The 57,119-nt window shown below is 59.8% G+C and carries 55 protein-coding genes (1 of these 55 running past the window's edge); 30 read left to right on the top strand and 25 right to left on the bottom strand.

The genetic code is table 11. The annotated features are described in order from the left end of the window. The 7 genes from ACR0DS_RS17545 to ACR0DS_RS17515 form a co-directional block, all read right to left on the bottom strand. A protein-coding gene (locus ACR0DS_RS17545; RefSeq protein ID WP_267363024.1) for a TadA family conjugal transfer-associated ATPase crosses the window boundary here: on the bottom strand, positions 1–515 show its 5' end (the start). 931 nt of this gene lie to the left of the window's left edge; 515 of the gene's 1,446 nt are visible here — the first part of the coding sequence; the start codon lies at positions 513–515; its stop codon lies off the left edge, out of view. Between the two features lie 23 nt (positions 516–538). Then, positions 539–1,774, bottom strand: coding sequence for a CpaE/TadZ family protein (locus tag ACR0DS_RS17540; protein WP_480560398.1), 1,236 nt, complete (start codon positions 1,772–1,774; stop codon positions 539–541). A gap of 221 nt (positions 1,775–1,995) precedes the next feature. Then, a complete protein-coding gene (locus tag ACR0DS_RS17535) occupies positions 1,996–2,619 on the bottom strand; it encodes an OmpA family protein (protein WP_480560397.1) in 624 nt (207 codons plus the stop codon). 17 nt (positions 2,620–2,636) lie between these two features. Beyond that, positions 2,637–4,010 (bottom strand): type II and III secretion system protein family protein, encoded by a 1,374-nt coding sequence (locus ACR0DS_RS17530; protein WP_480484369.1) that lies wholly within the window; start codon positions 4,008–4,010, stop codon positions 2,637–2,639. A 193-nt stretch (positions 4,011–4,203) separates the two neighbouring features. Beyond that, positions 4,204–5,082, bottom strand: coding sequence for a Flp pilus assembly protein CpaB (gene cpaB / locus ACR0DS_RS17525; protein ID WP_480484370.1), 879 nt, complete (start codon positions 5,080–5,082; stop codon positions 4,204–4,206). A 292-nt stretch (positions 5,083–5,374) separates the two neighbouring features. Further along, complete coding sequence (locus tag ACR0DS_RS17520) at positions 5,375–5,602, bottom strand: hypothetical protein (protein WP_480484371.1); 228 nt, start codon at positions 5,600–5,602, stop codon at positions 5,375–5,377. Between the two features lie 301 nt (positions 5,603–5,903). Continuing rightward, positions 5,904–6,140: a Flp family type IVb pilin gene (locus ACR0DS_RS17515; protein WP_480484372.1), complete on the bottom strand. Its 237-nt coding sequence runs from the start codon at positions 6,138–6,140 to the stop codon at positions 5,904–5,906. A gap of 353 nt (positions 6,141–6,493) precedes the next feature. Between ACR0DS_RS17515 and ACR0DS_RS17510 the strand changes: the two genes are divergently transcribed. After that, positions 6,494–7,360, top strand: coding sequence for a lytic transglycosylase domain-containing protein (locus ACR0DS_RS17510; RefSeq protein ID WP_480560395.1), 867 nt, complete (start codon positions 6,494–6,496; stop codon positions 7,358–7,360). Positions 7,361–7,398: 38 nt separating this feature from the next. On the opposite strand, the gene ACR0DS_RS17505 is transcribed toward ACR0DS_RS17510, so the two are convergent. The 6 genes from ACR0DS_RS17505 to tldD form a co-directional block, all read right to left on the bottom strand. Beyond that, complete coding sequence (locus ACR0DS_RS17505) at positions 7,399–8,025, bottom strand: CoA transferase subunit B (RefSeq protein WP_267363038.1); 627 nt, start codon at positions 8,023–8,025, stop codon at positions 7,399–7,401. Then, a complete protein-coding gene (locus ACR0DS_RS17500; RefSeq protein WP_209505579.1) occupies positions 8,025–8,729 on the bottom strand; it encodes a CoA transferase subunit A in 705 nt (234 codons plus the stop codon). Before ACR0DS_RS17500 ends, ACR0DS_RS17505 begins: the two co-directional genes overlap by 1 nt. 112 nt (positions 8,730–8,841) lie before the next feature. Then, the gene (locus ACR0DS_RS17495; protein ID WP_480539575.1) at positions 8,842–9,369 is read right to left on the bottom strand and encodes a superoxide dismutase family protein; all 528 of its coding nucleotides are present in this window, start codon (positions 9,367–9,369) and stop codon (positions 8,842–8,844) included. A 123-nt stretch (positions 9,370–9,492) separates the two neighbouring features. After that, positions 9,493–12,120, bottom strand: a complete 2,628-nt coding sequence (topA, locus tag ACR0DS_RS17490) for a type I DNA topoisomerase (RefSeq protein WP_480560393.1) — start codon at positions 12,118–12,120, stop codon at positions 9,493–9,495. A 180-nt stretch (positions 12,121–12,300) separates the two neighbouring features. Then, positions 12,301–13,428 (bottom strand): DNA-processing protein DprA, encoded by a 1,128-nt coding sequence (dprA, locus tag ACR0DS_RS17485; protein WP_480560391.1) that lies wholly within the window; start codon positions 13,426–13,428, stop codon positions 12,301–12,303. Positions 13,429–13,666: 238 nt separating this feature from the next. Next, positions 13,667–15,088 (bottom strand): metalloprotease TldD, encoded by a 1,422-nt coding sequence (tldD, locus tag ACR0DS_RS17480; protein ID WP_267363048.1) that lies wholly within the window; start codon positions 15,086–15,088, stop codon positions 13,667–13,669. 176 nt (positions 15,089–15,264) lie between these two features. On the opposite strand from tldD, the gene coxB reads away from it, so the two are divergent. From coxB to ACR0DS_RS17425, 11 genes are all read left to right on the top strand, one after another. After that, positions 15,265–16,176: a cytochrome c oxidase subunit II gene (coxB, locus tag ACR0DS_RS17475; protein ID WP_480560389.1), complete on the top strand. Its 912-nt coding sequence runs from the start codon at positions 15,265–15,267 to the stop codon at positions 16,174–16,176. A gap of 88 nt (positions 16,177–16,264) precedes the next feature. Then, positions 16,265–17,215: a heme o synthase gene (cyoE, locus tag ACR0DS_RS17470; protein ID WP_480560387.1), complete on the top strand. Its 951-nt coding sequence runs from the start codon at positions 16,265–16,267 to the stop codon at positions 17,213–17,215. Continuing rightward, positions 17,212–17,373, top strand: a complete 162-nt coding sequence (locus tag ACR0DS_RS17465) for a hypothetical protein (protein ID WP_267363054.1) — start codon at positions 17,212–17,214, stop codon at positions 17,371–17,373. Before cyoE ends, ACR0DS_RS17465 begins: the two co-directional genes overlap by 4 nt. Then, positions 17,373–17,948 carry a cytochrome c oxidase assembly protein gene (locus tag ACR0DS_RS17460; protein ID WP_267363056.1) on the top strand — a complete coding sequence of 192 codons (576 nt, stop codon included), beginning with the start codon at positions 17,373–17,375 and terminating at the stop codon, positions 17,946–17,948. Before ACR0DS_RS17465 ends, ACR0DS_RS17460 begins: the two co-directional genes overlap by 1 nt. Before the next feature lie 22 nt (positions 17,949–17,970). Then, on the top strand, positions 17,971–18,786 hold the full coding sequence (locus ACR0DS_RS17455) for a cytochrome c oxidase subunit 3 (protein ID WP_209505605.1): 816 nt from the start codon (positions 17,971–17,973) through the stop codon (positions 18,784–18,786). A 156-nt stretch (positions 18,787–18,942) separates the two neighbouring features. Next, positions 18,943–19,620, top strand: a complete 678-nt coding sequence (locus ACR0DS_RS17450; protein WP_480560385.1) for an SURF1 family protein — start codon at positions 18,943–18,945, stop codon at positions 19,618–19,620. Further along, a complete protein-coding gene (gene thrC, locus ACR0DS_RS17445) occupies positions 19,617–21,005 on the top strand; it encodes a threonine synthase (protein ID WP_480560383.1) in 1,389 nt (462 codons plus the stop codon). The genes ACR0DS_RS17450 and thrC overlap by 4 nt, the downstream gene beginning before the upstream one ends. Beyond that, positions 21,002–22,264 (top strand): M16 family metallopeptidase, encoded by a 1,263-nt coding sequence (locus tag ACR0DS_RS17440; protein WP_209598175.1) that lies wholly within the window; start codon positions 21,002–21,004, stop codon positions 22,262–22,264. The genes thrC and ACR0DS_RS17440 overlap by 4 nt, the downstream gene beginning before the upstream one ends. Continuing rightward, entirely contained in the window at positions 22,264–22,848 is a 585-nt protein-coding gene (locus tag ACR0DS_RS17435) for a GNAT family N-acetyltransferase (protein ID WP_209505614.1), read from the top strand. The genes ACR0DS_RS17440 and ACR0DS_RS17435 overlap by 1 nt, the downstream gene beginning before the upstream one ends. Positions 22,849–22,951: 103 nt before the next feature. Then, entirely contained in the window at positions 22,952–23,770 is an 819-nt protein-coding gene (locus ACR0DS_RS17430) for an MBL fold metallo-hydrolase (protein ID WP_480560381.1), read from the top strand. Between the two features lie 38 nt (positions 23,771–23,808). Continuing rightward, on the top strand, positions 23,809–25,224 hold the full coding sequence (locus ACR0DS_RS17425; RefSeq protein ID WP_480560379.1) for an FAD-binding oxidoreductase: 1,416 nt from the start codon (positions 23,809–23,811) through the stop codon (positions 25,222–25,224). A gap of 42 nt (positions 25,225–25,266) precedes the next feature. On the opposite strand, the gene ACR0DS_RS17420 is transcribed toward ACR0DS_RS17425, so the two are convergent. After that, positions 25,267–25,806: an adenine phosphoribosyltransferase gene (locus ACR0DS_RS17420; RefSeq protein ID WP_209505620.1), complete on the bottom strand. Its 540-nt coding sequence runs from the start codon at positions 25,804–25,806 to the stop codon at positions 25,267–25,269. Between the two features lie 325 nt (positions 25,807–26,131). Between ACR0DS_RS17420 and ACR0DS_RS17415 the strand changes: the two genes are divergently transcribed. Continuing rightward, complete coding sequence (locus ACR0DS_RS17415; protein WP_209505622.1) at positions 26,132–26,305, top strand: hypothetical protein; 174 nt, start codon at positions 26,132–26,134, stop codon at positions 26,303–26,305. 8 nt (positions 26,306–26,313) lie between these two features. Here ACR0DS_RS17415 and ACR0DS_RS17410 read toward each other — a convergent pair whose 3' ends face one another. After that, positions 26,314–26,943 (bottom strand): LysE family translocator, encoded by a 630-nt coding sequence (locus ACR0DS_RS17410; RefSeq protein ID WP_480560377.1) that lies wholly within the window; start codon positions 26,941–26,943, stop codon positions 26,314–26,316. 136 nt (positions 26,944–27,079) lie between these two features. On the opposite strand from ACR0DS_RS17410, the gene ACR0DS_RS17405 reads away from it, so the two are divergent. Further along, a complete protein-coding gene (locus ACR0DS_RS17405) occupies positions 27,080–27,259 on the top strand; it encodes a hypothetical protein (RefSeq protein WP_480484386.1) in 180 nt (59 codons plus the stop codon). Here ACR0DS_RS17405 and ACR0DS_RS17400 read toward each other — a convergent pair. After that, a complete protein-coding gene (locus tag ACR0DS_RS17400; RefSeq protein ID WP_480560375.1) occupies positions 27,256–28,128 on the bottom strand; it encodes an S-methyl-5'-thioadenosine phosphorylase in 873 nt (290 codons plus the stop codon). The genes ACR0DS_RS17405 and ACR0DS_RS17400 overlap by 4 nt on opposite strands. 66 nt (positions 28,129–28,194) lie before the next feature. Beyond that, entirely contained in the window at positions 28,195–28,755 is a 561-nt protein-coding gene (locus ACR0DS_RS17395) for an invasion associated locus B family protein (protein ID WP_480560373.1), read from the bottom strand. 165 nt (positions 28,756–28,920) lie between these two features. On the opposite strand from ACR0DS_RS17395, the gene ACR0DS_RS17390 reads away from it, so the two are divergent. After that, on the top strand, positions 28,921–30,555 hold the full coding sequence (locus ACR0DS_RS17390) for a SulP family inorganic anion transporter (protein WP_480560371.1): 1,635 nt from the start codon (positions 28,921–28,923) through the stop codon (positions 30,553–30,555). A gap of 135 nt (positions 30,556–30,690) precedes the next feature. Here ACR0DS_RS17390 and ACR0DS_RS17385 read toward each other — a convergent pair whose 3' ends face one another. After that, on the bottom strand, positions 30,691–31,296 hold the full coding sequence (locus tag ACR0DS_RS17385) for a flavin reductase family protein (protein ID WP_480484413.1): 606 nt from the start codon (positions 31,294–31,296) through the stop codon (positions 30,691–30,693). A 72-nt stretch (positions 31,297–31,368) separates the two neighbouring features. Between ACR0DS_RS17385 and ACR0DS_RS17380 the strand changes: the two genes are divergently transcribed. From ACR0DS_RS17380 to ACR0DS_RS17360, 5 genes are all read left to right on the top strand, one after another. Continuing rightward, positions 31,369–31,863, top strand: a complete 495-nt coding sequence (locus ACR0DS_RS17380) for a GNAT family N-acetyltransferase (protein ID WP_267363076.1) — start codon at positions 31,369–31,371, stop codon at positions 31,861–31,863. A 52-nt stretch (positions 31,864–31,915) separates the two neighbouring features. Further along, entirely contained in the window at positions 31,916–32,659 is a 744-nt protein-coding gene (locus ACR0DS_RS17375; protein ID WP_480484390.1) for an EcsC family protein, read from the top strand. A gap of 140 nt (positions 32,660–32,799) precedes the next feature. Then, positions 32,800–33,261 (top strand): NUDIX hydrolase, encoded by a 462-nt coding sequence (locus ACR0DS_RS17370; RefSeq protein ID WP_480560369.1) that lies wholly within the window; start codon positions 32,800–32,802, stop codon positions 33,259–33,261. 72 nt (positions 33,262–33,333) lie between these two features. Beyond that, complete coding sequence (locus tag ACR0DS_RS17365; RefSeq protein ID WP_480546425.1) at positions 33,334–33,789, top strand: DUF1178 family protein; 456 nt, start codon at positions 33,334–33,336, stop codon at positions 33,787–33,789. Between the two features lie 3 nt (positions 33,790–33,792). Next, positions 33,793–34,431, top strand: coding sequence for an SDR family NAD(P)-dependent oxidoreductase (locus ACR0DS_RS17360; protein ID WP_480560367.1), 639 nt, complete (start codon positions 33,793–33,795; stop codon positions 34,429–34,431). Here ACR0DS_RS17360 and ACR0DS_RS17355 read toward each other — a convergent pair. After that, positions 34,425–34,781, bottom strand: coding sequence for a hypothetical protein (locus ACR0DS_RS17355; protein WP_480488468.1), 357 nt, complete (start codon positions 34,779–34,781; stop codon positions 34,425–34,427). The genes ACR0DS_RS17360 and ACR0DS_RS17355 overlap by 7 nt on opposite strands. 165 nt (positions 34,782–34,946) lie before the next feature. Here ACR0DS_RS17355 and ACR0DS_RS17350 point away from each other — a divergent pair, with 165 nt between their 5' ends. The 6 genes from ACR0DS_RS17350 (at position 34,947) to ACR0DS_RS17325 (ending at position 43,757) form a co-directional block, all read left to right on the top strand. Next, a complete protein-coding gene (locus tag ACR0DS_RS17350) occupies positions 34,947–36,185 on the top strand; it encodes an aspartate kinase (protein WP_480488466.1) in 1,239 nt (412 codons plus the stop codon). 46 nt (positions 36,186–36,231) lie between these two features. Beyond that, a complete protein-coding gene (ptsP, locus tag ACR0DS_RS17345; RefSeq protein WP_480560365.1) occupies positions 36,232–38,475 on the top strand; it encodes a phosphoenolpyruvate--protein phosphotransferase in 2,244 nt (747 codons plus the stop codon). Between the two features lie 149 nt (positions 38,476–38,624). After that, the gene (gene zwf / locus ACR0DS_RS17340; protein WP_480560363.1) at positions 38,625–40,070 is read left to right on the top strand and encodes a glucose-6-phosphate dehydrogenase; all 1,446 of its coding nucleotides are present in this window, start codon (positions 38,625–38,627) and stop codon (positions 40,068–40,070) included. Positions 40,071–40,072: 2 nt separating this feature from the next. After that, positions 40,073–41,878 carry a phosphogluconate dehydratase gene (gene edd / locus ACR0DS_RS17335; protein WP_480560361.1) on the top strand — a complete coding sequence of 602 codons (1,806 nt, stop codon included), beginning with the start codon at positions 40,073–40,075 and terminating at the stop codon, positions 41,876–41,878. Between the two features lie 4 nt (positions 41,879–41,882). Further along, positions 41,883–42,515 (top strand): bifunctional 4-hydroxy-2-oxoglutarate aldolase/2-dehydro-3-deoxy-phosphogluconate aldolase, encoded by a 633-nt coding sequence (locus ACR0DS_RS17330; RefSeq protein ID WP_480560359.1) that lies wholly within the window; start codon positions 41,883–41,885, stop codon positions 42,513–42,515. A 51-nt stretch (positions 42,516–42,566) separates the two neighbouring features. After that, a complete protein-coding gene (locus ACR0DS_RS17325; RefSeq protein WP_480518895.1) occupies positions 42,567–43,757 on the top strand; it encodes a pyridoxal-phosphate-dependent aminotransferase family protein in 1,191 nt (396 codons plus the stop codon). Between the two features lie 126 nt (positions 43,758–43,883). Here ACR0DS_RS17325 and ACR0DS_RS17320 read toward each other — a convergent pair whose 3' ends face one another. Continuing rightward, positions 43,884–44,999 (bottom strand): pyridoxal phosphate-dependent aminotransferase, encoded by a 1,116-nt coding sequence (locus ACR0DS_RS17320; RefSeq protein WP_480560357.1) that lies wholly within the window; start codon positions 44,997–44,999, stop codon positions 43,884–43,886. Between the two features lie 90 nt (positions 45,000–45,089). Here ACR0DS_RS17320 and ACR0DS_RS17315 point away from each other — a divergent pair, with 90 nt between their 5' ends. Both ACR0DS_RS17315 and ACR0DS_RS17310 read left to right on the top strand, forming a co-directional pair. Continuing rightward, entirely contained in the window at positions 45,090–46,160 is a 1,071-nt protein-coding gene (locus ACR0DS_RS17315) for an SMP-30/gluconolactonase/LRE family protein (protein ID WP_480518900.1), read from the top strand. A 66-nt stretch (positions 46,161–46,226) separates the two neighbouring features. Continuing rightward, positions 46,227–47,009 carry a crotonase/enoyl-CoA hydratase family protein gene (locus ACR0DS_RS17310; RefSeq protein WP_209505660.1) on the top strand — a complete coding sequence of 261 codons (783 nt, stop codon included), beginning with the start codon at positions 46,227–46,229 and terminating at the stop codon, positions 47,007–47,009. On the opposite strand, the gene ACR0DS_RS17305 is transcribed toward ACR0DS_RS17310, so the two are convergent. The 4 genes from ACR0DS_RS17305 to ACR0DS_RS17290 form a co-directional block, all read right to left on the bottom strand. Continuing rightward, on the bottom strand, positions 47,010–47,342 hold the full coding sequence (locus ACR0DS_RS17305; RefSeq protein ID WP_267363466.1) for a DnaJ family domain-containing protein: 333 nt from the start codon (positions 47,340–47,342) through the stop codon (positions 47,010–47,012). A 39-nt stretch (positions 47,343–47,381) separates the two neighbouring features. Further along, positions 47,382–48,545, bottom strand: coding sequence for a benzoate/H(+) symporter BenE family transporter (locus ACR0DS_RS17300; protein ID WP_480560355.1), 1,164 nt, complete (start codon positions 48,543–48,545; stop codon positions 47,382–47,384). A 135-nt stretch (positions 48,546–48,680) separates the two neighbouring features. Beyond that, complete coding sequence (locus ACR0DS_RS17295; RefSeq protein WP_480560353.1) at positions 48,681–51,773, bottom strand: valine--tRNA ligase; 3,093 nt, start codon at positions 51,771–51,773, stop codon at positions 48,681–48,683. Positions 51,774–51,867: 94 nt separating this feature from the next. Then, positions 51,868–52,767 (bottom strand): phytanoyl-CoA dioxygenase family protein, encoded by a 900-nt coding sequence (locus ACR0DS_RS17290; protein WP_480560351.1) that lies wholly within the window; start codon positions 52,765–52,767, stop codon positions 51,868–51,870. A 164-nt stretch (positions 52,768–52,931) separates the two neighbouring features. Here ACR0DS_RS17290 and ACR0DS_RS17285 point away from each other — a divergent pair, with 164 nt between their 5' ends. Together ACR0DS_RS17285 and ACR0DS_RS17280 are read left to right on the top strand one after the other, a co-directional pair. Next, the gene (locus ACR0DS_RS17285) at positions 52,932–55,223 is read left to right on the top strand and encodes a xanthine dehydrogenase family protein molybdopterin-binding subunit (RefSeq protein WP_480560349.1); all 2,292 of its coding nucleotides are present in this window, start codon (positions 52,932–52,934) and stop codon (positions 55,221–55,223) included. Then, complete coding sequence (locus tag ACR0DS_RS17280) at positions 55,201–56,277, top strand: DUF2235 domain-containing protein (protein WP_480495125.1); 1,077 nt, start codon at positions 55,201–55,203, stop codon at positions 56,275–56,277. The genes ACR0DS_RS17285 and ACR0DS_RS17280 overlap by 23 nt, the downstream gene beginning before the upstream one ends. 79 nt (positions 56,278–56,356) lie before the next feature. Here ACR0DS_RS17280 and ACR0DS_RS17275 read toward each other — a convergent pair whose 3' ends face one another. Beyond that, entirely contained in the window at positions 56,357–56,872 is a 516-nt protein-coding gene (locus ACR0DS_RS17275; RefSeq protein WP_480473656.1) for a GNAT family N-acetyltransferase, read from the bottom strand. Positions 56,873–57,119 lie beyond the last annotated feature (247 nt).

The following is a 57,119-nucleotide window of genomic DNA, read 5'->3' as shown; positions in this document are numbered from 1 at the left end:
TGCTTTTCATCCTTGAAGGTGATGTCGCTGATTTCCAGCTTACCGGCACGTTCCACGAAAATCTGATGCGGTCCGTTGACCAGAATATCGTTGACCGTATCGTCCTGCAGAAGCGTCTCAAGCGGGCCAAGGCCTGTTACTTCGTCATAAAGTTCTTTGTTCAGCTGCGATCGGTCGTCGCGATTCAGAACGATGTTCCTGGTTTCCAGAACTTCGCTGGCGATTGCGCTGATTTCGGCTCGTAGCTCCGCTTCGGCAGCGGTTTCCAAAGCTGCCAGGTTCAGGTTCTCCAGCAACTCGCGGTGCAGTTCGATCTTGATCTCACTCAGCCGCTCTTTGCGTTTTCGATCACGATCGGCCCCGGCAACCTCAGCCGTTTTTTTCTGAGGTTTGCGTACGACGGCCGTTGCTGCGGGGCTGGGGGCAGCTTGTGCGGCAGGTGCCGCCGTTTCGACCGGCTGCGCTGCCGCTTTGACGGGCTGCGCTGCTGGCTGTTTTTTATATCTTGAAAACACGGCGATCCCCCCTTGGGATGATGTTACGCAGCTTCAGCGCTGCTGCTGCCAAGGCTGTGAAGTGATTTGGCCAGCTTCGCGATTTCCCGGCGAAGCGGATTCTTGGCGGCTGAATTGGCCAGCGGCAAACCATGGTCGCCACTTTGCATGACTGGCTTGCCCCCATCAGGCAGCAGCAGGTCAATTGAGATGCCAAGGCTTTCCCCCATGCGTTTCACGCGGCTTTTTCCATTCAAATCGGTGAATTTTGGGGCCCGGTTCAGCGCAAAGCGCAGCTTGTTGAAGGGCAGTTCTTCGGCCTGCAACGCGCGCTTGAGGCGCAGGGCGTTCTGAGCCGAGCGCATATCAAGCTCGATCATTGCGAAATATACATGCGCCGCCTGCAAGACCGTTTCCGACCACAAGACCAGCGTTTTAGGCATATCCACAACCACATAGTCGAAATGCGTGCGCGCCACGTCAATCACGCGCTGGATGTCCTCGGGGGTAATCAGGTCCAATGGCACCATGTCGGATGGAGCGGTCAGGACCTGCAGTTTTTCTTCATATGTTTGAAGGGCTTGTGAGAAAACCTCGCTGTCCATCGAATCCGTATCGGACAGCATTTCGAACACCGTTTCGCGGCGTGCGAGGTCCAGATAGGTTGAAACCGTGCCGTATTGCAGATCCAGATCGATCAGACAGACAGACGGGGCATCCTTGTCCGACGCACAGGCCAGTTCCCAGGCCAGGTTTACCGCCAAAGTCGTGGATCCCACGCCACCAGCAAGTCCCTGAACGACGAACAACGCGCCTTCCTTTGATTCGCCATTTGCCAATGGAACAGCTGCGGCTTGCGCTATGACAACCGGATCGGGCTGCTTCATGCGTTCTACCGCTTCCTGCAGTTCACCTTCCGGAAGCGGGTAGGGGACAAACTCGTCCGCACCCTTGCGCAGCAATTGGTGGAGCGAAGCAGGTGTGACGTCCTCGGCGATCAAGACGACCTTGATCTTCTTTTCCTTGGCCCGCGAGATGATTTCACCCATCAATGACAGGTTGTCTTCGTCTTCCCCGTCGATTGCTAATGCAACGAATTCAAGTGCTTCGGCTTCTGGCTGGCTGAAAAAGGCCAGCGCTTCGGCAAAGCCCAGGTCGCCCCAGCGCTCGCCCAGAATGGTTTCCATGTCTTCAATCAGAAGGTCGAAATTCTGGACATCCCGGCTTATGGTGCAGGCCAGGATTGCAGAATTTTCGTCTTGCGGCGTTGCGCTGGTCATAAACACTATCCTCGTCGTGAGGGCTCAGCATGTCATATGAACGAATTCCGCCAGATTGATGTGCTGTCGCCCCAATACGGTCAAATTTGGCCGCAGGTCACCCTATTTTTCACAATGTTGCTTTGAAGTTGGGCAAGAATTGGGCGCAAAAGAACCAATTGTAGGGAAATGGGCGACGATGTCGCCCATTCTGCTTGTATTATCCACCAATGCCAGCGGCACTAGTTGGCCGTATCTGTTGTTGATACATCTTCGATCACGCTCTTCCACGTCGCACTTTCAACGTATTCGCGATAGATGATGTTGGAGTATTTGCCGTCCAGCAGCTGCGGGTGACGGTCAACAAAGCCAGAAACTTCCGTTACCGTCCGGCGGTTGCGGCGATCTCGATTCGGGGTCGCGATCAACGGCTGCGTTTTTCCAAAGGATACAACGGCTTCAAGACGTGAACGCGAGATTCCTTGCCGTTCAAGGAATGCGACTACTGCCTGCGCGCGGCGTAGACCAAGGCTCTTGTTGTAACTGGTTGATCCTACAGCATCTGTGTGTCCGTAAACCCGGAACCTGGCTTCGGGGAACTGTTTGATCCAGTCAGCCTGCTGCAACAGTATGCTTTGCGCTGATGCGTCCAGTTGCGAACTGTTGAAGGCAAAGTTCACTTGGCTGGGCACATCCGCGGCAAATCTGCGCCCGAGAATCTGAGCATAGGTCAACTCGCCGTTTTGAACCTGGATATTGTTCAATGTCGCGTTTCCAAAGGTTCCGGCATCGATCTCATATCCGACCTCGCGCGTACATGCGGCAACGGCAACCGTAAGACCCAGTGTGATGATCCACTTCTGCATTGGTCCTATCCTCCTGATCAATCTAGGACGTAGCCGTACGAGCTGCCAAAATTCTGTTTGGCAACTTCGGATGCTCCGCCGGCTCCGGGACGCTGTGTACGAGCAACCCGACCATTCGCGAACAGGTCAAATTCGCTGGGTGGTTTGACACGATCGGTGGGAAGGGCTAGCGCCTCGCCACGCGTCGGCGTCACCAGATGCGCCGTTATGATGACGACAAGTTCACTTTGTTCGCGCTGATAGTCAGCGCTGCGGAACAAGGCCCCCAGAACCGGCACATCTCCCAGCCACGGCACTTGGTTGACCTGGTCAACAAAGTTGTCCTGAAGCAGCCCTGCGATGGCAAAGCTTTCCCCGTCGCGCAACTCTACAGTGGTCTTGGCTTCCCGCACGATAAAGCTGGGAACGGTGTCTCCATTGATCGTGAAGTTCGTGCTGGTGTCGATGCTCGAAACCGAGGTGCCCATTTCCAGATTGATCAGGTCGCCGTCCACAACCCGCGGGATGAAGTTCATATTCACACCGAAGGCTTTGTACTCGATTGCCACGACACCGTCGTCTTGCGGCACTGGAATCGGAACCTCACCGCCAGCCAGGAACGTTGCTTCCTGTCCGGACAGGGCCGAAAGGTTTGGTTCGGCAAGGTTGCGAACAAGGCCCTTCGACTCGAGGGCTTGCAGCAGCAAGTTGACCTGAGCTGATCCGACCCCGAAGCCAAACAACAACGTACCATTTTCCACGGTGATAGGGGGAACAAGGTTCTGCGGATTGAAGCCACCGAGAAAATCAGTGCCCGCAACTGAAAGTGTTGAAGAAAGCTCTTTTGCGACTGAGCGATTCATCTCGGCAAAGCGTACTTTCAGCATCACTTGCTGCACGCCACCTACAGACATCAGGTTCGATACACGTTCGGGCGCGTAGCGTTCAGCCAATTCAAGTGCGCGGGCCAGTTTGGCGGCGCTTGAAACCGTGCCGGAGAGTACGATGCCATCATTGGCGGTGCGCACTTCAATCTGCTCACTTGGCAGGATCTGACGCAGACGCTCTTTAAATTCGGTTACATCGGGCGAGACCCGGACACGTACGTTGGCAAGCAGATTTCCTGCGCCATCAAACAGTGTTAGCGTGGTCAGGCCAGGGGCCTTGCCCAAAACATAGATTGTGCGATCCGAAAGCGAAGAGATATCTGCAATGCCTGCGTTGGCAATGCTGAGCTCTGCAAACGGTTGTTCGCTTTCCACAACAATCGCGCGATTCATCGGAACTTCCAGCGTTTCCACTGTGCCCTTTTTCACCACGCGAAGGGTTTCAGCCCAGGCGGCATCGCCGACCGGGCTCATAACAAGCGACAACCCCAGCAGGGTTGCGCTGATCCAGGAACGTATTGTCATGTGACCTGCCTCTCCGATCACGCCTCGTTTTTTGGGTCTTATGCCCTATGTGCAAAGAGACTGCGCGAAATCCGAATTTATTGCAATAATCAATGGTTTCTGGAATTTTCCTTATGTGGAGAATTGGCAACAACAACAAGAAAAGAGCCGCATCTGAGATGCGGCTCCGATCTTGTAACACTCTGAATTGGCGTCAATTTGTACAGGGGATAGGCACGTTGACAATCTCTCCACCGCGTCTGATGCGCGTCGTGCAGACCTGTTCAACCTCTTCCTTCGGTTCCGGAGCGGCTGCCGTTATTCCAAGCAGTTTGCGCTGATCCACCTCGATTGCCGACGCAACAGAGTCATCCTGTACCCCAACAAGGGCCAGTGACAGCCGCCCGGTGTTCTGGGCCTGCGCGAGTGCTGCGACCTGTTCCGGCGTGGCTGCGACCGTGACTGTGCGTGCAATCGTTGCGCTTGCGACGTCCGAACCAGCGGTCTGGTCGACGGCGATCAGCTGAACGTTGGTTTCGATCAGTTTGGTGATGCCGCCAGAATTCCCTTCTACCGTCCCGCTTGATCCGGTCCAGTAGATGTCGACATTGTCGCCGGGGCGCAGGAAGCCTGAAACACCAGATGCCACGTCAACGCTGATCGCAAAGGCGCGCATACCTTTTTCAAGACGAGAGGTCAGCCCGGCCGATTCGCCTGGCCGTGTGATCTTGACCTCCATAATCGCCTCGTCTTTTTCCATGGTCCTCAGAATATAACGCTCATTGGCGCCACTTTCGGGAAACAAGGCAGTGAGATCAGAGAACGTACCTTCGGGAATCGCGTTTTCCGGCCAGTCTACAGCGCGCACGTCTTCCTGCGTCAGGCGTTCACCGTATTTCAGAGGACGATTTGAAACGTAAACAGTTACCGTCGGGATGACATCGACTTTGGCATTGGCCAGCGCTTCTTCTGCCGCTTGTTTCTGCCGTGCCAGTTCGCTTTGATAAGCCGCAATATAGTTGCGCGCCATGTAAACGGCGCCCCCAGCCAGAGCAACGCCGACAATCAGGACAAGTCCGAATACCGCTCGCATACATGCACCTCTTTCTTATTTAGTCGGATACTAAGCGGCCAAAGGGCCACTTTGAAACAGCCCAAGTGTTAAATGTAAATTGTGTCGAAATGTGGGACAAAAATGTCTGCTTGTTAGATTCTGCGTCAGCTTTCGCACAATTCCGCAAAACAACTGCTGTCATCTCCCTGCGGCAGGCCAGACGAAGAACAACGAAACAAACGCCGCGCCCAAAAAGGTCGCCGCGATTATTTGCCCGACACGTTCACCAACAAGCTCAGGAAAGCTGGTGAATGTGAAAACTCGCTGTGGGTCAGTTGGTTCCCGCTGTTACAAGGCCACCGGGAGCGGTGTTCGAGCCGGTACTGACAACAGAGGAACTCATGGCTTGGTTGATGTTACCGCCGATACCATCAACACTTGATCTGATGACAAGGTAGGTCGCGCTTGACAGACCGATGAGCACTGCGGTCAAAACCACCCAGTCAACGGTCACCGCTCCTGCTTCGTCCGATTTGAACCGATTAAGGAACTTTAGCATCTACTTATCTCCAATACGACAATTCAGTGTTTCCTGTAACGTCGCCTAACAGTGGTTCGTTCGGATGGCGGAAATCAGGCCAAAAGTTGATTTCGGTGGAAATATCCAAGATTCCAAACTTTTTCACGGGCTCTTTTGTGCGCAAAGACCTGCAAATTGGGCGTGATCAATTCGGTGGCGCTCGCGGCGTGGCGTGCGAGGTAGGACCGTCAAACTCTATTCTTAGAGATATTGAAAGACCTCTGAACGAAAAAAGCCGCGCCTGAATGGCGCGGCTTCAAAATCTTGCTCAAGCAGAAGCTTAGCTGCCGCTGTTGCTGCCTGCAGTTGTGATACCGCCGGTTGCGGTGTTGCTGCCGGTGCTCAGCGATGCGCCGTTCAGGGCCTGGTTCACGTCTGTTGCCAGGCCGGTCGCGCCAGCCGAGATCTGCTGGTATGCAACGGCTGCCAGGCCGATGACTGCTGCGGTCAGAACAACCCAGTCAACTGTTACTGCGCCGTCTTCGTCTTTGCGGAAGTTCTTGATGAACTTGATCATGTTACGTCCCTCCTAAAGGATCAAAAAGAGTTTAACAAACCTCGGCGTTCTTCAGAGCTTTCTCTCTCAGTCCGCTCATGTCCGTCTCGGTATGGATTAATGTTTGCCTGTTGTGCGTGGCAGGAATTGGGCCAAACACAGATTTTTTTTCGCGCGGCTTAACTTTTTAGTCACTAAATGTGTAAACCTTTGCAAATAAAAGGAAAAAAATTTCTTCGATTGGTGCGAAGTGCTCCGCAGCGGTGCAAATATACGCCAAATGAGGCGAAATTGCCCCAATTCGCTTTGTTTTTCTGGCCTTGGGCGAAGATTCGCGGTTCAAATCGCGTAAAAAGAATACATGAGGCAGGCACATGACTCTCCGGAACGCACTTCAATGCGCCGGTGTACTGGCGTTTCTACTATCTGGTGTCGCACCCGGGTCAGCGACCGAGGTTGAGCCGCGCGGAGTTTACAAGCGGATCAAGGCCCCCAAGCCGGGTGAGCGTCCTCGCGTGACCATTCAGATCACACCCGAGGAACACGCGGCCAAGCCCTCAGCCCCCAGCACAGGGGTGGAGCTGGCGGTTCCAGAAATCATAGCAAGAACCAAAGTGGTTCAGCCCACAGTGCCGGGAATCGGTGCCGTGCCTGACCCGAAAGGGTCGTACAAGGCATTCTGGGACCGCATTTCACCGCATATCGATGAAGGTGGGGCCGGGCGGCTTGATGCTGCGATAAACGCGCTGGCGGCGACGAATGTAAGATCACCCCGGCTGCAATCGCTGCAAAACATAGCAAAAGAACGCGGGATCGAGATTTTGCGGTCAACCGTGGGAACCAATGTGTCGCCAGCGCTGGTGCTGGCCGTCATTTCGGTTGAATCGGCCGGTCGCGCAGATGCCGTCAGTTCGGCCGGCGCGCAGGGGCTTATGCAGTTGATGCCCGCCACAGCTGCCCGCTTCGGTGTTAAGGACAGTCTGCAACCCTCGCAGAACATCGCCGGGGGCGTGAAATACCTCAACTGGCTGATGGAAGAGTTCGGGAATGATCCGATTCTGGTTTTGGCCGGTTACAACGCGGGTGAGGGGGCTGTACGTAAACACAGCGGCGTGCCGCCTTATGCCGAAACCCGGGATTATGTCCCCAAGGTTCTGGCCGCTTTCCAGATCGCGCGGGCTTTGTGCGCGACACCGCCGGATCTGATTTCAGATGGGTGCGTGTTCCAGACCTCAAATTGAAAAAGGCCCGCCTCGATCCGGCGGGCCTTTTCTTTTGTTCAGCCGACGATTGTCGCTTCGGTCGCAGCGCGCATTTCGTCTTCACTGACACCATCTGCCAGTTCGACGATCCTCAATCCGCCCTCGACCACGTCCAGAACGCCCAGATTGGTGATGATGCGATCCACGACACCCTTGCCTGTCAGTGGCAGAGTGCATTCCTTCAGGACCTTGCTTTCACCGTGCTTGTTGGTGTGGTCCATAACCACGATCACGCGCCCAACGCCTGCAACCAGGTCCATGGCGCCACCCATGCCTTTCACCAGCTTGCCGGGAATCATCCAGTTTGCCAGGTCGCCTTTCTCATCCACTTCCATGGCACCTAAAATCGCAGCAGCGATTTTGCCGCCCCGGATCATCGCAAAGGATGTGGCGCTGTCGAAATAGGCAGTGCGGGACAGTTCGGTGATCGTTTGTTTGCCCGCGTTGATCAGGTCCGGGTCTTCTTCGCCCTCATACGGGAAAGGGCCCATACCCAGCATTCCGTTTTCCGATTGCAGAGTGATGTCCTTGTCGCCCACATAGTTCGCCACCAGCGTCGGAATCCCGATGCCGAGGTTCACATACATGCCGTCTTCCAGTTCCTCTGCCGCGCGTGCGGCCATCTGATTGCGGTCCCAGGGCATTATGCATCCTCCTTCTTGCGGGTGGTGCGCTGTTCGATGCGCTTTTCGTGATCGCCTTGGATGATGCGATGCACATAGATGCCGGGCAGGTGGATCTTGTCCGGGTCCAGTGAGCCGCGCGGAACAATCTCTTCCACTTCGGCCACGCAGATCTTGCCGCAGGTGGCAGCGGGCACGTTAAAGTTGCGGGCGGTCTTGCGGAACACCAGATTGCCGGTGTCGTCAGCTTTCCAGGCCTTGACGATAGCCAGATCGGCAAAAATGCCTTCCTCAAGGATATAGGTCTCGCCGTTGAAATCCTTGTGCTCCTTGCCTTCCGCAATCACGGTGCCGACGCCCGTCTTGGTGTAGAACCCGGGAATACCGGCACCACCGGCGCGCATCCGTTCGGCCAGTGTTCCTTGCGGGTTGAATTCCAGTTCCAACTCGCCGCTCAGATACTGACGCATGAATTCGGCGTTTTCGCCGACATACGAGCTGATCATCTTTTTGACCTGCTTGGTCTGCAACAGGATGCCGATACCGAAATCGTCCACACCGGCGTTATTCGACGCAAAACTCAGGTCCTTGACGCCCGAATCCCGGATGGCAGCAAGCAACAGTTCGGGAATGCCGCACAGGCCAAACCCGCCCGCGGCAATCAGCATGCCATCCGTCAGCACCCCATCGAGTGCCTCGGCGGCATTGGCATAGACTTTCTTCATGGAAAACTCCCCCAATGACATGGTGATGGGCAGGTTTTGCCGCCACGTCATGGGGAAGTCAATGAAACCAGAAGGTTCAGGTATTTCTACGGTAGTTCAGCTGACAATAGTGTCAGTCGGCGATCAGGATCCCGCAGGCGATGCGCCCACCTGCACCGCCAATGGGCTGGCTCATGTGATCGTCGCCAGCTTCGTGGATGATGAAAGTTGATCCGTCCCCATCCAGCAATACATCTCCATCACCTTCAAGCGAAACAAGGTTTGTAAAGGCCTCCATCTCGCCCACGCCATCCTGTCCCACATATAGATTGGGCAGATCGCCGGGCTCGGGGCCTTCAGGGTTCAGCAGCCCATGTGCGCCTTCAACTTTGCCAACATGGCCTTGGGCCGTCTTGAACCCTTCGCCGGCCTCGCAGACACCATGGCTGTGCAGGTGCAACCCATGTTTTCCCGGCGGCAGGTCTGTGACGCGCACGTGCAGCAGAACACCATTGGGCCCTTGCGTCGCCTTCGCCTGACCAATGACGTCGCCTTGCGCGTTGATGATTTCGGCTGTGGCGGACTTGACGTGATGCGCGGCATGGCCCTGCGTGGCAGCCGCAACGCTTATCGCCGCAACAAGAATGGCGGTTCTGAACATGTCTCAACTCCTTTACTGAACAACGCAATCCTGTATCGCGTCAGTCCATAAACACGCGGGCCGGTTCCTTTATTCAGAAACCGGCCCGCGTGTTTGGTGACATGTCCCGGTCAAAAGTCCGGTTTATTCAGCCGCTTTCTTTGCTGTCTTCTTGGCGGCAGCCTTCTTTTTGGGTGCAGCCTTTTTCTTGGTGCCCTTCTTGGATGCGCGCTCATTGACCAGTTCGATGGCCATTTCCTGCGTCACGTCTTCGGGCTTGATGTCTTTCGGGATGGTCGCGTTGACCTTTTCCCACTTCACATATGGCCCGTACCGTCCGTCCAGAACCTGCATCGCGCCGCCATCGGGATGCTCGCCCAGGTCTTTCAAAGCTTTTGCCGCTGCGCGCCCGCGCCCACCGGGATTGGCTCGTTTTTCCGCCAAAAGCTCTACGGCGCGGTTCATACCGATCTCGAACACATCGTTTGGGTCTTTGAGGTTGGCATAGACCGGCTTGGCTTCATCGGCCAACTGATGCATCAGATAGGGGCCAAAACGCCCGAAGTTCGAGGTGATCATGCCGCCTTCGGGGTGCTCACCGATCTGGCGCGGCAGGGACAGAAGCGTCAGCGCCTTGTCCAGATCCATGTCATCCTTGCTCCAGCCGCGTGGAAGCGAGGCGCGCGGAGGCTTCTTGTTCTCGGGCGTGGGTTCGCCTCGCTGGACATACGGCCCAAATCGGCCGGACTTCAGCCAGATCTCATCCCCGGCGTCTTCGCCCAGCAATTGTTCGTCGCCTTCCGCGCCTTCACCGGCGATAGGCCGCGTATAAGTGCACTCCGGATAGTTTCCGCAGCCCACGAACCCGCCGGTGCGTGAGGTTTTCAGGTGCAATTGTCCCAACCCGCATTTCGGGCAGATACGCGGGTCGGACCCGTCTTCACGCGGGGGGTAAAGCTGTGGCGCCAATGCCTCGTCCAGCTTGTCCAGCACTTCCGATATGCGCAGTTCGGATGTTTCGCCAATCGCTGCCGAAAAATCACGCCAGAACTTGCCCAGCAGATCCTTGTAGTCACGATCACCGGCGCTGACGTCATCCAGTTGCTCTTCCAGATTCGCGGTGAACTCGTATCCAACGTATTGACGGAAAAAGTTCAGCAGAAAGATGGTGACGATCCGGCCCTTTTCCTCGGGGATCAGCCGGTTCTTGTCTTTGCGCACATATTCGCGGTCCTGAATCGTGGTCACGATTGAGGCATAGGTCGAAGGACGTCCGATCCCCAACTCCTCCATCCGCTTGACCAAAGTGGCCTCGGTATAGCGCGGGGGCGGTTGCGTGTGATGCTGCAACGCCAGAACGGCTTCGTTATCGGCCATGATAGCGGCTTTGTCCGACTCGCTGGTGGCCTTGGCAAACTGATCGCGCAGCGTGGTCTTGGAAAAGCGCGCGGGGTCGCCCTCCATGATCTGTGGCAGGCGCTTTTCGTCATCATCGGCGACATCATCGCGGCCTTCCTCATAGACGCGCATGAACCCGTCGAACATTACCACCTGACCGGTGGCTCGCAGACCGACCTGACCGTCGTCACTGCCAATCTCGACCGTTGTGCGCTCCAATCGTGCTGCCGCCATCTGGCAGGCAATGGTCCGTTTCCAGATCAGATCATAAAGCTTGCGCTGATCTTCATCCGTGACCTTCAGCGCCTTGGCATCGCGCGTCATATCCGTGGGGCGGATACATTCGTGTGCTTCCTGCGCGTTCTTGGCCTTGTTCTTGTACATACGCGGGCTGTCCGGCACATATTCTGCACCGTACCGGTCCGCGATGGTGTCGCGCGTTGCCGTCACGGCCTCGGGTGCCATGTCGATCCCGTCGGTTCGCATATAGGTAATGTATCCGGCCTCATAGAGGCGCTGCGCAACCTGCATCGCATGGCGCGCGCCCATGCCGAATTTGCGGCTCGCCTCCTGTTGCAGGGTCGAAGTCATGAACGGCGCGCTTGGATTGCGCGCGGCGGGCTTGGCTTCGACCGAAGTCACACGCAGCGCGCGGCTGGTGACGGCCTGAACCGCCAGTTCGGCCTGTGTTGCGTTGGCCAGATCGTGCTTGTCCAGTTTCTTGCCCGCCAACGTGACCAGCCGCGCCTCATAGGTCTGACCACGCGGTGTCTCGAACAGGGCCCGAACCGACCAGTACTCGACCGCCTTGAACGCTTCGATCTCCATCTCACGCTCGACGATCAGGCGCAGACAGACCGACTGCACCCGACCTGCGGATTTTGCGCCGGGCAGTTTGCGCCACAGAACCGGTGACAGGTTGAAGCCAACAAGGTAGTCCAAGGCGCGGCGTGCCAGATACGCTTCGACCAGGGGCATATCGACGTCGCGCGGGTTCTTCATCGCCTCGGTCACCGCTTCTTTGGTGATGGCGTTGAAGGTCACCCGGCTAACCGGTGTGTCTTTCTTGATCGAGCGGCGCTTGGTCAGCGCTTCCTGCAAATGCCAGCTGATTGCCTCACCCTCACGATCAGGGTCGGTGGCGAGGATCAGCGCGTTGTCTTCTTTCAGCGCGTCGGCGATGGCCTTTACATGTTTGCGGCTGTCATTACCCACTTCCCATGTCATGGAAAATCCATGGTCCGGATCGACCGATCCGTCCTTTGGCGGCAGGTCCCGCACATGGCCGTAAGAGGCCAGAACGGTGTAGTCAGGGCCGAGATATTTATTGATTGTTTTTGCTTTGGCCGGAGATTCTACAACAACTACGGGCATTTAAGGGGAAACCTCGCTCGACGAATTTGGCGCCTTCTATGGTGGTGCAAAATGTGTGGGGCAAGCGGGGATTGTCAATGCGTTCCTTTGGCAGGCGGAAAAGCGACGTGATTTCAGCGTGATACCCGCACCTGATCGCAGGCAGAGCGTTCGATTGGGCAATCTTGTTTTCCGTCCAAATCAGCCTGCCAGAGACAACAGCCCGCCCGGCTGTCGCTGGATTCGTCCGTCCAGTTCAAGGTCGAGCAGTGCTGGCCCCAGATCCCCGGCCGAGGCCGCAATATCGCGCAGCAACTGGTCTTCGGCGATAGGGGAAGGTCCCAACCGCTCAAGGATTTGCGCCTGCAAGTCCAGTACGGCAGGCCGTGGCTGCATGGCGGGCGGCAGCTCGGGTTTTGCAAAGATCAGATCGCCTTGCTGCGGCAGGGCTTCGACAACGTCGTCTGCCGAACGGACCAGCGTCGCACCGTCCCGAATCAAAAGGTTGCACCCGGCAGCGCGGGCGTCGAACGGATGGCCAGGTACGGCCAGAACCTCGCGCCCCTGATCCAGGGCGTCACGTGCTGTGATCAGGCTGCCGGATTTGGCGGCGGCCTCGACCACCACAACAGCTTGGGCCAGGCCCGAGATGATCCGGTTGCGGCGTGGAAAATGCCTTGCCTGAGGTGTCACGCCCATTGGCTGTTCCGACAGCCGCAGTCCCTTGGTCGCGATTTTATGCGCCAGTTCCGTGTTCTCGGCCGGGTAAATGACATCGACACCGCCCGCCATGACGGCAACAGTGCCGGTGTCCAGCGACGCCATATGCGCCGACGTATCAATGCCGCGCGCCAGACCCGAGACAATCACATGTCCCTTTTCACCCAAGGCGCGCGCCAGACCACGCGCCATCCGTGCGCCCAGCGAGGAACAGTTGCGCGCGCCCACCATCGCAATCGCCGGTTTCTGCAACAGCGACACATCCCCGATGGCCCAAAGCAAGGGCGGGGCATCGGATAGGTCGTTCAACGCGTGGGGGAAATCTGCGGACCCAAGGCACAAAAGCCGCGCTTTGGCTGCTTCTGCGGCCCTGAGTTCCGCCTCGATCACGCCGGGGGGACAGGTTTCATACCCATCTATTCCGGCGGCGCGTGCCATTTCAGGCAGCGCGGCCAGCGCGTTCTGCGCCGAGCCATGTTCACGCAGCAGCCGACGAAATGTCGCCGGGCCGACCTTGCGAGAGCGCAACAGACGAAGCCACGAAAACCGGTCCTCTTCCGTGGTGGGTGGGAGTGGGGGGTGATTGGAAGAAAGCTGCTCTTCGGTCATCCGTTGCTCCGCCTGATTGCAGAACTGGTTTACGGGACAGGGGGTTAACAGCCTCTGAATCGCAGATAATTAGCGGCGATTTATCTGTATTTCTTGGGGAATGCGACGATTAAGTATCTGAAAGTAAACAAATAATATTTTCAAGCCGGCGCTCAAATTAATGGCGCTGGTTGGAATGCTGTCGAATCAAAGTGGCGCATGGTTAACCCTGCGCCTGCCTTTGCGCTGCTTTTCCGACTCAGGCTGCAGACCCGCCGACAGTCAACCCGTCCATCAGCACTGTCGGTTGACCCACACCCACGGGCACCCATTGACCGTCCTTGCCGCAGGTGCCCATACCCGGATCCAAAGCCATATCGTTGCCAAGGCCGCGGATGCGTTTCAACGCCGAAGGCCCGTCACCGATCAGCGTGGCTCCTTTGACAGGCGCTCCGATCTTGCCGTTTTCGACACGATACGCCTCGGTGCACGAGAAAACGAATTTGCCGTTGGTGATGTCGACCTGGCCGCCTCCGAATCCAACCGCCCAGATGCCGTCTTTAATATCTGCCACCAAAGCTGCCGGATCAGCGTCGCCCCCCAACATGATCGTATTGGTCATGCGCGGCATGGGTTTGTGCGCATAGCTTTGCCGCCGCCCGTTGCCCGTGGGCGCAACGCCCATCAGCCGGGCGTTTTGCCGATCCTGCATGTAGCCGGTCAGGATGCCATCCTCGATCAACACCGTGCGCGAGCTGGGCGTGCCTTCATCATCCACAGTGATCGAGCCGCGACGGTCGGCAATCGTGCCGTCATCCACCACGGTCACGCCCTTGGATGCAATCTGTTGCCCCATCAGCCCGGCAAAGGCCGAGCTTCCCTTGCGGTTGAAATCGCCCTCTAGCCCGTGACCGATGGCTTCGTGCAGCAAAATACCGGGCCAGCCGGGGCCAAGTGCAACCTCCATCACGCCGGCAGGCGCGGGAACCGCGTCCAGATTGACCAACGCGATGCGCAGGGCTTCGCGCGCCTTGGCCTGCCAGTCGGCCGGGTCGATCAGCCCGCTTAGGCCAACCCGCCCGCCGCCACCGGCCGATCCGCTTTCGCGCCGCCCGTCCTGTTCAACAATGACCGAGACATTCACGCGCGTCATGGGGCGCACGTCACGCACCATCACACCATCGGGTCGCAGAATTTCCACCTCCTGCACGGCGGCTGCGATCATTGCGCTAACCTGAACCACCCGCGGATCCAGGTCGCGGGCAAAGGCGTCAATCTCCCGCAGGGTTTCGATTTTCACCGGGAAGGCGGCAGATTCGATTGGGTCTTCGTCCGTGTACAAGCGCGTATTCGTGGGCCGGGGGGCTTCGGCGAGCGTTCCGCCTCCATCGCCAACTGCCAGTCGCGCGGTCTCGGCAGCACGTTTCAGCGCGGCTATCGATACATCAGTCGAATGCGCGTACCCCGCCACTTCGCCCTGAACGGCGCGCAGACCAAACCCCTCGGATGCGTCATAAGACGCGGTGCGAAGACGCCCGTCGTCAAACACCAGAGATTCGGATTTCCGACGCTCGACAAACAGCTCTCCATCCTCGGCCCCGTCCGTTGCCGAACGCAATATGGCCAGTGCTTCATCTTGCGGCAGGGCGCTCTCAAAGGGGCGAAACGGGGCTTCAGGCATGGGTAGCGACCTTTCGGGTTTGATCCAGATCAAAAATAGCGTCTGTTTGACGCAAGCATTTTGCTTTATCTACCCGCTGGAATATGGTTTTTAACGCGGCCAAAGACAACGGGAGAGGTGCGACCGATTCACACCTTTCCGTCAGGGACGCAAAGATCAAACGATCAGGACAGAACATGAAGAATGCTTTAATGCTTTCAGGGTTTATGACAGCCCTCTCCAGCCTACCCGCCATGGCTCAGGAGCTTGAGATTATTGGCAAGCCGGTAGACGGCGGCATGGGCTTCCAGCCCGCGGCCACCAGCCTTGCCCAGGGTATCCGGGATCTGGACAGCATGATTCTTGTGATCATCACCGCAGTCTGTCTGTTGGTTGCAGCTTTGTTGATCTATTGCATTGTGCGCTACAACCAGCGCGTAAACCCAACTCCGGCGCGTTTCTCGCACTATACTCCGGTTGAAATCGCCTGGACCCTGGGACCGATCTTGATTCTGGTGTTTATTGGTGCGTTCTCACTGCCGGTTCTTTTCAAACAGCAGGAAATCCCGGAAGGTGACATCACCATCAAAGTCGTCGGCAACCAGTGGTACTGGACCTACGAGTATGTTGATCACGATTTCGCATTCGACAGCTATCTGCTGGGCCACCCCGCGACCCTGGACGAGGGCGCACGCCCTGCGGACGCGGACGTGACGCCGTTTGTTCTGGATGACGCAATGCGCGCCAAGCTGATCGATGCAGGCTACAGCGATGATGAATGGCTGCTGGCCACCGACACCGCTGTTGTCGTACCGGTCGGCAAGGTCATCGTGATGCAGGTGACTGCATCCGACGTGATTCACTCGTGGACCATCCCGGCCTTTGGCGTAAAGCAGGACGGTGTGCCCGGACGTTTGGCGGAGCTGTGGTTCCAGGCCGACAAGGAAGGCATCTATTTTGGTCAGTGTTCGGAACTGTGTGGCAAGGACCACGCCTATATGCCGATTACCGTCAAGGTCGTAAGCCAGGAAGTCTATGACGAATGGTTGCAGGGCGCGATCGAAGAATATGCGGGTCTGCCGCAAAGCTATCTGGTCGCCTCGAATTGAGTACGATAGGGGCGGGTCGAACCCCGCCTGACACAAGATGCAGGCTGCGCGGGCGATCCGCGCAGTTTTCGCCCCAAAAGGACCGGAAATGACCGACGCAAGCATCAATGCCAGCACAGTGACCGCCCGGGCGGACGAGGCCGGCTTTGGCGATTACTTCGCCCTGCTGAAGCCGCGCGTGATGTCGCTGGTCGTGTTCACAGCATTGGTCGGTTTGTTGGCGGCGCCTGTTCCTGTCCATCCCTTCGTCGGTTTTTGCGCCATCCTGTTCATCGCTATCGGCGGCGGAGCATCAGGCGCGCTGAACATGTGGTGGGACGCGGATATCGACCGTGTCATGAAACGCACCAAATCCCGCCCAATCCCTTCGGGCAAGGTCGAGGAAGGCGAGGCGCTGGCCGTTGGTCTGGCTCTGTCGGGTCTGTCGGTGATCATGCTGGGCCTTGCGACCAACTGGTTCGCAGGCGCGTTTCTGGCCTTCACCATCTTCTTCTACGTTGTCGTCTACACGATGTGGCTGAAGCGTTCGACGCCGCAGAACATCGTGATCGGTGGCGCAGCGGGCGCGTTCCCTCCGGTGATCGGCTGGGTGGCCGCCACGGGATCGATGTCGGTCGAGCCCTGGCTGATGTTTGCCCTGACCTTCATGTGGACGCCGCCGCATTTTTGGGCGCTGGCCCTGTTCATGCGCTCGGACTATGACGACGCGGGCGTGCCGATGCTGACCGTCACCCATGGTCGCCGCGCGACACGTGTCCATATTCTTGTCTATACAGCCCTGCTGGCCCTGCTGGCCATCGGAACTGCATTTTCAGGCATTGGCGGCCCGATCTATCTGACCGTTGCATTGATTCTGAACATCCTGTTCCTGCGGGGCGCGTGGAAAATCTCGCGCCGGACCGAGGATGATTCCGAGGCAGATAATTTCAAGGTCGAACGCGGTTTCTTCAAGCTGTCGCTGCTGTATCTGTTCCTGCATTTCGGTGCCGTTCTGGCCGAAGCCCTGCTGAAACCCTATGGTCTGGGGGGATGGTCATGAGCCTTCGCAAAGACCACGAGCTGCATCAGCGCCGGTTCAGCCGCAATCTGGGTGTCGGCCTGACCCTGGCCGCCTTTATCGTGATCATCTTTGGCCTGACCATCGTCAAGGTCTCGGGCACTGATTTCAACAGGGCGACGCAAGAGGTTCAGAACTGATGGCGTTGTCCGGTCCTCAGAAAACGGTTTTCCAGACTGTTGGCGTGGTTGTCCTGATGGGCAGTCTGGCCTGGGCGTCGGTGCCGTTCTACAACTGGTTCTGCCGGGTGACCGGATTTGGTGGCACCACCGGTGTTGCCGAAACTGCCCCCGATACCATTCTGGATCGCACCGTTACCATCCGTTTTGACGCGTCCAAGGCCAAGGACATGGAATGGGAATTCAAGCCGGTCGTGCGCGAGATGGATGTGCGCATCGGCGAAACAGGTCTCGCGTTTTACGAGGCCTTTAACCCGACCGACCGCCCCATTGCCGGGCAGGCGTCTTACAACGTGGCGCCCTATTCTGCGGGTGGGTATTTCCAGAAGATTGCCTGTTTCTGCTTTGAAGAGCAGGTGCTGCAACCCGGCGAACGCGTTGAGATGCCGGTGACTTTCTTCGTCGACCCGGAAATGGTCGAGGATCTTGAAGCCAAGTATGTTCATACGATCACGCTGTCGTATACATTCTACGAAATTGACCTGCCCGAGGGCTATGCCGCCCTCGATGCGCAGGCAGATACAAACACGAACTAACGCCTGTAGGTGAGGGACGCTGATGGCACACGCTAAAAACCACGATTACCACATTCTGGCCCCGTCGATCTGGCCTCTGATCGGCGCCGTCGGCGGCTTTGTCATGCTGTTCGGAGCCGTTCTCTGGATGCAAGGCATCACGCCCTTCATGTTCTGGGCCGGTCTGGCAGCTGTGCTTTACACGATGTTCGCCTGGTGGTCGGATGTGGTTGCGGAAAGCCGTCAGGGCGATCACACGCCTGTTGTCCGCATCGGTCTGCGTTACGGCTTCATCCTGTTTGTCATGTCCGAGGTGATGTTCTTCTTCGCCTGGTTCTGGTCGTTCTTCAAACATCGCATGTACCCGATGTACGACTATGCCGGCACCGAATACATTCAGCCGGATATTCATGCGGTTGACCCGTTCCACCTGCCGCTGATCAACACTCTGGTCCTGTTACTGTCAGGCTGTGCGATCACCTGGGCGCACCATGCGCTGGTGCATGACAACGACCGCAAGGCGCTGATCAATGGTCTGGCCATTGGCATCGTGCTGGGCATCGCCTTTACCTTCCTTCAGGGCTATGAATACGCCGAACTGCTCAAGCATGAAGGCTGGGAATTCGGCGGCGACCAGTTCTATTCCAACTTCTTCATGGCAACGGGTTTCCACGGCGCACATGTGATCATCGGGACAATCTTCCTGACCGTCTGCCTGATCCGCGCGCTCAAGGGGGACTTCACACCCGAGAAACATGTTGGTTTTGAGGCTGCCGCTTGGTACTGGCACTTCGTCGACGTTGTCTGGCTGTTCCTGTTCTTTGCCGTTTACATCTGGGGTCAGGCCCCGCTGATGTAACGCCGGTCAGGCTGATCAATTGCAAAAGCCGCCCCAATGGGCGGCTTTTTCTCTATGCGGGGCACAAGATTGCGCCCCATACAATTGCGTGGTTGCAATTCAGCCCGCGCGCCCCTTAACAAGACGCCGGTTCCTGCAAAGAAGTTTGGTCCTGACATGCGCCGTACCCTGTTCCTGCTAATCTTCGGCCTCGCCGGTTTGGGCGTGCTGCTGTCGCTGGGCATCTGGCAGGTGCAGCGTCTGGCGTGGAAGCAGGACGTGCTGGCCGAGATCGAAGATCGGATCTCGGCTGCGCCGGTTTCCCTGCCGCTGCAGGTTTCGGCGGATCAGGACAAATACCTGCCGGTAACAGTGTCGGGCGAGATGGAGCCTGCGGAAGTCCACGTTCTTGTTTCGCTCAAACAGGTCGGTGCGGGGTATCGCATCATTCAGCCGTTCAATACCGGGGGCCGGACCATTCTGATTGACCGGGGGTTCATCCCGACCACGGCCAAACAGGCCGGGCGACGCAACGGTCCGATGGAGATCACCGGCAATCTGCATTGGCCAGATGAAATCGACAGTTACACGCCCGCACCTGATCTTGACGCCAACATCTGGTTCGCCCGCGATGTGCCCGCGCTTGCGGGTGCACTGGGCGCGGAACCGGTTCTGCTGATCGCCCGTTCGCAAACCGATCCGAATGTGACGCCGCTGCCGGTGGACACGGCGGGCATACCAAACGATCACCTGCAATATGCTATCACCTGGTTTGGTCTGGCTCTGGTCTGGGCCGCGATGACCGGATACTTCCTGTGGCGCAGCCGTGCCCATTCTGAGAGTGACGCGACATGAAATACATCTCGACCCGCGGGCAGGCGCCCGAACTGACGTTTGAAGAGGCGATGTTGACCGGGCTTGCCCGCGATGGTGGCCTGTATCTGCCCGCCGAAATCCCGGTGATGTCGCAGGACGAGATCGCGGTGCTGGCCGGATTGCCCTACGAAGAAATCGCTTTCCGTGTGATGTGGCCCTATGTCAGCGGCTCATTCGCCGCGGATGAGTTCAAGGCGATCATCGCCCGCGCTTACGAAGGTTTCGGCCACGATGCTCGCGCGCCATTGAAGCAGCTGAACGAAAACCACTTCCTGCTGGAACTGTTCCACGGCCCCACGCTGGCCTTCAAGGACTTTGCCATGCAACTGATCGGCCAGTTGTTCCAGGTGGCGCTGAAACGCCGTGGCGACCGTGTGACTATCGTCGGCGCGACCAGCGGGGATACCGGTTCAGCCGCGATCGAGGCGTTCCGCGGGCTGGACGCGGTGGATGTGTTCATCCTGTTCCCGCATGGCCGCGTGTCCGATGTGCAGCGCCGCCAGATGACCACGCCTGCGGACAGCAACGTGCATGCTTTGGCCGTTGATGGTGATTTTGACGATTGTCAGGCTGCGCTGAAAGACATGTTCAACGATTTCGACTTCCGCGACGGCGTGAAACTGGCGGGTGTGAACTCGATCAACTTTGCCCGCGTCTTGGCGCAGATTGTTTATTACTTCTCGGCTGCCGTCAGCCTTGGTGCGCCGCACCGCAAGGTCAGCTTCACGGTGCCAACCGGCAACTTTGGCGACATCTTCGCTGGCTATCTGGCCAAGCGTATGGGGCTGCCGATTGACCGCCTTGTGGTGGCGACCAACCAGAACGACATTCTGCATCGCTGCCTCTCGGGCGAGGGGTATTTCAAGGGCGAGACTATCCCCTCGATCAGTCCGTCGATGGACATTCAGGTCAGCTCGAATTTCGAACGCGCGCTCTATTATGCCTATGGCGAAGACGGCGGGGCCATCGCACAATTGATGGATGAGCTGAAACAGGGTGGCTTCAATATCAGCCAGGGCGCGATGAAAGCGCTGCGTGAGAATTTCGATTCGGGCCGTGTGTCCGAAGAGGAAACGCTGGCCACGATCAAATCCACGCTGGCGCACAGCGCCGAACTGGTCTGCCCGCACACCGCCGTGGGCATCAAGGTCGCAGAAGAACACCGCGCGGCAGACGTTCCGATGATCACGCTGGCCACTGCGCACCCGGCGAAATTCCCGGCCGCGGTCGAGAAGGCGAGTGGTGAACATCCGCCTCTTCCCTCCCGCATGTCTGATCTGTATGAACGTCCGGAACGGGTGACCCGCATCGCCAATGATCTGGGTGCCCTCGAGGATCATATTAAAAGGCACATCGCTGAGTGACTGTCAGACAAGACCAACTGAAGAACGGGTTTCGTATCGTCAGTGAACATATGCCGGGGCTGCAATCTGCGGCCATCGGCATCTGGGTAACCGCCGGTGGGCGGCATGAGCGGATCGAACAGAACGGTATTGCGCATTTCCTTGAACATATGGCGTTCAAGGGAACCGAGCGCCGTTCGGCCTTGCAAATTGCCGAGGCGATCGAGGATGTGGGCGGCTATATCAACGCCTATACCTCGCGCGAGGTAACGGCCTATTACGCACGCGTCTTGAAGGACGACGTGGCACTGGCGATGGATGTGATCGGTGACATCGTTTTGAACCCGGTGTTTGATCCACGTGAGATCGAGGTCGAGCGGGGCGTGATCCTTCAGGAAATCGGTCAGGCCCATGACACACCCGATGATGTGATCTTTGACTGGCTGCAAGAGCAGAGCTATCACGACCAGCCCCTGGGCCGGACGATCCTGGGCCCGTCCGAGCGGGTCAGTGCCTTTTCGCGCGAAGATTTGTCGGGCTTTGTGACCGAACATTATGGCCCCGAACAGATGATCCTGTCCGCAGCTGGTGCTGTGGATCACGACATGCTGATGAAACTGGCCGAAGAGATGTTTGGCCATCTGCAATCCCGTAAAGGTCTGATCCCCGAGATCGCACGCTTTACCGGTGGCGAAGCCCGTCAGGTAAAAGAGCTGGAACAGGCACATTTCGCCCTGGCGCTGGAAAGTCCCGGCTATCGCGACGATGCGATCTATACGGCGCAGATCTATTCGACCGCATTGGGCGGTGGCATGTCCTCGCGCCTGTTTCAGGAAGTGCGTGAAGCACGTGGGCTTTGCTACACGATCTTTGCGCAGACCGGTGCCTATGCCGATACCGGAACAACCACGATCTATGCCGGAACCTCGGCCAATCAGGTGGCCGAACTGGCGACGATCACCATCGATGAGATGAAGCGCGCCGCCGAGGACATGAGCCCCGAAGAGGTCGCCCGTGCCCGGGCCCAGATGAAGGCCGGGATGCTGATGGGGCTGGAAAGCCCGTCGAATCGGGCCGAGCGTCTGGCGCGGCTGGTGCAGATCTGGGGACGGGTGCCCTCGCTGGAAGACACGGTTGCCAAGATCGATGCGGTCAGCACCGAGGACGTGCGCGCCTTTGCCGAAACCATGGCCGTTCAGGCCCCGGCGGCGCTGGCGCTTTACGGACCGGTCGCAGACGCACCGACATTGGCGGACTTGCAGGAGAGGCGTGCAGCGTGATGCTGTTGGGCAGACGCAAGCTGAAACTCGAGACCGCGCGGCTTAGCTTGCGTCCGCCTGTACATTCCGATTTCAACGATTGGGCGGCGTTGCGGCGCGCCTCAAAAGGTTACCTGACCCCGTGGGAGCCGATCTGGGCCAAGGATCACCTGAGCCGCAAATCCTTTACCAATCGGGTCTACTGGGCTCAGCGCTCAGTCGCGAGTGGCACAGCAATTCCGCTTTTCCTTTTTCGCCGTGAAGACAATGTGTTGGTCGGGGCGATCACGCTGGACAATATCCGGCGCGGCCCTGCGCAGGCCGGAACCCTGGGTTACTGGACCGGTGAATCCTTTGCCCGTCAGGGATACATGCGCGAAGCGATTGGCGCGATGGTACATCACGCCTTTACCCGTCTGGATCTGAGCCGGATCGAAGCCGCGTGTCTGCCGGAAAACCGGGCGTCGCGCGGTTTGCTGGAAAGCTCGGGCTTCAAATATGAAGGCGTGGCGCAGTCTTATCTACAGATCAACGGGCGATGGCGGACGCATGTTCTCTATGCCAGCCTGCGGTCCGACCGGCGTGGCAAGACGGACGCGGGCTAGGGGGGCTCTGCCCCCGTCGCGGCAAGCCGCGCCTCCCCCGGGATATTTTTGGCCAGATGAACAAGGGGCATGACTTGGTGACGATCTGCGCTACACTTCGGGTATGCGCTGGTTGGTTGCAGCATTGATGGTGATTTCGGGCGGGGCCGTGGCGCAGGAGCGGCGGCCGAGCCATTGTATCGCCATCGCCGAGGCGGCGCCGGGGATCGAATATCTGCACAAAGCTGCATGGCAGGACCCGGTGCCGGAGTTTTCGGTGCGCATCAGCTATATCGCGCATGCCGCTTTTATGATCCAGACCCGTGGCGGGTTGAATGTGGTGACAGACTTTACCGGGTTCATCGGCAGTGCCGATCTGATTCCCGACGTGGTGACAATGAACCATGCGCACGACACCCATTGGACGGCACATCCCGACCCGTCGATCCCGCATGTCCTACCGGGATGGGGAGAATTCGGGCAGGGGATCGAACATCACCTGGATCTGGGCGAGATGCTGATACGCAATGTCCCGACCGATATCCGCTCGGCCTATGGTGGGGTCGAGGAGCGCGGCAATTCTATCTTCGTGTTCGAGGTCGAAGGGCTGTGTATCGGTCATCTGGGACATTTGCATCATGTACCGTCAGACGAACAATTTGCTGCGCTGGGTCGGTTGGATGTGGTCATGGCCGCCGTCGATGGCGGAACAACCATGCCCTTGCCTGACATGATCTCGGTTCTGAAGCGGCTGAAAAGCTCGGTGATCATTCCGATGCACTGGTTCTCGGAGTTTTCGCTGGATCGCTTCCTCGTGGATATCCGGGATGAGTTCCCGGTCGAACGTGACGGCGTGTCCGAGATCACCGTCTCTCTGCGTGACTTGCCGGACCGTCCAACCGTTGTCGTGCTGGAGCCGCGCTATCTGATTGATCTGGAATAAGGCTTGCCGTGGCGGAATCGGTTGGGCATTGAAAGCGTATGAGTCTGAACCCCGCTGATGACCGCATTGCCACGCTGATCCGCTCGAAACTGGGCGATCAGGTGCTGCGCCCGGTGACCGACCGGTATCTCGAAGAGCCGCGCGGGCGATATGCCGGACAGGCTGGCCTGCTGGCCTTGCCCCGCACAACCGAGGAGGTCTCGGTACTGGTGCAGGTGGCGTCCGAAATGCGTGTTCCCGTGGTGCCCTATGGCGGCGGAACCGGTCTGGTCGGGGGGCAGGTGATGCCGCATGGGCCCGCGCCCCTTGTGATTTCGCTGGAGCGGATGACGGCCATCCGGTCCGTCTATCCCACCGAAAACGTACTGATTGCCGAGGCCGGCGCCATTTTGCAGGACGTCCAAGCCGCGGCCGAGGCGCAAGACCGCCTGTTTCCCTTGACGCTGGCGGCGCAGGGGTCCTGTCGGATCGGGGGCAACCTGTCCACCAATGCCGGGGGCGTCAACGTCTTGCGCTATGGCAATGCGCGCGATCTGTGCCTAGGGCTCGAGGCCGTTCTGCCCAGCGGTCAAATCTGGCAGGGTCTCAGCCGGTTGCGAAAGGACAACACAGGCTATGACCTGCGTAATCTGCTGATTGGGGCCGAGGGCACGCTAGGGATCATCACCGCAGCTGCGCTTAAGCTGTTTCCCCGGCCTTCCGCGATCGGGACGGCGATGTTTCAGGTGGCGTCACCCGAGGCTGCCATTTCCCTGCTGGCGCTGGCGCGTGATCGCGTGGGCGAGGCTGTCAGCACTTTCGAACTGATCCACCGGCAGGGGTTGGAGTTCCTGTCCGAGGTTCTGCCGGACGTCCGGCAACCGTTTGAAACACCGCCAGAGTGGAGCGTTCTGATCGAATTGGGGCTGGCCACAGGGCAGTCTCCGTCCGACGCGCTGGAGGATATCTTTGTCCACGCGCAAGCGCTTGGGCTGGTGCAGGATGGCGTGATTGCTCAAAGTGAGGCGCAGCGCGGTGAGTTGTGGGCCGTGCGCGAGCGTATCCCCGAGGCCAACCGCCTGATCGGCTCGGTGTCGAGCCATGATATCTCGATCCCGATCTCAGAAATTCCGGAATTTGTGCGCCAAGGGGAAAAGGTGATTTCCGATCTCGGGCCGTTCCGGATCAATTGCTTTGGCCATCTTGGGGATGGCAATCTGCATTACAACGTCTTTCCCCCCAAGGGGCAGGGCAGGTCGGATTTTGAGGGTCAGAGCGCTGTGGTCAAGCGGGCCGTGCATGATTTGGTCCATGCCTTTGATGGTTCGGTCAGCGCGGAACACGGCGTGGGCCGCATGAAAACGGACGATCTGGACCGCTATGGCGATCCGGTAAAGCTGGATGCAATGCGGACCATCAAGGCGGCGCTGGACCCCTTGGGCATCATGAATCCCGGCGCGGTGCTGAAGGCGTGAACCCGGCTCTGACTCTTGTTAAGAAATCCGAAGGTTGCCGCGTTAAAGCCCTTCGAATTCGCACAGGACATGCACGTCCATGCCCATATCTTCCAATACTTTGCGCCCGCCGAGGTCAGGCAGGTCGATAATGAACGCGCATGAGACGATCTCACCGCCCAAACGCTCGATCAGTTTGATGCCCGCCGCCGCAGTGCCGCCTGTGGCCAGAAGGTCGTCAACGACAAGGATTTTTTCGCCTGGCTGGATGGCGTCATCGTGGATCTCGACGATCGCTTCACCATATTCCAGCTTGTAGTCCTGGCTGATCGTTGTGCCGGGCAGCTTGCCTTTCTTGCGGATCGGCACGAAGCCCAGGCTCAGCTGATGCGCAATCGCCCCCCCAAGGATAAAGCCCCGCGCCTCGAGGCCGACAACCTTGTCGATGCGTTCCCCGGCATAGGGGTGCAGCATCTGGTCAATGGCCATCCGAAATCCGCGCGGATCGGCAAACAGCGTCGTCACATCGCGAAACAGAATTCCTTCATGCGGAAAGTCGACAATCGTCCGGATGTAGTCTTTGACAGTCTTGTTCCTTGACATGAACCAACCCTTTTCCGCTTCAAATACCAAAACGTGTTTGGCCCAAGAGGGTTAGCCATGCAAGGAACAATTCATTCGCACGATCACCAGCGGCACGAAACCACAGCCTTGGGCAATCCGTAATACCGGTGAAGCGTGGCAGGTGGCCAAGACAGGTGCGGCTTGTGCATTTGCGTTGATCTCGCAAAAGAAAGGCCCCAGACGGTTTGAAGGTTCATTGCCATTTCCGTTCCGGTGCTGTTAAGTGCTCGATAACGACAATCACTATGCTATGTATACACAATGCATCTCCTGAATTAACAAGCATTTGCTAGGAGCAACGCGCGTGCCAAAGAAAGACGGCAAGGGATCGACGAAGAAAAACAGCCAGCTGGTTCTGCGTCTGGACAAGGATGAGCGCGACGCGTTTGTCGAGTTGTGCAGAGAGCTGGATACATCAGCTGCCCGCGAAATCCGCCGGTTTATCCGCGGGTTCATGAAGGAAAACGCCGAAAACTGAAAAAGGGGTCAGGCCGGGCGGCGCAGAACTGCCGTGGCGAAACCCATCCCGATCAGAGTCAGCCCGCCAAACCGCGTCATGCCGGTGATCACGCTGGCACGGCCAATCAGACGCCGCAGCCGGTCGGCCAGCAACGCATAAGCCAGCGCATTCAGCCAGGCCAGTCCGACAAAAGTGGCAATCAGGATGGCAAATTGCGGCCCCAGTGGTTCAGCCGGGCGCAGGAACTGCGGCACAAAGGCGATGAAAAAGGCGATAGATTTCGGGTTCAGTGCCGTGACTGCGGCCGCATGTCCAAACACGCTGCCGGGGGTGACATCCCGCCCGGTCGCGACCGTTCCCAGACCACTTGCCGGGGCGCTGCGCAGCAGTTTAACCCCAAGCCAGACCAGATAGGCCGCACCGACCCATTTGAGGACGGAAAACAAGGTGGCCGAGGCCAGAACAAGCGCGCCTAGCCCCAACAAAGATGCGGTCATCGCCACAAGATCCCCCACAGCGACCCCCGTGGCCGAGGCCACGGCAACGCTGCGCCCCTTGGACAGCGCATAGCTCAGCACCAACAGCACGGTCGGGCCCGGGATCAGCAGCAAGGCGGTGGATGCGGCAACAAAGGCCAGCCAGAGTTCCAGAGACATAAGGGTCAGCTCGCAATACGTTCCTTTGGTATCGCTATAGCCAAACTACCGGTGCTTGACAATTTTCATGGCGACCAGCTTTCGGGCCCGCCAAAGCAGTCCGATCAGGCCCAGACTTGCACGAAAACTGATACCAGTGCGATCCTTCACAACCGTCGCATTCTTGCGGCGAGTATCCGGCAGAAAGAACCCGCATCCCCTGTGCCCGGACAGTTACGGGCGCAGGGTCGATGTCATGCTTGGACGCTTGCATAACGTGATCCGGGAACCCGAACTGCTGGCGGCGATGATGCCTGATGCGTCGCGCGGAACCTAGAGAATCCGCCCCGCCACCGCGTCCAGTTTGGCCAGCAGCACCGGATCGCGCTTTTCGGGCGCGGTGAGGATGGCATATTCTAGCGCCCGGTCACAGCCATGCGGACAGGGCGCGTGGTCAGTCCCCAACAGGACGGGAAGGCCTTTGACCAGTGCACGGCCCTTGTCGGCATTGCCGGTCAGGGTCGCAATGATGGTGGTCACATCCACCTCGCCATGATCCGGGTGCCAGCTGTCAAAATCGGTGACCATCGCGATTGAGGCATAACAAAGCTCGGCTTCGCGGGCGAGCTTGGCTTCGGGCATGTTGGTCATCCCGATCACGTCGCAGCCCCATTGCTCGCGATACATCTTCGATTCCGCCAGAGACGAAAACTGCGGCCCTTCCATCGCCAGATAGGTGCCGCCGCGATGGATCGTGATACCGGCAGCCTTGCCTGCGGTCTCACAGGCGTCCGACAGGCGCGGGCAGGTCGGGTGCGCAACGCTGACATGGGCGACGCAGCCTGTTCCGAAAAAGCTCTTGTCGCGCGCAAATGTCCGGTCGATGAACTGATCGACGATGACAAAGTCACCCGGTGCCATGTGTTCGCGAAACGACCCGCAGGCCGAGACCGAGATCACATCCGTCACACCAAGCCGTTTCAGCGCGTCGATATTGGCGCGATAGGGCACATCGGTCGGTGAATGCACATGCCCGCGCCCATGGCGCGGCAGAAAGGCCATTGCGACACCGTCCAGCGACCCGGTCAGAATCTGATCCGAGGGCGCCCCCCAAGGGGTATCGACACTGACCCATTCCGCATTTTCCAGCCCATCGATGTCATAGATGCCTGATCCGCCGATAACGGCAATCCTGGTTTGGGTCACTGTCCTGCTCCGCCTGAAATACTGATATTGAATTTGTGCGGGTTCGGCCTGAAATTGACAAGAGGTCTATTCCTGTTTCGCCAGCAGGTTACGCTGTTGAGATTGCGTATTGAAATCCGCCCACGCGGCTCCAAACTCATCCAGCGGCCACGTCAGGTCCTGCGATTGACCATGCCTGTCACGAAACTCAAAACGATACGCATCCCCGTTCAGCATGGCATCCAGCAGGCTGTCGGCGCGATGATCCTCGAATGTGCAGCTTAACCCTGTCAGGCACCCGGGGCGCCGCGTGCGCCAGATCACATCCTGATCTTTCTCTATGCGGAATCCAGAAGGGCTGAAGAAGGTGCCGGGCTCAATCCCGAACTCGATTTTGAAACCATCTGATTCAGGTGTGATGAACATGAATTGCGCCGCAAATTTCGGACGCAAGGAAAACACCTCGGCGCGCCTTATGTAGCAGCGCTGCACCAAAGTACCGGCTTCCTCACGCTCGTCACAAATCGAATTCCAGATGCCGAAAATTTCATGGTGCGTGACACGCCAGTTTCCAGCCGTGTCATTCCCTTGCAAGTCCTGCGCAAAGGCGGGCAGGGCCGATAGAAATATAAGGGCAATCCAACGCATGAACTCACATTTGGGTGCTTGATCCGGGTGCCGCAAATCACGTTGCCGAGAGGCGAGTTATGCGCTGTGCGCATGGCTGCATCCCACCTCCTGCGGTGGCTTAACAGCGGCGCGCCCGCTACAACGACCCCTTCGCGCGAACATAAAATCCTTTAGGACTGTCCAATGCCCCGAGCCTTGCTGGCAAGTTTTGCCAACCGTATCGCCATACCCGATCTGCGCTGGGTGCCGGATGAGGGGCTGACCTTCTCTCGCCTGCGGATCGAGCTGCTGTCCGGCCTGACCGTGGCCCTCGCACTGGTGCCCGAGGCCGTGGCCTTTGCCTTTGTGGCTGGCGTGCACCCGCTGGTGGGCCTATATGCCGCTTTCCTTGTGGGGCTCATCACCGCGCTGATCGGCGGACGACCCGGCATGATCTCGGGCGCGACGGGCGCGCTGGCGGTCGTCATGGTGGCTTTGGTGGCCGAACATGGGGTCGAATACCTGTTCGCGACGGTGGTTCTGATGGGGATCCTCCAGGTTATCGCCGGGGCGATGCATTGGGGCCGCTTCATCCGACTGGTGCCGCACCCGGTGATGCTGGGTTTTGTGAATGGCCTGGCCATCGTGATCTTTCTGGCCCAGATGGGCCAGTTCAAGGTGCCGGGTACCATGGAAAACACCGGTCACGGCATGGGTGGTGGAGAATGGCTCTCCGGTGCGCAGCTATACACCATGCTGGGCCTTGTGGCACTGACCATGGCGGTGATCTGGGCGGTGCCGCGCATCACGCGCATCATTCCTGCGCCTCTGGCCGGTATTCTGGTTGTCGCTGCGCTGGTGATCGGTCTGGGGCTGGATGTCCCACGCGTCGGTGATCTGGCCTCGATCGAAGGTGGTCTGCCTGCCTTCCACATCCCGATGGTTCCGCTGAACTGGGGCACGCTCGAGATCATCCTGCCCTACGCTGTCATTCTGGCCGCGATTGGCCTGATTGAATCCCTTCTGACCCTGAACCTTGTGGGCGAGATTACCGGCAAGCGCGGCGGGGCGTCTCAGGAATGTATCGCCCAGGGTGCGTCGAATATCGTGACCGGCTTTTTCGGAGGCATGGGTGGCTGCGCGATGATCGGTCAGTCGATGATCAACGTGAAATCCGGTGGCCGGACCCGTATCGCCGGGATCGCTGCGGCGCTGTTTTTGCTGACCTTCATCCTGTTTGCCTCACCGCTGATCGAGCAGATCCCGCTGGCCGCGCTGGTTGGGGTGATGTTCATGGTGGTCATCGGCACCTTTGCGTGGAACTCGTTCAAGATCCTGCGCAAGGTTCCACTGACTGACGCTTTTGTCATCGTTCTGGTCACCGTCGTGACAGTGATGGAAGACCTCGCGGTTGCTGTTGTGGTCGGTGTCATCGTGTCGGCTCTGGCCTACGCTTGGAACAACGCCAAGCGCATCCACGCCGTCACCCGTGAGTCCGCGACCGAAAAAGGGGCGAAGGTCTATGAAATCCAGGGGCCGCTGTTCTTTGGGTCATCGGATGGCTTTATCGAACTCTTCGATGTGCCGAATGACCCGGAAACCGTCATCGTCGATTTCGCTGAAAGCCGTGTGGTGGACCAGTCGGCGTTGCAAGCCATCGAAAATATCGCGGCCAAATACGAGGCAGCAGGTAAACGCGTCATGTTGCGCCACCTGAGCCGGGATTGTCACAAGCTGTTGAACAAGGCAGGCCACCTGATGGTCGACAGTGACGATGACCCGGATTACGAACTTGCCGTCGATTACTCGGTCCGTACCGGCATTCTGGGCGGCCACTGATCCATTTGCGAGGCTCTGCCTCGCGCTCCGGGATATTTGAAGCCAGATGAATGAAGGATCCCTGCTTCATCTGGCCAAAAAATATCCCGGGGGAGCCGCCCGGAACGGGCGGTGGGGGCAGAGCCCCCGACACCCTCAATCATCCGGGCGACTGAGCGAGAACAGCTCGGACACGACCGAATAGTCCCGGTACCCAAGCCGCGCCAGAGGTTTGAACGAGGTTACGTCGAACTTGCCCTCTCGGATGTGGTCGTCGAGCAGATGCACGCCTGTTACTTCGCCGAACACGACGCGGTTGGCCGCGCCCGGCAGAGTGACGATCTGGGTCAACTTGCATTCCAGTGCTGCCGGGGCGCCTTGTACGCGGGCGCAGGGTATGGTTTCACATTCGACCGGGGTTAATCCGGCATGGGCAAACTCGTCCACCTCCTTGGGAAGGCTGGCCGAGCTGGCGTTCATCGCATCCTGATGCGCAAGGGCCACGACATTCACGCAGAATACACCTGTCGCCTCGATATTGGCGATACTGTCCTTGCCGCCGATCTGATCGTGTTTCGTGCCGGTTGTGGCAAACATTACTTGCGGCGGTGTGTAAGCAACCCCGTTGAAAAAGGAATAGGGTGCCAGATTGTTGATCCCATCCGCATCACGGGTCGATATCCAGCCGATCGGGCGTGGCGTGATAATGGCGTTGAACGGGTTGTGCGGCAGGCCGTGGCCGTCTTCGGGGCGGTAGAACATCATATCTCCAAGCGTTTGCCCAAGGCGTAGCGAAGTGCTAGGGCGATTTCCAGCAAGGAAACGAGGGCGGGTGTGCAGCAATTCGGGATCAGGCCAGAAGAGCCGGACGATTGGTGGGAGGTCGAAGCCCTCTATGACCTGTGCTTTGCGCCGGGCCGTGAGGCGTTGTCGTCCTACCGGTTGCGCGATGATGTGCCGCCGGTTTCTGACCTGTCACTGGTCGCGCGCGACGGTCAGGGCATTCTGGCCGGGGCGATCCGCTTCTGGCCGGTCCATGTCGGTGAACACGACGCATTGCTGCTAGGCCCGGTTGCCGTACACCCAACCCACCAGGGCGAGGGTCTGGGCGGTTATCTGATCCATGCCGGTGTCGAAGCCGGGCGTAAGCGCGGGTGGCAGCGGGTCATGCTGGTCGGTGACGAACCCTATTACAGGCGATTTGGTTTTGCGCGGCTGCAAGGTGTCGAGATGCCGCCGCCCACCAACCCGGACCGGGTTTTGGGGCTGGAACTGATGCCTGGTGTCTGGTCCGGAGTTCAGGGGGCTGTCACCCGCTGGACCCGCTGACCTATTGAATCGGCGTGGCTTAACGCCGATGTTGATAGGCAGGAGGACGCACATGCAGAACGTGGTTCTTGTCGAAAACGTGGATGCCGACGCTGAACTGGATCGTTTGGCGGGTTATTACCGATCTGCCGGAGGGGCTGGTGTCAAACTGCTGAACAAGCTGGGCGGATCAGCCGAGTCCCTGCTCGAGCAATTGCCCGATCCGGTTCGGAACGGCCTGACAGGGGCTACCGAGCAGGCGCTGTGGCTTGCGATGCACGCGGCTCAGGGGTCCCGGCGTGCGATCCCTGATCAGCAGCCCTGGGTCAATACCGCGCTTGCCACGGCCATGGGCGCGGCCGGCGGGCTGGGCGGTGTATCAACAGCCCTGATGGAGCTGCCTGCAACAACCGCCATGCTGTTGCGCGCCATTCAGGGGGCCGCCGCGCGCGAAGGTTTCGACCCGTCCGCCGAGAACGTAAAGTTCGACTGTGTGCGGGTTTTGTCCGCATCGGGCCCGCTGTCGCATGATGACGGTGCGGATCTTGGCTTTTTCTCGGTGCGCCTGACACTGACGGGTCCGGCCATGCAGCGTCTGATTGCTGCAGTGGCACCACGCTTTTCAATCGTGCTGGGGCAAAAACTGGCGGCACAGTCCGTCCCGGTGCTCGGCGCGTTGGCCGGTGGTGGAACGAACTATGTCTATTCGCGCTATTACCAGCAAATCGCGCGCGTGCATTTCGGCCTGCGAAGATTGGCGGTTGATGCCGATATCCCGCATGACGAGCTGGTGAAACAGCTGTCAGCCCGTATGTGATCAACAAATGCGCCATCACGCCGGACTTGGCGGACACCACTTCATATGGTAGTTTTTCAAGGGAAGGGCGCTAAATAGGCGTGTCCTGCGGGCCTATAACGCCAACGGGTCCTTTGCCCGAACAAAAGGTGCGTCGCGCAATGAATGCAAGACCGGTACTGCGTGAATTGGCTGAGACTGCGGAACACCCTGTTTTGCGGCAATCCTCTGCCCTGTGTTACCGGATACGGCGTGGCCATCCAGAGGTGTTGCTGATCACGACACGCCGGGCCCAGCGGTGGATTGTCCCCAAAGGGTGGCTCATCCCCGGCCTGACCCCATCGGAAACCGCAGTGCAGGAGGCCTGGGAAGAAGCGGGCGTGACGGGGCGATGCAGCAAAGCGGGGCTGGGGCAGTTTCTGCACGTCAAGCACCACCCAAATCAGCCCCCGACCTTGATTCTGGTCGATGTTTTTGCGCTGCATGTACAGGTAATGTCGCAGGACTTCCCCGAAAAGCACGAGCGCAGGCGCAAGTGGTTTGCACCTGAATGCGCGGCCCAAAAGGTCAGATCACCCGAGCTTGCCGAATTGTTACGCGACTTTAAGACCCATACGCATTAAGATAGCGCCAGAGAGGCTTGATATTGTCAGTCTGGTCGGTATCTATTCGCCAATCGTAATTTTGGACTGAACATGATTCAATACGCGTTGAAATGCAGTGAAGGCCACACATTCGACAGCTGGTTTCAATCCGCAGAAGCCTTTGACAAGCTGGCCTCTGCCAAGATGGTGACCTGCGCGATCTGCGGATGTACGCAGGTTGCGAAGGCGATCATGACACCGCGTGTCCGACCGGCCCGGAATGCGCAGGGAAAGCCCGAAAACGCGCCTGCATCCAATGAACAGATCAACGTCGCCACCCCTTCGCCCGAGATCGAGAAAGTTCTGGCCGAAATACGCCGCCATGTCGAAAAGAACTCGGACTACGTTGGCAAGGATTTTGCAAGCGAAGCGCGCAAGATGCATCTGGGAGAGGCGCCAGAGCGTTCGATCTATGGTGAAGCCAGACCGGATGAGGCGAAATCGCTGATCGAAGATGGCGTGCCGGTGGCACCGCTGCCGTTTCTGCCCAGCAGAAAGACCAACTGATCCATGCATGTCGTGATCACCGGTGCCAATCGCGGTATCGGCCGCGCCCTTGCCACGCGCTACGACACCCGCGGTGACGCGGTTACCGGAACCGCACGCGATGGCAGTGCACAGGTCTGTCTGGACGTGTCGGACCCGGCCCAACAGGCAGCAATGGCCGAACAGCTGAAAGACCAGCCCGTTGATCTTCTGATCTGCAATGCCGGGGTCTATCTGGACAAGGGGCACACGATCAACGACTACCCCGCCGAAATGTGGGCGCAAAGCTTTGCCACCAACGTGACCGGCGTTTTCCTGACCGTTCAGGCCTTGTTGCCCAATCTGCGCGCCGCAGGCGGCAAGGTCGCGATCATCTCGTCGCAGATGGCGTCCCATACGCGGGCACCGGGGGGCAGCTATATCTACCGCGCCTCCAAGGCGGCGGCGTTGAACCTGGGGCGGAATCTGGCGACGGATCTGAAAGCCGACGGGATCGCCGTGGGTATCTATCATCCGGGCTGGGTGCAAACCGACATGGGCGGCGCGGCCGCCGATATTGATGTCGATCAGGCCGTTTCGGGCCTGATGGAACGCTTTGAGGCCCTGTCAATCAGCTCTACCGGCTGTTTTGAAACCTATGACGGGCAGGCGCACGCTTACTGACCGGTCAGCGCCGCTTTGGGAATTTCATAGACCTCACCGGGTTCAATATAGACCACAAGCACGTCGCCCAGCGTTTCATAAGTCATCTTCGAGGTCGAGCTGCTGGACTCCGGCGCACCATCCTTGAAATAGATGTTGCGCACCTTGCCACCCCCCAAAGCCACGGCCAGCGTCGTTGTGCCGTCATCATGGCGGCGCAGTTCTGCATTGCAGCTTTGCATCGGGTCACCGGCATTTGCGGCGCAGGGCACCTTGCCCAGTGCATTCTTTCCGTCCGTGCCGGCCACACTGGCAACCTGCGCCAATGCAGGCGACGACAACAAAGTAACGGCAAGGGCTAGGCGAAACATGGGGAACCTCTTGATTTGGTTGTTACTCGCAGGCTGACACCGCACCTGCGCAATGTAAAGCGGCCCTGTGCCACAGGCGGGTCCTGTTTGCGCTCTTGCTCTTGGGGTGCCCCTCGCTTATGAGGCTCGGGACCTCTAATCCAAGGCGCGGAGACATTTGCCCCCATGCCCGTACTCGTTATGAAATTCGGCGGCACTTCGGTCGCCAACCTGGACCGCATCCGCCGTGCTGCCAAGCGCATCGGTGTCGAAGTTGCCAAGGGCTATGACGTGATCGTCATCGTCTCGGCCATGTCGGGCAAAACCAACGAGCTGGTGGGCTGGGTGAACGAGACCTCGCCGCTGTTTGATGCACGTGAATACGATGCTGTGGTATCTTCGGGCGAAAACGTTACCGCTGGCCTGATGGCGCTGACATTGCAGGAAATGGATGTTCCTGCGCGCAGCTGGCAGGGCTGGCAAGTGCCGCTGCTGACAACCAGCGCGCACAGCCAGGCCCGGATCGAAGACATCCCGACCACGAACATCAACCAGAAATTCGGCGAAGGCATGAAAGTGGCCGTTGTGGCCGGGTTTCAGGGGCTCAGCCCCGAAGGCCGCATCACCACGCTGGGCCGGGGTGGCTCTGACACCACTGCCGTGGCTTTTGCCGCCGCGTTTGGTGCGGAACGCTGCGACATCTATACCGACGTGGACGGCGTCTATACTACCGATCCGCGCATCTGCGAAAAGGCGCGCAAGCTGGACAGGATCTCGTTCGAGGAAATGCTCGAACTGGCGTCGCTGGGCGCCAAGGTGCTGCAGACCCGCTCGGTCGAGCTGGCAATGCGCTACAAAGTAAAACTGCGCGTTCTTTCAAGTTTCGAAGAACAATCCGACGAGGCCGGTACGCTGGTCGTTGACGAGGAGGATATCATGGAATCCAATGTTGTGGCCGGTGTGGCCTATTCCCGTGACGAGGCCAAGATGACCGTCGTTTCGGTGGCGGACCGTCCCGGTATCGCCTCGACCATCTTCACCGCGCTCAGCGATGAGGGCGTCAATGTCGACATGATCGTGCAGAACATCTCGGACGAGGGGCGCACGGACATGACCTTCTCGTGCCCCACCGATCAGGTGGTTCGTGCCGAAAAAGCGCTGCTGGCGATCAAGGACAAGGGCGAGCTCAACTATGCCGAACTGGTCGCCGATACCGGTGTCTGCAAGGTCTCGGTGGTGGGAATCGGTATGCGCTCGCAATCGGGTGTCGCGGCCAAAATGTTCAAGATACTCTCGGATGAGGGGATCAACATCAAGGTCATCACAACCTCCGAGATCAAAATTTCCGTTCTTATCGACAGGAAATACATGGAACTTGCCGTTCAGGCACTGCATGATGCCTTTGAACTGGACAAGGCGGCCTGAGCTGATCGGCCAAGGGTTTCGCCTGACACACTGAATTGGTTGGGCCATGGCGGACGGCACGGAAACAGAATCCCGCAAGCTGCTGGGGCGGTTGCGCGAGGCGATGGCCAGCGAAGCCGCTGGACAGGAGCGTCTTGATCAGATCACTCATCTGATCGCCGACAGCATGCGCAGCGAAGTGTGCTCAATCTATCTGTTCCGCGATGATGAGACCCTGGAACTCTGTGCGACCCAGGGGCTTGCGCCTGAATCGGTGCACCAGACCCGTATGCGCATGGGCGAGGGGCTGGTGGGCAGGGTCGCCAAGACCGGCAAGGTGGTCAACACCCCGGATGCGCCGTCTGAAAAAGGGTTCCGGTATATGCCGGAAACCGGGGAAGAGCGGTTTTCGTCCTTTCTCGGCGTGCCGGTGCAGCGCCTTGGGGAAAAACTGGGTGTTCTGGTTGTCCAGTCCCGCAAAGCGCGTGAATTTTCCGCCGACGAGATCTATGCGCTGGAAGTGGTGGCCATGGTGCTGGCCGAAATGGCCGAACTGGGCGCTTTTGTCGGCGAAGGCGCGGCCCTGTCGCCACGGCACCAGCAATCGGTCCTATTGCGCGGCGGCCCGGCGCAGGAAGGTTCTGCCGAAGGCCATGTCTGGCTGCATGAACCCCGCGTGGTTGTCACCAATCCGATCGCCGAAGACCCGCACCGGGAACGCGAACGACTGAATGAGGCGGTGGAAGAGCTGCGCGTCGGCGTCGACAAGATGCTCGAGATTTCCCGGGATGGTGACACCGAACAGCTCAAGGTGCTGGAAGCCTACCGGATGTTTGCCAATTCCAAAGGCTGGATGCGCCGGATGGAAGAGGACATTGCTCTGGGGCTCAGTGCCGAAGCCGCGGTCGAGAAAGAACAATCCCAGGCGCGCGCCCGGATGGGGCAGGTGTCTGATCCCTACCTGCGCGAACGGCTGGCGGATCTTGACGATCTCAGCAACCGTTTGTTGCGCATTCTGACCGGGCAGGGAAAAACCGACAGCGCCGATCTGCCGCCCGATCCGATTTTGGTCGCGCGCAATATCGGCCCCGGTGACCTGCTGGAATACGGGCGGGCGCTGAAGGGGATCATCCTCGAAGAAGGTTCAGTCGGCAGTCACGCCACCATTGTGGCCCGTGCGCTGGCAATCCCACTGGTGGTCCATGTGGGCCGGATCACGACCGAAGCGCTGAATGGCGACCACGTGCTGGTGGACGGTGATCAGGGCGTTGTTCATCTGCGCCCCGAAGACAGCGTGGTCAGCGCCTTCCGCGACAAGATCGCGATGCAGGCCAAGGCACAGGAACGCTATGCCTCGATCCGCGAAACCCCCTGTGTCACACGCGACGGAACGCGCATCAATCTGGTGATGAACGCGGGCCTTATGGCCGATCTCCCGTCGCTGGGAACGTCGGGTGCCGAAGGTGTTGGTCTGTTCCGAACCGAGCTGCAATTCCTGATCCGCAATCAGATGCCCAAACGGTCCGAGCTTGTCACCCAGTATCAGCGGGTACTGGATGCGGCGGGCGACAAAAGGGTGGTGTTCCGCACACTCGATATCGGGTCGGACAAGGTGCTGCCCTATATGAAACACGTGGCCGAACCCAACCCGGCCCTGGGTTGGCGCGCCATTCGAGTCGGTCTGGACAAACGCGGCGTGATGCGGATGCAGTTGCAGGCCCTTCTGCGCGCCGCCAATGGTCGCCCGCTGACCGTCATGTTCCCCTTTGTCGCGCAGGCCGAGGAATATCGCGAAGCCCGCTGGGAGGTGAACAAAACCATCGAACGCGAAAAGCGACTGGGCCATGTTCTGCCCGAAACGCTTGAAGTCGGCGCGATGCTGGAAACTCCATCGCTGGCCTTTGCGCCGCAAAAGTTCTTTGACGAGGTCGATTTCATCTCGATCGGCGGGAATGACCTCAAGCAGTTCTTTTTTGCGGCTGACCGCGAAAATGAACTGGTCCGCCGCCGCTATGACACGTTGAATGTCAGTTTCCTGAGCCTGATGGAACGCATTGTCGAACGCTGCGGTCTTTCGGACACTCCGCTCAGTTTCTGTGGCGAGGATGCGGGCCGTCCGGTCGAGGCGCTGTGCCTTGCGGCCATGGGTATTCGCACCCTGTCTATGCGCCCGGCGTCGATTGGTCCGGTCAAAAGCCTGTTGCTGCGGTGCGACCTGATGGAGGTGCGAAAAATCATCGCCGACGCGCGCCATCGCGGCGAACAATCCGTACGTCCGGCCGTGATGGAATGGCTGCGCAGTCAGGTATAGCCCTCAAAACCTCGCTTTTTGGGGAAACTATGCTTGATTTTTTCGCGCAGGCTTTCTATCACGCAGGCAATGTTAGCGGTAACAGTGTGCCGCAGAGCCGTTTCATGCCGTGCTGAACTGATATCGGCAAACTCGAGAAGGAGCCTGTGATGGTTTCACGCGTAATTCCGGTAGAGCCGTTCGATCTTGTGTTGTTCGGCGCGACCGGGGATCTGGCGCAACGTAAGATCTTGCCGGGCTTGTACCATCGGTTCGAGGTCGGCCAGATGCCCGATGGGGCGCGGATCATCGGCACGGCGCGCTCGGATATCGACAGCGACGGGTTTCGCGATCAGGTCCGTGCATCGATGCAGGAATTCGCACCGAAGTTCAAAAAGGAAACGCTGGACCGGTTCCTGTCCCATGTTGAATACGTGCCGGTGGATGCGCTGGGCGATGCCGGATGGTCCGATCTGTCCAAGGTGCTGCGCCCCGACGTGGTGCGGGCCTTTTACCTGTCAGTGGGTCCCAGCCTGTTTTCGGGCATTGCGCAGCGCCTGCATGACGCCGGTCTGGCCACGCCGGACAGCCGCATCGTTGTCGAAAAGCCTTTCGGCCATGATCTGGCCTCGGCCAGGGCGCTGAACGAAGGCTTGCGGGCGTGTTTCAAGGAACACCAGATTTACCGGATCGACCATTATCTGGGCAAGGAAACCGTGCAGAACCTGATGGCGCTGCGCTTTGCGAATTCCCTGTTCGAGCCGCTTTGGAACTCGACCCATGTCGACCATGTGCAGATCACCGTGGCGGAAACCGTCGGGGTCGAGGGGCGCGGGGCCTATTACGATCAATCCGGCGCGATGCGGGACATGATCCAGAACCATCTGGTGCAATTGCTGTGCCTGACCGCGATGGAACCTCCGTCAAAGTTCTCTCCCAACGCGGTGCGCGACGAGAAGGTCAAGGTGATCGAGGCGCTGGAACCAGTCGAACCCGGGGATATCGCCCGTGGTCAGTATCGCACGGGCAAGGGCGGTGACGGATACCTTGATCACGTTGGCAACCCGGCCAGCCGCACCGAAAGCTTCATTGCGCTCAAGGTCCATATCGGCAACTGGCGCTGGGCCGGGGTACCGTTCTACCTGCGCACAGGCAAACGCCTGCGCGCACGTGCCTCTGAAATCGCGGTGTTCTTCCGCGACCCGCCACACACGATCTTTCCCAATGTCGGCCCGTTGCATGGCAACGTGCTGGTGATCCGCCTGCAACCTGACGAAGGCATCACCCTGCGCACAACGATAAAGGAACCGGGGCAGGGCGGGTTCCGCCTGTCCGATGTTGCTCTGGACATGAGCTTTGCCGACGCGCTGGGTGATGACTCGCAATCCCCGGACGCATATGAACGCCTGATCATGGATGTCATCCGGGGCGATCAGACCCTGTTCATGCGCGGGGACGAGGCCGAGGCCGCCTGGGCCTGGGTCGATCCCATCATTCACGGCTGGGAACAGCGCGGGGACAAACCCGCCAAGTACGATCAGGGCAGTTCAGGCCCCGAAGAAGCACTGATGCTGATGCATCGCGATGGGCGTCGCTGGCGTCAGATCGGAGGGTAATCATGGTTCACTCTGTCATTTCCGACGTCACCAAACGGATCATCGACCGCAGCGCCGATCTGCGCGACCCCCATATCGACCGGATGGAACAGGCCAGATCCAAGGGCCCCGCCCGTGCGCACCTGTCCTGCAGTGGTCAGGCCCATGCCTATGCGGGTGCGGGTGAAGACCAGCAATCCATGGCCACTGGTACGGCGGGCAATCTGGGCATCGTCACCGCCTATAACGACATGCTGTCTGCCCATCAGCCTTTTGAACGGTACCCCGCCCTGATCCGCGATGCGATCCGCGCTGCCGGAGGCACCGCACAGGTCGCGGGTGGCGTGCCAGCCATGTGCGACGGTGTCACCCAGGGCGAAGCAGGGATGGAATTGTCGCTGTTTTCACGCGACGTGATCGCTCTGGCAACTGGCGTAGCACTCAGCCACAACACCTATGACGCGGCTGTCTTCCTCGGCGTCTGCGACAAGATTGTCCCCGGCCTGATCATCGGCGCGCAGGCGTTCGGGCATCTGCCTGCCGTGTTCCTGCCCGCAGGACCAATGACCAGCGGTCTGCCCAATGACGAAAAGGCCAAGGTCCGCCAGAAATTCGCTGCCGGAGAGGTCGGGCGCGACGAGCTGATGGCCGCCGAAATGGCCGCCTATCACGGTCCCGGCACCTGCACTTTCTACGGCACCGCCAACACCAACCAGATGCTGATGGAATTCATGGGCCTGCACCTGCCGGGCTCCAGCTTCGTCAATCCCAACACGCCCTTGCGCGACGCGCTGACACAAGAGGGCGCGCGCCGCGCCCTGTCGCTCAGCGCGCTGGGAAACAGCTATACCCCGGTTTATCAGGTGCTCGACGAACGGGCCTTTGTGAACGGTATCGTCGGCCTGATGGCGACCGGAGGCTCGACCAATCTGCTGATCCACCTGATCGCCATGGCGCGCGCCGGGGGCATCGTGCTGGATTGGCAGGATTTCTCGGATATCTCCGCCGTGGTCCCGCTGGTCGCACGGGTCTATCCCAACGGTCTGGCCGACGTGAACCACTTCCACGCCGCAGGCGGGCTTGGGTTCACGATCGGCACGTTGCTCGAAGAAGGCTTGCTGCACCCCGATACGCTGACCGTCGCCGGTCAGGGCCTGCACAATTACACGCGGGAGCCCAAGCTAATCGATGGTGAGCTGACCTGGCAAGACGGCGCTGGCCACAGCCTGAATGACAAGATCGTCCGTCCTGCCCGCGACCCGTTCCAGCCCACTGGCGGCCTGTCGCGCCTGACCGGCAATCTGGGCACAGCCGTCATGAAGGTCTCGGCCGTCGCCCCCGAACATCAGGTGGTCGAGGCTCCGGTCCGCGTTTTCCACGACCAGGACGCGGTTAAGGCAGCCTTCAAGGCGGGCGAGTTTACCGGTGACGTCATCGTCGTCGTGCGCTTCCAGGGTCCCAAGGCCAACGGGATGCCGGAACTGCACTCACTGACGCCCATGCTGTCGATCTTGCAGGGCCGGGGCCAGAAAGTGGCGCTGGTTACCGATGGCCGCATGTCTGGCGCTTCCGGCAAGGTGCCCGCCGCCATCCATGTTGTCCCCGAAGCGCTCGACCGTGGCCCCATTGCATACCTTCAGGATGGTGACATCCTGCGCGTCGATGCGGTCAGGGGTGATCTGGAAATCCTCACCGCAGGCGTTCTGGACCGCGCGCCCGTCACCACCGATCTATCCGCCAATCAACACGGCGCAGGGCGCGATCTTTTTGGCGCGTTCCGCCAGAATGTCGGCTCGGCCGACACCGGTGCCAGCATTTTCGGAGTTTAACCTCATGTCCAAATCCCAACGCACCCGTGAAATCTGCGCACTGGCCCCGATCGTTCCGGTTCTGGTTGTCGATGACGTCGCGCAGGCCCGCCCGCTGGCCGAGGCATTGGTCGCCGGCGGTCTGCCAGCGCTCGAGGTCACCTTGCGCACGCCCGCCGCGCTCGACGCGATCCGCGCGATGGCCAAGGTGCCCGGCGGCGTGGTCGGCGCAGGTACGCTGGTCACACCCGAAGACGTCCGCGCCGCCAAAGAGGCGGGCGCGCAGTTCGGCGTCTCTCCGGGCGCAACCGAGGCGCTCATCGCGGCGTGCGAGGCCGAGGGCCTGCCGCTACTGCCCGGCGCGGCCACGGCCAGCGAAGCGATGGCATTGCTGGAAAAAGGCTATGACATGCTGAAATTCTTCCCGGCCGAGGCCTCGGGCGGCGCGCCCGCACTCAAGGCAATCGGTGCGCCCCTGCCGCAGATCAGCTTTTGCCCGACAGGCGGGGTGTCGATGTCCAACGCCCGCGACTACCTGTCCCTGTCCAACGTGGTCTGCGCCGGTGGCAGCTGGGTCGCGCCCAAGCAGATGGTCGAAAGCGGTGACTGGGCCGGGATCGAAACACTTGCGCGCGAGGCGTCGAAGCTGGCGGATTGACGCCGCGAAGCCCCTCAGTAATGTGGGCGTCAACTCAGACAGGTTGACCCCATGACACAGACATCTGCCCTCTCTCATGGGCGAACTTATTTGGCGATCCCGGGCCCGTCGGTAATGCCGGACGCGGTCCTGCAGGCGATGCATCGTCCGTCGCCCAATATCTACGATGGCGCGCTCATCGACATGATGCCCGCCCTGACCCGTGACCTGCGTCGGGTTGCACGCACAGGCCATGACGTTGCCATCTATATTGCCAATGGTCACGGCACGTGGGAGGCCGCTCTGTCAAACGTGATCGCCCCCGGCGAAACCGTTCTGGCTCCTGCCTCGGGCCGGTTCACCCATGGCTGGGCCGAGATGGCCGAAGGCATCGGGGCAAAGGTGCAGCTGATCGATTTCGGCACCTCATCCGCCTGGGATCTCGACCGAATTGCCGACGCTTTGCGCGCGGATAAAAGCCACCAGATCAAGGCCGTTCTCGCGGTTCATGTGGACACATCAAGCTCGATCCGCAACGATATCCCGGCACTGCGCAAACTGCTCAACGATCTGGACCACCCGGCGCTGTTGATGGCCGATTGCATCGCCTCGCTGGGATGCGACCGGTTCGAGATGGATGAATGGGGCGTCGATGTCACGGTCACCGCTTGCCAGAAAGGCCTGATGACCCCCGCAGGCACAGGCTTCGTCTTTTTCAACGACAAAGCACAGGCCAAGCGGGCCGCCATGCCGCGTGTGTCACGATATTGGGACTGGCAGCCGCGCGCCAATCCCGACCTGTTCTACCAGTATTTCGACGGTACCGCGCCGACGCATCACCTCTATGGTCTGCGCGCCGCGCTCGACCTGATCCATGCGGAAGGGATCGAACAGGTCTGGGCCCGCCATGAACGTCTGGCTACTGCCATCTGGGCGGCCTGCGAAACATGGGCCGAAGGCGGCGCGCTGCATCTGAACGTTGCCGACCGCGCCCACCGCAGCCATGCCGTTACCGCCCTGCGCCTGAACGGGGGGCGCGGCACGGCCCTGCGCGCGTTCACTGAACATCAGCTGGGCCTGACGCTGGGCATTGGTCTTGGGATGGAGGACTACGACAGCTGTTTCCGCCTCGGACATATGGGCCATGTCAACGGGCAGATGGTGATGGCGATGCTGGGCGGTATGGAAACGGCCATGGCCGCGCTTGATATCCCCCGTGGCAAAGGCGCGCTCGAGGCCGCCGCTGCCGTCCTGGCCGCCTGATACACTTCAGACGAACAGCGCTGATCCGCCCCTTCATCTGGCCAAAAATATCCTCGGGGGGAATCGCGCTTTGCGCGATGGGGGGCAGACAGCCCCCCTTTGACCCGATGGCAAGACAGACCAGAGCTAGCCCGTCTTTGTCCGCACCTCCGCTAGCGCCTTGGGCAAGGCGGCCGCAAAAGCATCCAGATCTGCTGTTTCACCACAGCTTACCCGGATGCACCTGTTCTGGGGCGTTGCAAACGGCATCCGGACAAACAGGCCCCGCGCAACCAGAGCCTCCAGAACCGCTCGGGCAAAATCCCCATCCCGCCCGCAATCAATCGTCACGAAATTGGTGGCCGAGGGCAGCGGCTCCAACCCGTTTTCGCGGGCAATCGTTGCTATCCGCTCACGCGCCTCGGCGATTTGCGCCTGAATATGCTCCAGCCACGCACCATCCTGCAACGCGGCCAGCGCCCCGGCCTGCGCCGCGCGGTTCATGCCGAAATGATTGCGCACCTTATTGAAGGCTGCAATCAGGTCGGGCGCTCCCATGGCATAGCCAACCCGTGCGCCCGCCATGCCATAGACCTTGGAAAATGTCCGCATCCGGATCACGCGAGGGTCGTCTGCGCTGACGGGTGCCGCTGTCCCAACTGGCGCGCATTCCACATAAGCCTCATCCAGAATCAGCAGGCACCCGTCGGGCAGGGCGTCCATCGCCGCCACGATATCCGCGCCGGAATGCCAGCTGCCCATCGGATTGTCCGGATTGGCCAGATAGACCAGCTTTGCACCCACCTCGGCCGCCTTCGCAAACAGGGCCGCCGGGTCTTCGTGATCCCCGGCATAGGGAACCTTGTGCAAAACGCCACCGAACCCGGCGACATGATAATTAAAGGTGGGATACGCCCCGTCCGAGGTCACAACCGCATCCCCGGGCCCTACAATCAGACGCACAAGATAACCCAGAAGCCCGTCAATCCCTTCGCCCACAACGATATTTTCGGAGGTTACCCCATGATACTCGGCCAAAGCATGGCGCAGATCGTGGTTCTCGGGATCACCATACATCCAGATATCAGACGCGGCCTGCTCCATGGCCCGGATCGCGCGGGGCGAGGGGCCAAACACGCTCTCGTTGGCGCCAAGACGGGCAATGAACGCCGCGCCGCGCTGACGCTCTTGCGTTTCGGGGCCCACAAAGGGCACGGTGGCGGGCAGGGATTGGGCAAGCGGGGTGTATCGTGGTCCTGTCATGCCTGCAGATAACCCCAAGCCCGAGCTTCGGGCAAGCGCGCACATCATCCCGCGCGTCAGAACGTATTGAAACACAAGTAAGGAGCGCAAATGCGCATACTGTCTGCCATTGTTCTTCTGGGCCTTGCTTATCTTCTGTTCTGGCCCGTTCCCGTTATCCCCGTCGCCGTTGAGATGCCGGAAGATGCCGGTTTCACAGGGGATTTCGCCGAGAACACCGTGCTGGACGCCGCGCAGCTGATCCACTTGCCCGATGGGGAAACCGGCCCCGAAGACATCGCCATCCTGCCCGACGGCGCGGTCTATACGACCAGCCGGTCTGGCACGCTCTATCGCATTGACGGGGCCGACCCTGTTGTGGCCGACCAACTCGGTGGGCGTCCTCTGGGTCTCAGGGCCGGACCGGATGGCGCGCTTTACATTGCCGACAGCTTTCGCGGCGTGATGCGCTGGACCGGGCCGGGCACGCTTGAATCCGTGGTGGCCGATATCGACGGTGCGCCCGTGGTCTATGCAAACCAACTGGACGTGGCGCAGGACGGCACGATCTATTTTTCGAACTCTTCCGACCGGTTCGATCCCGAAACCATGGGCGGGACCAAGCCGACTTCGGTCCTGACCATCTGGGAACAATCCGATACAGGCTATGTCGCCCGTCACACACCCGATGGCCGCACCGAAAAGATTGCCACTGGGTTCGTCTATACCAATGGCATTGCGCTCTCACCTGACGCAGATTTCCTGCTGATCGCCGAGACCGGTCGCGCACGGGTACACAAGCTGTGGCTCAGCGGGCCCAAAGCCGGTCAGCAAGAGGTCTTGCTGCACAACCTGCCCGGCTATCCCGACAATCTCGAAGCACAGGGCGATGGCACCTACTGGATGGCCTTCGCCAGCCCGCGTGTCCCGTCCGAGGCACTGATGCCGTACCCCTTCCTGCGCAAGGTGGTCTGGCGGCTGGGTCCGGCTGTACGCCCGGCGCCGATCCATCGGGGTATGCTGGTGCAGTTTGATGGTGAAGGCACGATCCTGCGCACGCTTCAAGACCCTCAAGGCCGTATTGGCATCACGACAGGGGGCCGGATCGTGGGCGATCAGTTCTATGTCATGACGCTCGATTCCCCCTGGTTCGGGCGGATGCCTGTCAGCGATCTGCCCTGACGTCGCAGTGGAATTCGGCGTCCCGTCCGGGCATGGTCGCCGCAACTGAATTTCGGGAGGTCCCCCATGTCACGTGTATCCGTCACCTATCAAGACCATGTTGCCCATGTCACCCTGACCAGAGGTGACAAGATGAATGCGCTGGATGACGCGATGGTCAAGGCATTGCTCTCTGCCGGGCAAGAGGTCGCCGCCTCGGACGCCCGCGCCGTGGTTTTGTCGGGCGAGGGGAAAAGCTTTTGCGCTGGGCTCGACATGGCGAGCTTTGCAAAGATGGCCCATATGGATCCCACCGAATGGCTGATGACCCGCAGCCACGAAGATGCCAACGAAATGCAGGAGCTGGCGCTGATATGGCGTCGCGTACCGGTGCCGGTGATCTGCGCCATTCAGGGCGTCGCCTATGGCGGTGGCCTGCAAATCGCGCTGGGCGCGGATATCCGTATCGCGCACCCCGAGGCGAAACTGGCGGTGATGGAGATGAAATGGGGTATCATCCCCGATATGGGCGGCATGGTTCTGTTGCCCCGGCTTGTGCGTTCGGACGTGCTGCGCCTGCTGACCTACACGGCCCGGCCCATCGGCGCGCAGCAGGCGATGGATTGGGGGCTGGTCACGCAGCTTTCAGATGATCCGCTGACCGAAGCTCTGGCCATTGCCGAGAATATTGCCGGTCAAAGCCCCTCGGCTATCCGTGCGGCCAAGCGGCTGATCGAAGTGGCCGAAACCCAGCCCCGCGCAGACGTTCTCAAGGCGGAATCCGCCGAGCAGGTGGAGCTGATCGGCAAGCCTCATCAGATGGAGGTCGTGATGGCGCAGATGCAGGGCCGCAAGCCCGAGTTCAAGTGATCAGCGCATGAAAGCCCGCCGCGCATCGCGGGCCATGTTGTAACGCATTTCCAGATCAGCGATCTCCGACATCGCGGCCCGGCGTTCCGCGGGGTCGGTCAGGGCCGGATACGCTTTGCGGGCCGCATCCAGTTTCTTTTTGATGTCGAACTCTTCGGGAAGAACCCCGGCTTGCGCCATGATCCGGTGCCCGGCGGCGATGGCCGGATCGCCCTGCGCCTCGCCGGACCGGTCGGGCAGGGGGAGACCTTCGCCGACAAGGCCCTGCAACTGCCCCTCGGCCTGTGCCTTTTTGATCTGGCGCTCCACCAGTTTTCCAAGTGAACCGAACATGGCGCAATAATACCCGGTAAGGGCGGGATGCGAAAGCGGCTACCGAACTCTGTTGCTGACCAGATAGGCCAGCCCGCCGACCAGCAGACCCCAAACCGCCGCGCCCAGGCCAAAGACGGTGACGCCCGATGCGGTGATCGCAAAGGTCAACATCGCGGCCTCACGCTCGGCCGGAACCTCAAGTGCTGCGAAAATCGAATTGGCCAGAACGCCGATCAGGGCGACACCGGTCAGTGTCCCCATCAACAGCGGATCGGCATGGGATGCAAAGCCGGTAATCGCCACGGCAAAGATACCGAATACACCATAGAACACACCACTCATGATGGCCGACCAGTACCGTTGCGCGGGGTCGGGGTGGCTGTCTTCATTGGAACACATGGCAGCCGTGATCGCCGCAAGGCAGGTGGCAGGTGCGCCAAATGGCGCAGATAACAGGCTCGCCCCACCCACGGATGAAAACAGCCTGCCCGGTGCCGGGGTATAGCCAAAGCTGCGCATCACCGCGATGCCGGGAATATTCTGGGTCGCCATCGTGACGATGAACAGCGGGATGGCGATCCCGATGGTCGAGGCCAGCGAAAAATTGGGCGTGGTCCAGACCGGTGCCGCCAGCCATCGCGCCGGGGTCACCGATGCGTCGCCTGCGTTCAGCACCACAACCAGCGCGGCGGCGACAACGGCCGCCGGAACAGCGAACAGCCGGTTGATCCGGCCCGCGATGAACCATGTCAGGATCACCGGCAGGGCTTGCGCGGGCAATTCGACTGCGGCCTGAAAGGGCAGAATGCAAAGCGGCAGCAGAACCCCCCCCAGCATGGCCTGTGCCAGAGTTGTCGGAATGGCGGCCGCCAGCCGCCCCAGTGGCCGCCAGAGCCCGGCCAGAACCGTCAGCGCCCCTGCACACAGGAAGGCGCCTGTCGCCTCGGCAAACCCCAGCGCCGGTGTCGCGGACACCGCCAGCAGCGCCGCCCCCGGCGTCGACCAGGCGACGCTGATCGGTTGCCGGTACCACAGGCTCAGCACAATGGCGGTCAGTCCCATTGCGATGGCCGCCATCATCAGGCCCGAGGCCGCCTGCGCCGGAGACGCCCCCATCGCGGCCAGCCCCTGCAACACGATAGGAAAGGAACTGAAGAATCCGACAATGGCGACAACAAGCCCGGTCGAGACTGTCTGGAGCGGTGGGGCAAACTGGGTCATGACAGCCTCGGGCGGTTGGGGTTGGTGATTGCTAACAAGCGGCGGCAGGGACGGGCAAGGTCTGAACGCGCAAAAGAAAACCCCGCCGGATCAGCGGCGGGGTTCGGGGTATGAGTATTTTTGAAAAGATGAAGATCAGGCGATCTCAGCCAGACGGGCCAGCGCCTCGTTCAGCTTGGCTTCTTCTTCCTCGCGTGCGGCGAGGTTGGCTTTGGCTTCCTCGACCACCTCATCCGGGGCCGAGGCCACGAATTTGGGGTTGTTCAGACGCCCACGCAGGCCACCCAGTTCCTTGGCCAGCTTGCCCTTTGCTTTCTCCAGCCGCTCCTTTTCCGCGCCAATGTCGATGATATCCGCCAGCGGCAGGCCGAAGGAGGCTCCGGGAGCGGCAATCGAGATGGTGCCCTTGGGCAGCGCGTCCGCGCTGGTCAGGCTGTCGATGCGGGCCAGACGTTTGATCAGCGCCTCGTTGCGGTCCCACGCGGCTTGGCCGTTGGCGTCGATCTCGGTCACCAGCATCGGCACGTAAAGACCCGCAGGCACCCGCATCTGCGCACGGGCCGAGCGGGTGTTTTCGATTACCGAGATCACCCAGTTCATCTCACGATCCGCATCGGCGTCGACCAGTTCCGTGCCGTAGGTCGGCCAGTCGGCGTGGACGACCAATTTGGCGCGATTGCCGGTCAGGCCCCACAGCTCTTCGGTGATGAAGGGCATGATCGGGTGCAGCAGAACCATGCACTGATCCAGAACCCAGCGCATGGTGGCGCGGGTTTCGACCTGTGCTTCGGCGTCGTCACCCTGCAGCAGGGGTTTCGACAGTTCCACGTACCAATCGCAGACCTTGCCCCAGACAAAGGCGTACAGGCCGTTGGCGGCATCGTTGAAGCGATAGCTCTCCAGCGCCGCGTCGACCTCCGCTCGCACACGGGCGGTTTCGCCGATGATCCAGCGGTTGACGGCCGCCTTGGGCTGCAGGTCGGCCACGTCCAGTTGCGGGACGGCGTCGGTAAAGACCTCGTTCATCTCGGCAAAGCGGACGGCGTTCCACAGCTTGGTGCCGAAGTTGCGATAGCCGGTGATGCGCTCGCGCGACAGTTTTAGAACGCCGCCAATGGCCGCCATTGAGGCATTGGTAAAGCGCAGCGCGTCGGCGCCGAATTCGTCCACGATTTCAAGCGGGTCGATGACGTTGCCGGTGGTCTTGGACATCTTCTTGCCCTTCTCGTCGCGGACGAGCTGGTGCAGGTAGACGGTGTGGAATGGGATTTCATTAACTACGGCCAGTTGCATCATCATCATCCGGGCGACCCAGAAGAACAGGATGTCGAAGCCGGTGATCAGGACGTCCGTGGGGAAGTAGCGCTCCAGCTCCTCGGTCTGTTCGGGCCAGCCCAGCGTTCCGATGGGCCAGAGGCCGGATGAGAACCAGGTGTCGAGGACGTCGGGATCGCGGTAGAGGCCGATTTTGCCCTCGCGAATGAACGAGATAGCCTCTTCCTTAGTAGAGACCTCGGCGATTTCCATGCCTTCGTAGTAGCCCTCAACGTCCGCCCGAATTGCATCAAAAGACGGGCCGCAGAATACCGCAAACTCCCCTTTGTTGTGGCTTGCCATACGGGCGATGCGATCCGGGTTCGGTGCCAGCCCCGAGCACTTTTGCTGAGGCCCATACCAAACCGGGATCTGATGCCCCCACCACAGCTGGCGCGAGATGCACCAGGGCTCGATGTTTTCCAGCCAGTGGTAATAGGTTTTCTCGCCCGACTCGGGGATGATCTTGACCGTGCCGTCCCTGACCGCATCCAGCGCGGGGCCGACGACCTTTTCGGCGTCGACGAACCACTGGTCGGTGAACATCGGCTCGATGACGACTTTCGAGCGGTCGCCAAACGGCTGCATGATCGGTTTGCTTTCGACCAGCGGGACGAGTGCCGGGCTGAAGCCCGGCCCACCGTCATCGTCCTCTGTAGGCCGGGCTTCAGTCCGGCTCGATCCCAGACGCGGATCGTCCGCTGGACACATGACAGCCAGACCTTCGCGGGTGATCTCTTCGACCACCTTGGCGCGCGCCTCGAACCGGTCGAGCCCGCGCAGGTGATCCGGGATCAGGTTGATCGCGTCGATCTCATTCTCGGTGAACGCTTTGCCGCGCGCATATTCCTGCGCCTTGCCCGCCTCTTCGGCGTAAGGCGCGCCATCAGCCCGCATCGCGCCCTTGGTGTCCATCAGACGGTACATCGGAATGCCGCAGCGCCTGGCGACCATATTGTCGTTGAAGTCATGCGCGCCGGTGATCTTCACCGCGCCCGAGCCGAAATCGGGATCGGGATACTCATCGGTGATGATCGGGATCTGGCGGCGATGCTCTTTCGGGCCAACCGGAATTTCGCACAGTTTGCCGACGATCGGCGCGTAGCGCTCATCCGACGGATGAACCGCAACCGCGCCGTCGCCCAGCATGGTTTCAGGGCGGGTCGTCGCGATCGAAATATAATCCCGCTCTTCCCGAAGGATTACATTCCCATCTTCATCTTTTTCCAAATACTCATATGTCTCTCCGCCCGCCAAAGGGTACTTGAAGTGCCACATGTGGCCCGGCGTTTCAATATTCTCGACCTCAAGGTCCGAAATCGCAGTCTCGAAATGTGGGTCCCAGTTGACCAGTCGCTTGCCGCGATAGATCAGGCCCTTTTCGTACATGTCGACGAAGACCTTGATAACGGCATCATGGAAATTCGGGCTGTTCTCGTGCCCGGTGCGCGGGTCACCTGGCGCGCCCGCCATGGTAAAGGCATTGCGCGACCAGTCACAGCTGGCGCCCAGACGCTTGAGTTGTTCAATGATCGTGCCGCCGTATTCGCCCTTCCACTCCCAGACTTTCGCAAGGAATTTCTCGCGTCCCAACTCGCGCCGACCTTCGTTGCCCTGCGCCGCCAGCATCTTTTCCACTTGCATCTGCGTGGCAATGCCCGCGTGGTCCTGACCGGGCTGCCATAGCGTGTCAAAACCACGCATCCGGTGCCAGCGGATCAGGATATCCTGCAACGTGTTGTTGAACGCGTGACCCACATGCAGCGCGCCCGTCACGTTGGGCGGCGGGATCATGATGGTAAAGCTTTCCTCGCGCGAACGGTTCGCGCCTGCCTTGAAGGCTCCGGCCTGTTCCCAGGCCTCATAGATACGGGCCTCGGCCTCGGCCGCGTTGAATGTCTTTTCCATCGCCATGGGATGCGTCCTGCGTCAACAAATTCGGGTCAGCGCCTGCAATAGCGAATGGAGACGGGAAGGGGAAGGCCCTGTGCGGCGACGATTGCCGAAGTCACCCCGTGCCGGTCGCCTCGTTTCCGTACAGGTGCGTGCTTTGCGCCGCGCCTTGTGTCATCGCCTTGGCCTGATCCTCCCGGATGCGGGCATGAAGCGCCAAGGCTGGTTGCGAAAACAACTCGGTCGGTGGTTCGATGAGGATGAAATTGCCCACCCGGTCTTCGCCCCGCGCCAAGACCGCGTAATCGCGATCCGCCACTTTTTGCTGCGCGTTCGGGTTCAGATACCGGATCGCCAGCCCGATCCGCCGATCGTCTGACATATTGGGCCCCGAGCCATGGATTGTGAGGCCATGGTGCAGCGACATCTGACCCGGCTGCAATTCGATATGCGTTTTGTCCTCGTCTGCCACATCGACAGCCACCTCCTGCCCGCGCGACAGCAGGTTGTTGTCTGAAAACGTGTCGTTATGGGGCAGGATCGGGTTTTTGTGGCTGCCCCTGACAAAATCCATGCAGCCGCTTGTTACCGTGGCAGGCGACAATGCGATCCACGCCGTCATCTGATCCGGTGTTTCGCCCATCCCCCAATAGGTCAGGTCCTGATGCATTCCAACAACCTGTGTCGTGCGTGGCTCTTTGATGAACAGTTCCGCAGACCACAGCAGCAAGTCCGGTCCCAGTATTCCTTCGACGATGTCCAGAACCCTGGGGTCCAGTGCGATACGGGCGACCAGCGGCATCACCACATGGGCGTTCAGGCGTTTGTACATGTTCAGCGGCAGCGGAAGGTCAGCCACGCGCCAGGTCTCCTCGATCTGCTCCAGCTCGGCCCGGAACTGTTCGGTCTCATCCGGTGAGAAGACTGTAATGGGAAAGGCAAACCCGTCTTGCCAATACGCGTCGACCGATGGGGCGTCCAGACGGCCCTGTGACAGGGAAATAGGTTCGGGCATGGGGGACCTCCGGCAGGCTGTATCTTCAAACAGCCTACGAATCCCGCTGCGGCCCCCGCAATCCTGTTTACGACATCGGTGTCGCCACACGCTTTCAAGCAAGGCGCTGGACATAAGCAAGCACAGGGCTAGTGTCGCCATCAAGGCAGCGACAGGAGCATCCCATGGAAAAATTCGGCAAAAGCCAGCCCGTCAAACGGACCGAAGATCAGCGGTTCCTGACCGGGCAGGGGCGCTATATGGACGATGCCGTGCCCGGCAATGCGCTGTTTGCCGCTTTCTTCCGCAGCCCAGTGGCCCATGGCGATATCACTGCGCTGGATCTTGAGGCCGCGCGGAGCGCCGACGGGGTGCGGCTGGTCATGACATTGGACGATCTTGCCGCCTCGGGCATCGACACGGTGATGAATGCAGCAACCTTGACCAACCGCGACGGGACCGGCTCTGCCGCGCCGGATCGGCATATGCTGGCCAAGGACCGTGTGCGCTTTGTGGGCGAACCCGTGGCCGTTGTCATCGCGGATACGCTGGCGCAGGCGCAGGACGCGGTCGAGCTGATCTGGATAGATATCCGGGAACGCGCTGCCAAGCTGGACGTGAACGCGGGGGGTGAGGCCCTGCACCCGCAAGCGCCGGACAATCGCGCGTTTGACTGGGGCTTGGGTGATGAAGCCGCGACCAAAGCCGCCTTTCAGGCCGCCGCCCATACCGTCTCGCTGAACGTGCACGACAACCGCGTCATCATCAGCTCGCTCGAGCCGCGGGGCTGTCAGGCCGACTGGTCCGGCGGGCGTCTGCACTTTTCCTATGGCGGGCAGGGTGTCTGGGCGATGAAGGCACAACTGGCGCAAAAGCTGAAGCTCGATGCGGATGCGATCCGTGTCACCACCCCGGATGTGGGGGGCGGGTTTGGCATGAAGGTGATGCCATATCCCGAATATTTCTGTGTGGCCGTGGCCGCGATGAAGCTGGGCCAGCCCGTGCACTGGATGTCCGACCGGTCCGAGGCGATGCTGTCCGATCACCACGGCCGCGATCTGACCTCGCTGGCCGAGCTGGCCTTTGATGCAGATCACCGGATCACCGCCTACCGCGTTCACAGCAAAGTCAACCTTGGTGCCTATAACAGCCATTTCGCGCAGGCGATCCAGACAAGCCTGTTCAGCAAGGTGCTGATGGGGGTCTATGACGTTCAGACCACCTATCTCCGGGTCGAGGGGTTCTATACCACGACAACACAGGTCGACGCCTATCGCGGTGCCGGACGCCCCGAGGCGATCTATGTGCTGGAACGCGTGATGGACCGCGCGGCACGCGAACTGGGCGTTGACCCGTGGGAGTTGCGGCGCAAAAACTTCATCAGGCCCGGCGATTTCCCCTACACCTCTGCCACGGGTGAAACCTATGATGTCGGAGATTTCGACATGGTCCTGCGCCGTGCGGCCAGCCAGACCAGCGGGTTCGAGGCCCGCAAGGCCGCCGATGCCGAACGCGGTCTGATCCGGGGGCAGGGTCTTTGTTACTATATCGAAAGTATTTTGGGCGACCCTTCCGAGAACTCGAAGGTCGAGTTTTGCGAGGATGGCACGGTGAACCTTTATGTCGGCACACAATCGAACGGGCAGGGGCACGAAACGGTTTATGCCCAGTTCCTGTCCGATCAGACCGGCGTTCCGATGGACAGGATCACCGTCATTCAGGGGGATACCGACCGGCTTGGCCATGGCGGCGGAACCGGTGGCTCACGCTCGGTGACGGTGCAAAGTACCGCGACCCTCGCCACCATTGACAAGATGATCGCCGCATTCACGCCTTATCTGGCCGATAAGATGGGGGTCGAGGACAGTGATGTGCGATTTGACCATGAAACATTCCGCGCGCCGGGCTCGAACCTGACGCCGACCCTGACCGAAGCCGCGGCCATGGCCCGCGCCGACGGGCGATTGGACTTGCTGACGCATGAGTCCCGCACGCACCTGGATGCCCGCAGCTATCCCAACGGCGCGCATGTTGCCGAGGTCGTGATCGATTCCTTCACCGGCGAAACCCGTGTGGACCGCTACACCGTGGTTGATGATTTCGGAAATCTTATCAACCCGATGCTGGCCGAAGGGCAGGTGCATGGCGGGGTGGTTCAGGGCATCGGGCAGGCGCTGTCGGAACATGTGGTGCATGATGATCACGGACAGCTGCTCACGGCATCGTTTATGGATTACGCCTTGCCCCGCGCGGTGGACGTACCCATGATAAAGTTTACCTCGGCGCCGGTGCCGTCAACTTCCAACCCGATGGGGATGAAAGGATGCGGCGAGGCCGGCACGGTGGGCGCTCTGGCCGCTGTGGCGAACGCGGTTCAGGACGCGCTCTGGGATCACGGGGTGCGGCAGGCGGATATGCCTTTCACACCTCACAAAGTTTGGGAATTGCTGACGCATGGAACTGTCGCGGCTCAGTAGGAAGGTTCTGGGATGGCTCGGGCGGCCCTTGCGGTCCGAGCACTCCGCCGAAACGCGGCACCGCGAGCCGATCAGCCACGTCATTATCCTTGATGGCACCATGTCCACCCTCGAACCGGGGTTCGAAACCCATGCCGGTCAGACCTATCGCCTGTGTTGCGAAATGGGCAGCAAGGTGTCGGTGTTCTACGAGGCGGGTGTGCAGTGGGAAAGCTGGAAATCCACCATGGACGTGATGATGGGCCGGGGTATCAACCGCCAGATCCGCCGCGCCTATGGCTATCTGGCGTCCCGCTACAAGCCCGGTGACCGGATTTATTTCATCGGTTATTCCCGTGGGGCCTACGGCGTGCGCAGCCTTGCCGGGGTGATCGACATGATCGGCCTGCTCAAGGCCGAACACGCGACCGAGCGGAACATCCTGCAAGCCTACCGCCATTATGAATGCAATGTCAGCGGCACCGCCGCCCGCGATTTTCGCCGCAAGTTCTGCCATGACAATGTCAAGATCGAGATGGTCGGAGTCTGGGATACGGTCAAGGCGCTGGGCCTGCGCCTGCCGCTGCTGTGGCGCTGGGCCGAGGATCGCCATGCCTTTCACAACCACCAGCTGGGCCCGGCCACTCTGCATGGCTATCACGCGCTGGCCCTCGACGAAACGCGCGAGGTGTTCGAGCCGGTTCTGTGGCGATGCAAGCCCGATTTCAAAGGTCATGTGGAACAGGTCTGGTTCCGTGGCACCCACGGCGATATCGGCGGCCAGCTGAACGGCTATGAAGAGGCCCGGCCGCTCAGCAATATCTCGTTGATCTGGATGCTGGACAAGGCCGAGATGCACGGGCTGCCGATGCCCGAAGGCTGGCGCACCCGTTTCCCGACGGATGCCCATGCGCAATCGGTTGGAACCTGGCGCGGCTGGGGCAAGATCTTTCTGCTGCGCAAACACCGCAAGGTCGGGCGGGATCAGTCAGAACGCCTGCATGTCTCGGTCGTGCCGGATGAATTGCCGGGCTGGGTGGCGATGCCGAACCTGCCGACACATCCCGCGCAGTGAAAGGCTACCATGTGCCACTGACACCAAGATCACCGGCACTTCAATGTCAGGTTCGAGCCCGAAGCGGGCAGAGCAGAACTTAATAAAAGTCGAATTGCATATAATCAAAGTAGTCAGTTAGCTCGATGGGATCGGAACACTCCGGGTATCTTTCGATGAATCTAAAGCCGATGCGCTCATAGATGCGGAGCATATCTTGATTGCCTTTTACAGTATTCACCAAAAGGGTGCGCCAACCCATCTCCCGAGCGGCCTCCATCCGTGCATCGACCAAAGCTCGGCCAAGGCGGTTTCCACTTGCTTCCGGTCGAACAAAAAGACGCTTTAGCTCTCCGGCATCTGGTCGGGCCTGTTGCAGCGTACCACACCCCACAAGGCGGTTTTGTTCACCATATGCCAGAACGAGGCGGCCGGTTGGCGGCAAGAACGTCTGAATATTTGCCAGAACGGATGATGCCATATCTTTTGGTTCTTTTCTCGCAGACCCGCCTGCCAAGGCCAGTTTATGAAAGACGACGGCGTAATACTCGGTCAGAAGTTCTTCGAATGCGGGTTTGTCGTCTACTTCGGTAACCGAAGCTATCCGATATTCCATACCGACCTCTTTTCATGCCCAATAAAGATCGGCAGCTTACTCCGCTTTTCCGCGCCGACATAGTAAAATCATCGAGGGCATCAGCCAACGGCACAGCCTGGAAAGGAATGATGCGTCTAGTGTCGGCGATGCCAGCTTCGTCCGGATAGTGTTGAAAAAGTCCATTGATTGGTCGGTCTGTCGCTGATTCACTCGTTTTATGAGCGGAGGTGCGGCGATGATGGGACCGAGGCAGGTGGCGCAAGGT

The sequence above is a fragment of the Ruegeria sp. AF5 genome (assembly GCF_056541905.1).
The sequence above is the reverse complement of the archived record's forward strand: the minus strand, read 5'-3'. Positions and strand labels throughout refer to the sequence as shown.

Coding starts and splice junctions, on each gene's coding strand:
- ACR0DS_RS17540 (WP_480560398.1), bottom strand. CDS start 1,774: ATGACCAGCGCAACGCCGCAAGACGAAAATTCTGCAATCCTGGCCTGC.
- ACR0DS_RS17535 (WP_480560397.1), bottom strand. CDS start 2,619: ATGCAGAAGTGGATCATCACACTGGGTCTTACGGTTGCCGTTGCCGCA.
- ACR0DS_RS17530 (WP_480484369.1), bottom strand. CDS start 4,010: ATGACAATACGTTCCTGGATCAGCGCAACCCTGCTGGGGTTGTCGCTT.
- cpaB (WP_480484370.1), bottom strand. CDS start 5,082: ATGCGAGCGGTATTCGGACTTGTCCTGATTGTCGGCGTTGCTCTGGCT.
- ACR0DS_RS17520 (WP_480484371.1), bottom strand. CDS start 5,602: ATGCTAAAGTTCCTTAATCGGTTCAAATCGGACGAAGCAGGAGCGGTG.
- ACR0DS_RS17515 (WP_480484372.1), bottom strand. CDS start 6,140: ATGATCAAGTTCATCAAGAACTTCCGCAAAGACGAAGACGGCGCAGTA.
- ACR0DS_RS17510 (WP_480560395.1), top strand. CDS start 6,494: ATGACTCTCCGGAACGCACTTCAATGCGCCGGTGTACTGGCGTTTCTA.
- ACR0DS_RS17505 (WP_267363038.1), bottom strand. CDS start 8,025: ATGCCCTGGGACCGCAATCAGATGGCCGCACGCGCGGCAGAGGAACTG.
- ACR0DS_RS17500 (WP_209505579.1), bottom strand. CDS start 8,729: ATGAAGAAAGTCTATGCCAATGCCGCCGAGGCACTCGATGGGGTGCTG.
- ACR0DS_RS17495 (WP_480539575.1), bottom strand. CDS start 9,369: ATGTTCAGAACCGCCATTCTTGTTGCGGCGATAAGCGTTGCGGCTGCC.
- topA (WP_480560393.1), bottom strand. CDS start 12,120: ATGCCCGTAGTTGTTGTAGAATCTCCGGCCAAAGCAAAAACAATCAAT.
- dprA (WP_480560391.1), bottom strand. CDS start 13,428: ATGACCGAAGAGCAGCTTTCTTCCAATCACCCCCCACTCCCACCCACC.
- tldD (WP_267363048.1), bottom strand. CDS start 15,088: ATGCCTGAAGCCCCGTTTCGCCCCTTTGAGAGCGCCCTGCCGCAAGAT.
- coxB (WP_480560389.1), top strand. CDS start 15,265: ATGAAGAATGCTTTAATGCTTTCAGGGTTTATGACAGCCCTCTCCAGC.
- cyoE (WP_480560387.1), top strand. CDS start 16,265: ATGACCGACGCAAGCATCAATGCCAGCACAGTGACCGCCCGGGCGGAC.
- ACR0DS_RS17465 (WP_267363054.1), top strand. CDS start 17,212: ATGAGCCTTCGCAAAGACCACGAGCTGCATCAGCGCCGGTTCAGCCGC.
- ACR0DS_RS17460 (WP_267363056.1), top strand. CDS start 17,373: ATGGCGTTGTCCGGTCCTCAGAAAACGGTTTTCCAGACTGTTGGCGTG.
- ACR0DS_RS17455 (WP_209505605.1), top strand. CDS start 17,971: ATGGCACACGCTAAAAACCACGATTACCACATTCTGGCCCCGTCGATC.
- ACR0DS_RS17450 (WP_480560385.1), top strand. CDS start 18,943: ATGCGCCGTACCCTGTTCCTGCTAATCTTCGGCCTCGCCGGTTTGGGC.
- thrC (WP_480560383.1), top strand. CDS start 19,617: ATGAAATACATCTCGACCCGCGGGCAGGCGCCCGAACTGACGTTTGAA.
- ACR0DS_RS17435 (WP_209505614.1), top strand. CDS start 22,264: ATGCTGTTGGGCAGACGCAAGCTGAAACTCGAGACCGCGCGGCTTAGC.
- ACR0DS_RS17430 (WP_480560381.1), top strand. CDS start 22,952: ATGCGCTGGTTGGTTGCAGCATTGATGGTGATTTCGGGCGGGGCCGTG.
- ACR0DS_RS17425 (WP_480560379.1), top strand. CDS start 23,809: ATGAGTCTGAACCCCGCTGATGACCGCATTGCCACGCTGATCCGCTCG.
- ACR0DS_RS17420 (WP_209505620.1), bottom strand. CDS start 25,806: ATGTCAAGGAACAAGACTGTCAAAGACTACATCCGGACGATTGTCGAC.
- ACR0DS_RS17410 (WP_480560377.1), bottom strand. CDS start 26,943: ATGTCTCTGGAACTCTGGCTGGCCTTTGTTGCCGCATCCACCGCCTTG.
- ACR0DS_RS17395 (WP_480560373.1), bottom strand. CDS start 28,755: ATGCGTTGGATTGCCCTTATATTTCTATCGGCCCTGCCCGCCTTTGCG.
- ACR0DS_RS17390 (WP_480560371.1), top strand. CDS start 28,921: ATGCCCCGAGCCTTGCTGGCAAGTTTTGCCAACCGTATCGCCATACCC.
- ACR0DS_RS17385 (WP_480484413.1), bottom strand. CDS start 31,296: ATGTTCTACCGCCCCGAAGACGGCCACGGCCTGCCGCACAACCCGTTC.
- ACR0DS_RS17375 (WP_480484390.1), top strand. CDS start 31,916: ATGCAGAACGTGGTTCTTGTCGAAAACGTGGATGCCGACGCTGAACTG.
- ACR0DS_RS17370 (WP_480560369.1), top strand. CDS start 32,800: ATGAATGCAAGACCGGTACTGCGTGAATTGGCTGAGACTGCGGAACAC.
- ACR0DS_RS17365 (WP_480546425.1), top strand. CDS start 33,334: ATGATTCAATACGCGTTGAAATGCAGTGAAGGCCACACATTCGACAGC.
- ACR0DS_RS17360 (WP_480560367.1), top strand. CDS start 33,793: ATGCATGTCGTGATCACCGGTGCCAATCGCGGTATCGGCCGCGCCCTT.
- ACR0DS_RS17355 (WP_480488468.1), bottom strand. CDS start 34,781: ATGTTTCGCCTAGCCCTTGCCGTTACTTTGTTGTCGTCGCCTGCATTG.
- ACR0DS_RS17350 (WP_480488466.1), top strand. CDS start 34,947: ATGCCCGTACTCGTTATGAAATTCGGCGGCACTTCGGTCGCCAACCTG.
- ptsP (WP_480560365.1), top strand. CDS start 36,232: ATGGCGGACGGCACGGAAACAGAATCCCGCAAGCTGCTGGGGCGGTTG.
- zwf (WP_480560363.1), top strand. CDS start 38,625: ATGGTTTCACGCGTAATTCCGGTAGAGCCGTTCGATCTTGTGTTGTTC.
- edd (WP_480560361.1), top strand. CDS start 40,073: ATGGTTCACTCTGTCATTTCCGACGTCACCAAACGGATCATCGACCGC.
- ACR0DS_RS17330 (WP_480560359.1), top strand. CDS start 41,883: ATGTCCAAATCCCAACGCACCCGTGAAATCTGCGCACTGGCCCCGATC.
- ACR0DS_RS17325 (WP_480518895.1), top strand. CDS start 42,567: ATGACACAGACATCTGCCCTCTCTCATGGGCGAACTTATTTGGCGATC.
- ACR0DS_RS17320 (WP_480560357.1), bottom strand. CDS start 44,999: ATGACAGGACCACGATACACCCCGCTTGCCCAATCCCTGCCCGCCACC.
- ACR0DS_RS17315 (WP_480518900.1), top strand. CDS start 45,090: ATGCGCATACTGTCTGCCATTGTTCTTCTGGGCCTTGCTTATCTTCTG.
- ACR0DS_RS17310 (WP_209505660.1), top strand. CDS start 46,227: ATGTCACGTGTATCCGTCACCTATCAAGACCATGTTGCCCATGTCACC.
- ACR0DS_RS17305 (WP_267363466.1), bottom strand. CDS start 47,342: ATGTTCGGTTCACTTGGAAAACTGGTGGAGCGCCAGATCAAAAAGGCA.
- ACR0DS_RS17300 (WP_480560355.1), bottom strand. CDS start 48,545: ATGACCCAGTTTGCCCCACCGCTCCAGACAGTCTCGACCGGGCTTGTT.
- ACR0DS_RS17295 (WP_480560353.1), bottom strand. CDS start 51,773: ATGGCGATGGAAAAGACATTCAACGCGGCCGAGGCCGAGGCCCGTATC.
- ACR0DS_RS17290 (WP_480560351.1), bottom strand. CDS start 52,767: ATGCCCGAACCTATTTCCCTGTCACAGGGCCGTCTGGACGCCCCATCG.
- ACR0DS_RS17285 (WP_480560349.1), top strand. CDS start 52,932: ATGGAAAAATTCGGCAAAAGCCAGCCCGTCAAACGGACCGAAGATCAG.
- ACR0DS_RS17280 (WP_480495125.1), top strand. CDS start 55,201: ATGGAACTGTCGCGGCTCAGTAGGAAGGTTCTGGGATGGCTCGGGCGG.
- ACR0DS_RS17275 (WP_480473656.1), bottom strand. CDS start 56,872: ATGGAATATCGGATAGCTTCGGTTACCGAAGTAGACGACAAACCCGCA.